This window comes from Nonomuraea sp. KM88 (assembly GCF_052245635.1).
GTDB lineage: Bacteria > Actinomycetota > Actinomycetes > Streptosporangiales > Streptosporangiaceae > Nonomuraea.
Window position 1 is genome coordinate 1 of the sequence record NZ_JBQQCC010000027.1, and the last position, 57,671, is coordinate 57,671.

The window sequence follows — 57,671 nt, forward strand, 5'->3', positions numbered from 1 at the left end:
CGCCTGGCCCGAGCTTGGTCCGCGGGGCCAGGCGGGCGCCGCCACCTCACAGATCCGGATCGTCCCGGCGATCGAGGTGGACGGCTTGCTGACCGCCGTGGCAGAGCTCTCAGGCGGTCGGTCGGTTCGGCACGGCAACCTACGCCCGTTCACCCTGCGCGTCGTCTCGGGCGCGACCTCCGTCCAGGAAGATGGCGATGATCGTCGAGCTGGCGTCTTCCACTCCGATCGGCGGCGAGGGCCCCTACAAGGAGTTCAAGCAGAGCGTGGCCAGGATGATCGAGCGGGCCCACCGGGACGGGGCCCGCGGCGTGCTGAGCGCCCAGGACGTGGCCAAGGTGATCGCCGAAGCGGTCGCCGCACGCCACCCGAAGCCCCGGTACAAGATCGGACCCCAGGCCCGGTTGGCGCCACTGGCCCGGCGCCTCGCGGGCGATCGCGGCTGGGACGCCTTCATGCGCCGGATGGTGCCGTTCTCCGTGGACTGACCCGTTCGAGCTCTGCCCCACCTGGCTGCTCCGTCCCCCGGCCACCTCCTCATACCGGCCCCGATGTCCAGGCGGCGACGGGAGCGCCTGGACGCGGGGAAGAGGGAGGCGGTAGGCGGGGGACGTCAATAGCGGCGCCTCCCACTCGGCCCTCGCGGTGCGCTCGTCGGCTGGGTTTCCGGATGGTGGCGGTCTCAGTCGTCGCCGCGAACGGCGGTGGGAGCGAGGCGGGTGACCAAACCATGCAGGACGCAGTCCAGCCCGGTGTCGAAGTCGTCGTCGCGGATGCCGCCGCCCGGGTTCTGGCGGCGCTGGGCGGCGTAGAGTTCTCGCAGCCGCGGGTATTCCTTGACGGCTTGTTCTGCGGCCGGCCACAGGCGGTCAGCCCACGCCTGCTCGCTTTGACCAGTGCGGGCGAGCGTGCTCAGCCACGCGGCCTCGCTGGTCGAGATCCCGATGACGTAGGCCACAACGGTGTTCAGGGCCTGGTCTGCCGCTTCGAGTGAGAAGCCCGCCTCCTCGAACACCGCGAGCATGGCCTCGGTCAGCCGCAGCATGTTCGGCCCCAGGTAGGCCAGGCCTGCCTCCCCGAGCACGGAGACGATCCAGGAGTGGCGCAGAAGCGTTGAGCGCATGCTGCGGGCGCAACCGGTGATGGCCGCCCGCCAGCCCGCCGCGTCGCCTGTGCTCGGCACCTGGACTTCGCCGTAGACCTCGTCCACGACGAGTTCGATCAGCTCGTTCTTGTTGGTCACATGGGTGTACATCGAGGTGGCCCCGGCGTTCAGGAGGGCACCGAGCTTACGCATGCTCAGGGCGTCGATGCCCTCGGTGTCCAGCAACTGAAGCGCCGCGGACACGATCTGCTCCCGGCTCAGCGCCGGCTGCTCCCGCCGTTGCCGCTGCACACGAGTCCACACCGATGGGAACACCTGCTTGTCGGCTGGCATGCGCTCTCTCCTCGTGTCTCATGACCACCCTCTCCGCACAGTGTACGGCTTTACGACCAGCGTTCGAGCACCGTACAGTGTGCGGTGAGCAGAACGATGTGCGGAAAGAAAGTCTTCGGAGGGACCTCTTCATGTCTTCACCACGATTCGATGGTGACCGTTGGCAGGCCAGGCTCGATGAGCTGCGCGACGCCCACCACGTGCCGGGAGCTTCCCTGGCCGTGCTGACCGGTGGAAACATTCACGAACTGGCCAGCGGCGTGTTGCACCGGGGCACAGGGGTGGAAGTGACGACCGACTCGGTGTTCCTGGCCGGCTCGCTGGCCAAGGCCTACACCGCCACGCTGGTGATGCGGCTGGTCGACTCCGGCGCCCTGGACCTGGACGCGCCGGTCGTCAGCGTGCTGCCGGAGTTCGCCACCCCCGATCCACGGGCCACCAAGACGATCACCATCCGGCAGCTGCTGTCGCACACCGGCGGGGTAACCAACGACTTCAACTACGACAGCGGGCGTGGTGACGACTGCCTGGCCAAGTACGTCCAGGCGGCCAGGCAGGTGGCACTGGACTGCCCGCCAGGAACGGCGATCTCCTACGGCGGCCTCGGCTACGTCGTGCTGGGCCGCGTCATCGAGGTACTGACCGGCAAGACCTGGGATCAGGCGCTCAAAGACCTGCTCTTCACCCCGCTCGGGCTGGAGCACTCGCTAACGCTGCCGGAGGAGGCGCTGCGCTTCCGGGTGGCGATGGGCCACCAGGGCGAACCCGGACAGGACCCCGAGCCGGCACCGCACTGGGACGTGATGCCGCGCTCGGCTGGGCCGTACGGCAGGGTCATCGTCTCGGCCGGCGATGTCGCCCGGTTCGCCAAGATGCACCTGGACGGCGGCCTCGCCGCCGACGGCACCCGTGTCCTGTCCGCCGACACCGTCGCCGCGATGCAGCGCCGCGAGGTTGACAGCCCGGACAAGTGGTCGATGTCGGCCGACGGCTGGGGCCTGGGGTGGACACTGCACGACTGGAACGGCATTCCTGGCTACGGCCACGACGGCAGCGCCGTCACCCAGCACTCCTACCTGCGTGTCATCCCGCACGCGGGCGTGGCCGTCGTCCTGCTGGCCAACGGCGGTGACGTCAGCCGGCTGTACGTCGACCTGGTCGCCGACCTGCTGGACGAGCTGGCGGGGGTGCGCATGCCGCCTCCCTTCGCTCCGGCGGCGACACCGCCCAAGGTGGACATGACGGAGTTGGTGGGCACCTACAGGCGCGAGGGCGTCCTCACCACCATCACCCAAGAAGACGACGGAGCCGCACGCATCCGGTATGAGTTCGTGGACGGCATGAAGGGCTTCTCCACACCTCTGGAGGCGAACCTGACGCCGGTGTCGCAGACGGTGTTCGCCGCCTCCGGCGGGCCTTTCGGCGAAGCCTACATCCCGGTGGTGTTCTCCACCCTGACCAACGGCACTCCCTGCGTGTACGTCAGCATGCGCTGCACGCCCAAGATCGCCTGACGTCGACCGCCCCAGCATCGCCCACACCTACGGGACCTCCAGCGGGGTGGATCCGTCGCCGGTCGACCCCGGCCACTGGGCGAGCACAACATCGCGGTGGGGGTTACTGGCTCGACGCCCACCTGCGCCTGCCCGGCAGCACCGCCGCCGAGGCGCTGGCACACCTGGTGACCCGCCGTACCGTCGGCAAGGTCATCATGCGCCCGTGACAGCCGGGACCCGCTGGTCATCCTGGACAACCCTCGCCTCGGCCGCAGCGCAAGGGGGAGTTGACAGCGCAGCGGCAAGAGCCGGCGGCTCAGGAGCGATGGAGCAGCCGGCGGAGCGCACTGCTCAGCGCCGGCAACTACCTGCGGACCGCCGAGTTCTCCCTCACCTGCGGATGACCATGGTCGTCACGCTCACGGTCCTCACCACGAGATCTGCGGCGCCGGTCGGCCGCTCATGATCGTGACGATGGCGGACGGGTGGGTGAGGTGGGGGTGATGGCCGGCGGTGGGGAGGGTCGTGACGGCGGCCTGGCCCGGATCGCCGATCAGCGGGTCCAGCTGCCCGGCGACGAGGTGGAGCGGGACGGATACCGCGGTGGTTTCCCTGAGGAGGGCTTGGAGCGCGGCGCGTTCGGCGGGTTGGTTCGCGGCCCGAAGCCACGTGGCCGTGCGGCGGGCGACGCGGGGTCTGCGCAGCTGGGCGGCGGCGCTTTGGATCGCGGTGCGAGCCGCGCTGGAGGCGGTATCACTGCCCGAGCCGAGGAGCGAGGACGTGAGTCGCTCGGCGGATGCCTTCTTGAGGAGCGGCGTGGCGAGTAGCGGCGTGCGGAACATCGCTGAAGCCGGCTTCTGGAGGAAGTAGGGAGAGATGAGCAGCAGGCCCGCGACGCGGTCGGGGTGGGCGGCGGCGTATCGGAGCGCCGGTGCCGCGGCCGCCGAATGGGCGACGATGACGGGCCGGGTGCGTACGGGGGCGAGCAGATCGGTGAGCCACTCCAGCGGGGTCGACTCCGTGGGGGCCGAACGGCCCAAGCCAGGCAGGTCGGCGACGAGGGCGGACGCGTCGAGCTCGTTGAGCACGGGCCGCCAGGACTCACCATCGAGGGGAATGCCGTGCAGGAGGACGAAGCCGGGCGAAGTACGGTCACCAGCGACATACGTGCGGGATCCACTGACGTCGTGAAAGCCGCCTGGAAGCACGGCCGCGGCTGACCCGAATTCGTCCGCTACCAGGCGGTCGGCCCAGCGGCGCAGCGCGGTCTGTACGGGAGGCCGGCGGAGTCCTGCGGCTTCGGCGACCTTGTCGGCCGAGGTCGTGTCGTAGCGGTCCTCGGTCAGAAAGGTCAGGGTCTCGGGGTTGGCTCCGGTGAGTGCGGTCGGCAGGCGGCGGATCAGGCTCACGGGTATGAGGGTTCTCGGCGCACGCACGCCGAGGTGGCCGGCGAGTAGCCGGAGCATGGCGGGCAGGTCCGGGGTGTTCTCGTCGAGGACCCAGTGCAGGCCTCCCGGCTCCGGGTCGTGCTCGGGGATCGAGGCCATGAACTTCGCGAAATGGTCCACGGCCACCACGGGCACGAAGGTGCGCGCGGTCCCCGGCACGACGGGCAGCTTGCCCTGCCACAGATCGCGGACCAGCTCGGCCAGACCGATGTACTGATCGGCCTCTCCCGTCAGCGAGTGGCCGATCACGCTGCTCGGATTGACCACGGTCAGCGGGGTCCCCAGCTGCGCGGCAACGACCCGTACTGCCGCGTCTCCCTCGATCTTAGAACCTTCATACGCTCCCTTGTCGCGATAGAGCTCCACCAACTCGGCTTCCGGCAGCGGATAACGCGGCCGCGGATCGAGCCCCACCCGGTAACCCGTCACATGGACGAGCCTGCGCAGGTCGGGCCGGGTGGCGGCCCAGCGCAGCACGTTGACTGCGCCCTCTACGTTGACCGCCCTGGCTTCCTCACGCCGGAGCCCGAACCGGTAGATGGCCGCGGTGTTGAACACATCTCGTACGCCTGAGAGTCGCTCGTCGTCCGTGTGGCTCAGCCCAACGTCCGGCCCGCTTGTGAGGTCACCGCCCAGGACCGTGAGCCGCTCGGTCGACATCCCGTGATCCATGAGCCAGCCAGGCAGCTTGTTCCCGGCGGGGTCGCGGACCACTGCGGCGACCTTGCGGCCCCGCTCGAGCAGATGCAGCACTGTCCATTTGCCGAGGAAGCCGGTCGCACCGAATACCAGGGTGTCCGGTGCTGTAGTCATCTTCTGCATCAAATGTCCTATCTAGACCAATCTACATATTTTATGATCACAGAGCAGCGCTCTGGCTTGCCGAGAAGCTACGCTGGAAAAAATAGACCGATCTACATAATTTGTCCATAGCCCTTGCTGCAATGACAGTCCGGGGGTGCGAGCCATGCCGGCCCTCTGCGGCCACGCGGGCGCCAACCACGGCCTGCGGTCACGGTGCGTCGATCGGGTTCACGCCGAATCGACCGGAGAGCTTCACAGCCCGCTCAAGCTGGGCAAAGGCACCCTGTGGCGATGTCCCCTGCATCCCCCGTCATCGGCGGCTACTGACCGGGTTCAGGGGGCGCGCGTACCGCCGACGTAGGTCACGGGTTGCGAGGAACATCAGCACAGCCCAAACCGTGCAGTACCCGCCGAAAACCGCACCACCCCGATCACCGATCAGAGCGGTGCTCAGCATCCCCACCCCCCAGACGGCCGTCAAGACCGTACATATCCAGTGCAAGGTCAGCACCACCCTGTACGGCCAGCGTCCCTCGAACCGGACCAGCCCGGCCAGCAGAATCGCCACGATCAGCAGCCCAGATCCGGCATTGGCCCACTGAGCCAACGCCACCTCCCCCGGCCCGTAATCCAGATAACTGTCCGGCGAGACACGCGGTCCACCGGTGACGCCGAGTCGCCCGTCGAGGGCGTACCCGATCTTCGACGCCACGTACAAACCCGTCCAGGTCATCGCTGCATACGTGATCCTCATGACACCGAGGGTGCCCGCGATGCCTAGCAGCCTGACTCCCCCAAGGGAGGGGTTCCCGGTCCAGTCCTCCCCCACGAGAGCGAGCCATTCACCTGGCGAACGCCGATCCCGGCCTCGTGAGCCACGGAACGCCGCGTTCCCCGGCCGGCGCCCGTCGAGTAGACCAGCCGGTCTGGCGCTCCGATCGGCAGCATGCCGGCGAACGGCCCTGCCACCACGAGGGGCAGCGCCAGCGTCGAGATCGTGAAGGCCCCGGCAGCGGTCGCGGACGGGAAGACGGTTCGCGGGAGGGGGAAACGCCCGGCGAACTACTCTGCCCTCGTCGCCTTGGGGTCGGAGGGCGGGACGGCCCGGCGGAAGAGGGCAAGAAACCCCACCGCCGCCTCCACGTCGCCGTCGACACGGAGGTCACCACCGACCACCGCTTCTTCGGGAGAACGCACCCCTCTGAGCAGCGAGGCGAACGTGGCCGCGTCGGTATCGAGGGTGATGTCGGGGTGTTCTACCCCGCCACGGGCGATGGCGATCTCGCCGCCGGCGGCTGTGACGCGAAACTCGTCCCCGCCAAGCCGTACCGTTGCTCTGATCTCGACATCGCCGGCCGGCCCGGGATCGAACAACGCTTTCAACGACAGGATGAGCGAGTCGACGCCGATCGGGGCGTCGAGCGGCAGCGAGGAAGAACCTCCTGCCCAACGCCCCAGCCCGGTCACCACCGGCTCGAGCCCCATGCCCCACTCGGTCAGTTCGTAGACGGGAACGCCCGCCGGCGGGGGGAGCCGGCGGTGGCGGACGACACCGCTTTCCTGGAGTTGGCGGAGCCGCTGGGACAGCACATCCGGGCTGGCGCCGGGCAGCCCGGCTCTCAGGTGAGTGAATCGCTTGGGGCCGAGCAGCAACTCGCGCACGATCAGCAGGGCCCAGCGCTCGCCGACCAGGTCGAGCCCGTGCGCAACCGCGCACCCGTCATCGTATTTGCGCCTCCCTACCATGCCGTCGATCCTACCGCGCCGATTCAACAGTCCACGCGATGAGTTGTTTTTTCCAATCATCTAGTTCTATTGTTCAACCACAGACTTCCCGACAGCGGGAGGCACTCAACCGGGAAAGGTGGCCACCGTGCCCCTGATCTTCATCGAAGGCCCACAAGGAATCCGGCCCGACGCCAAGCGCGAGCTGATGCGGCAGGTCACCGAGGCGCTCTCCGACACGTATCACGTTCCTGACGTGCGCATCTTCGTGCGCGAGTACCCTGGCGTGAACGTCGCCCAGGACGGTCTCTCGGAGGCCGAGGACATCCGGCCGGTCTGTTTCCTGGAGGTGCCGGAACTCCGTGATCTCGACGCGAGGAGGGTACTGGTCAAGCGGATCCAGGACTCAGTGGCTGCGGCCTATCAGGGCATCGCCAACACGGACGAGCTCCTCGTCATGATCAACCACTACCCGCTGGAGAACGTGGGATTCCACGGCCGCCTCCAGTCCGACGACCCCCAGATCGTCGGACTGATGGAGCAGTTGAACCGTTGAGAACGGATGGCGGGACCGGTCGACCGGTCCCGCCGTACCGTCCGACGGCGAGCGCTCCTCCATGTACGAGGGCCGGCGGATCCGTCACGTACGCGAGCAGGCGTTCGTGCATGCCACTGCGACCGAGATGGCTCGAAACACCACTTCATCAGGGTGAGGGCGCCGTTGTGCTGGATCAGCCAGCCGCGCATGCGATGGAGCCGCTCGTCACCGCCCGAGGTGAGCGCGGTGGCGTAGGGGGGCGAGCACGATCTTGGATGGGGTCATGGTGTCCATCGCAGCGATCCAGCGGGGCACCTCCGGGGCTCTGCCTTCCTTGCGGCGGGTGGCCCTGCGGATACCGGCGAAGGCCATCAGGAGCAGGAGCACGCCGATGGTCAGGTCGAGCCAGGCGACCCAGGTGGCCTTGGCGTGTCCGGTGACGCCTGCGGCGCCCAGCAGCGTGATGAGAACGACCAGCACCACCCAGCTCATGACCAGCCAGGTGACCTCGAACAGCAGCGCCTTGGCTCGGCCGTTCGCGCTGATCAGCAGAGCGATGACGGCCACGACTGGGAAGGGTGAGACGATCAGGCCCAACGTGTAGGGCAGCATGTCGGCGAACGCCTTACCCATGGTCACTCTCCCGGTGAGCGGCGGCCGCGGCCTCGTTGGAGTCGTAGAAGGTGAGCCCGGTCAGGGCGTAGTGGTCCAGCAGGTGGCGCAGGCCGGTGGTGGCACGGGAGAGGGCGAAGGTTACGCCGCGCTCGCGCAGCAGGTCCGTGGTCTCGCGGAGGGCTTGGGCGCCGGTGGTGTCGATGTCGGTGATGGCCTCGGCGTCCAGGACGATCCACTCGGCGCCCCGGTCGGCCAGGTGGGTGATCTCGCTCTTGAAGGTGTCGGCGTTGGCGAAGAACAGCTGGCTCTCGAACCGGTACACCACGAGCGGGCTGTCGGCCGCGCCTCGGACGTAGCGACCGTGCTCACCTGGTCGCAGGGTGGCCGTGCTGGGCCGGGAGGCGCGCCGGACGACGTCCACGGCTGAGAGCAGGAAGGCGATGATGACGGCGGAGAGCGAGCCGAGCACGGGAACGCCGAGCAGGCAGACCACGGCGATCCAGAACTCCGAGCGGCGCAGCCGCCACAGCTCGGCCAGTTTGCGTGCGTCGATGAGCCGAACGACCGCGACGGCGACGATGCCGGCCAGTGCGGTGTCGGGCAGGTAGGCGAGCAACCCGGAGAAGAACGCGACCAGGACGGCGACCACGATCGCGCAGACGACGCTGGGGATCTGGGAGCGGGAACCGGTGGCGTCCATGGCAGCGGTGCGCGAGGCGCTGGAGCCGATGGTCATCGACTGGGTGAACCCTGCGGCGGCGTTGGCCAGGCCGAAGGCGCGCAGCTCGGTGTTGGCGTCGATCCGGTAGTGGTGCTGTTCGGCGTAGCGGCGGGCGGTGAGCAGCCCGTCGGCCAGGGTGACGGCGCAGATGGCGATGGCGCCCGGGATGAGCGCGGCCCACTGGCCGAGTGTGACCTGCGGCCAGTGCGGGACCGGTAGCCCTGAGGGGACGTGGCCGAGGACCGAGACGCCGCGGGTGTCGAGCCCGGCCCAGGCCACCACCGCGGTGGCGGCCACCAGCGTGATCAGCGGCCCCGGTAGCGCCGGGGCGAGCCTGCGTAGGGCGACGATGGCCAGCATGGTCGCGACGCCGATGACGACGCTCCACACCTGGGCTTGCGGGATCTTGGCGATGATCTCCCACAGCTCGGGGAAGAACCGCTCGGCGGTGGTGTGGATGCCGAGGATCTTCTTGGCCTGGCTGGTGAGGATCTCGACGGCCAGCCCGGCGATGAAGCCGACCAGGACCGGCTCGGACAGGAAGTTCGCCAAAAATCCCAGTTTGAAGGCATAGAACAGCAGGAACACCGCCGCGCAGACGAGCGCCTGGGCGTAGGCCAGCTCGACGTACTGCGGGCTGCCCGGGCGGGCGGCGATCGCGACCAGCAGGGAGGCGATGAGGGCGGCGATGGGCGCGTCCGGGCTGGCCACCAGCTGGCGCGAGGAACACACCAGCGCGAACACCAGCATCGGCACGATGGCGGCGTACAGGCCGACAATCGGCGGCAACCCGGCGATCTGTGCGTAGCCGATGTTGAGCGGGATGGCCAGCGCCGCCAGCGTTACCCCGGCGGTGATCTCCTTCGGCCAGTTCAGCGGGCCGCGGATGCCTATGGCGAACCAGGTCACCGCAGCACCACCAACACCACTCCTCCCGGTTGTGGCTGACGTACCCCCTTTGAGCTGGGATGATGTTTGACGATCTCTCAAGCTTCCCCTGGCTCCGGCTCGGCTACAAACCCAAGGCCGGCCGACGAGGGGAGGCTGCGGGTGAGGTGGTCAGCCGTCCCCGGATGGGCGGAACTGCGCGGCTACCGGTGTACGTGGCTGCGCCCGGACCTGCTCGCGGCGCTGTCGCTGTGGGCGGTGCTGGTACCGCAGGCCTTCGCCTACGCCCAGCTCGCCGGGCTGCCCGCGGCGGCGGGCCTGCACACCGCGCTCGGAGCGATGATCGGGTACGCGGCCTTCGGCGGCACCCGCTTCCTCAACGTCGGCCCCGAATCGTCGGTCGCGATCGTCGTCGCCGGCGCGCTCGCCACCATCCCCGGCCCCGAGCACACCCTCATCGCCGCGCAGCTCGCCCTGCTCATCGCCGTCTTCCTGGTGATCGGGTACGTGGTCCGCGCCGGCGTGCTGATGCGCCTGCTGTCCACCCCCGTGCTCACCGGCTATCTGGCGGGCTCCGGCGTCGTGATCATCGCCAGCCAGCTCGGCAAGGTGACCGGCATCGACGCGAGCGGCACACCATTGGCCAAGGTCGGTGCCGTGCTGCGCGGCCTCGCCGACGTGAACGTGTGGGCGCTCGGGTGCGCGATCCTGACCGCCGCGACCATGCTGCTGATCGGGCACTACGCCGCTCGCCTGCCCGGCCCGCTCATTGCCCTGGTCATGGCGACCGCGGTCGTCGCACTGGCCGGACTCGACGATCAGCTCGACGTCCTCGGCCCGGCCGATGGCGGCCTGCCGGTGCCGAGACTGCCCTGGACCGGCCTGGCCGACCCGCTGGCCGACACGGTGCGCCTGATCGGCCCCGCGCTGAGCATCGCCCTGCTCATATACGCCAGCAGCGTGCTCACCGCGCGCTCCATGGCCGCCAAGGAAGGCAGGGACGCCGATGCTCAGCAGGAGTTCCTCGGCCTGGCCGCGGCCAACGCCGGAGCGGCGCTGCTGGGCGGCTTTCCCGCCAACGGCAGCGATTCGCGCAGCGCGCTGCTGGCTGGTTCGAGCGCGCGCACCCGGCTGGCCGGGCTCGGCGCGGCGGCGGCCGTGGCGCTCACCCTGCTGGCGCTGATGCCGCTGATCCGCGACCTGCCCCAGGCCGCGCTCGGCGCGGTCATCATCATCACCGCCGCCCGGCTGGTGGACCTGCCGGCCTTGCACAGGCTGTGGCGGATCCGCCGCACCGACTTCGTGCTGGCGGCAGTCACCGCGCTGGGCGTGCTGGCCCTCGGCGTGCTCCAGGGCATCGTGGTCGGCGTGGTCGTCTCTCTGCTGGAGGTGCTGCGCCGTGCCGTGATGCCCTACACCGCGGTCCTCGGCCGCACCGGAGAGAACCACGCCTACCGGGACATCGCCCACTACCGCGACGCCGAGACGCTCCCCGGCCTCGTCGTCTACCGCTTCGACGCGCCTCTGTTCTTCGCCAACGCCGACGTGCTCCGTACCGAAGTGCGCCGGCTGATGGCCGGCGCGGACCCTCCGGTGCGCCAGATCGTCCTCGACGCCGAAGCCGTCTACGACATGGACACCACCGGAGCCGAGGTGCTGCACCGCCTCGTTGACGACTGCGAGCGTGCCGGCGTGGGCATGGCGCTCGCCCGCACCCGCACCCCGGTACGGGTCCTCCTCCGCGACACCGGCCTGGACCAGCGCGTCCGGCTCTACCATCGGGTGGCCGACGCGGTCGACGCCTACCGCGCCGCGCACCCCCGCCTGGCGCCGGGGGTACGGCCGACGCGTCCGCACCGCCGAAGCCTCCTCGACCGGCTACGCGCCCTGCTGAGCGGGCCACCATCGGGCGCGTCATGAAGAGGTGCCGGTTCCCGAAGGGGCCTGATGGCCCGCCACATCGACGCGGGTCCTGGCTTTGAACCTCCGTTGGGGGAATGCCGCGTTGCGCTCGAACGGACTGCGGGCATGCGAGCCATCAGGTACCGATGCGGAGGAACACGTGAACCGGACATTCAATGGCGTGATCAATCTCGACGTTCGCGACTCCGTTCCGGACTGGGAGCCCTTCCTGCCTCCGCGGGCACGCGAGGGGTCGCCCAACGTGCTCTACATCGTCTGGGACGACACCGGCATCGCGACCTGGGACACCTTCGGCGGCCTGGTGCAAACGCCGAACATGACCCGGCTGGCGAACTCTGGCCTGCGCTTCACCAACTGGCACACCACCGCGCTCTGCTCGCCGACCCGCTCCAGTCTGTTGACCGGCCGCAACGCCCACAGCAACGGCATGGCCTGCATCGTGGAGGGAGCCAACGGCTTTCCCGGCCTGAGCGCGGTGATCCCGCCGGAGAACGGCACGCTCGCCGAGATCCTGGTCGAGCACGGCTACTCCACCCTGTGCCTCGGCAAGTGGCATCTCACGCCGGAGACCGAGTCGAGCATGGCCAGCTCCCGCAGAACCTGGCCGACCAGCCGCGGCTTCGAGCGGTACTACGGCTTCCTGGGCGGTGAGACCAACCAGTGGTTCCCCGACCTGACCTACGACCAGCACTTCATCGAGCAGCCGTACACCCCGCAGGAGGGCTACCACCTGTCGAAGGATCTGGCCGACCGAGCGATCGAGTTCATCCGTGACGTCCGCCAGGTGGACCCGGACAAGCCGTGGTTGTGCTACTTCGCCCCCGGCGCCAACCACGCCCCGCACCACGCGCCCCAGGAATGGATCGACGCGTACAAGGGCGTGTTCGACATGGGCTACGAGCGCTACCGCGAGATCGTCCTGGACCGGATGAAGGAGCGCGGGCTCGTGCCGGACGGCACGCGGCTCTCGCCGATCAATCCCTGGCCGGCCGACGTCATCAGCCCGGGCGATCAGGTCAAGCCGTGGGACTCGCTCACCGAGGACGAGCGCCGCCTGTTCTGCCGGATGGCCGAGGTGTTCGCCGCGTTCTGCGCCTACACCGACCACCAGATCGGCAGGCTCCTGGACTATCTGCAGGAGTCGGGGCAGCTGGACAACACCATCGTGGTCGTCGTCTCCGACAACGGCGCCAGCGGGGAAGGCTCGCCGGACGGTTCGGTCAACGAGAACAAGTTCTTCAACGGCTGGCCGGAGGATCCCGAGGAGAACATGGCCAAGCTGGACAAGCTCGGCGGGCCGGACACCTACAACCACTACCCGACGGGCTGGGCCTGGGCTTTCAACGCGCCGTACAAGATGTTCAAGCGCTACACCCTGGAAGGCGGCATCGCCGACCCGTTGATCATCAGCTGGCCTGATCGGATGAAGGACGTCGGCGGCCAGGTGCGCGACCAGTACCATCACGCGATCGACATCGTGCCCACCGTGCTCGAACTCGTGGGCGTCGAGCCGCCTAGGCAGATCAAGGGGCACACCCAGTCGCCGATGCACGGCACGTCGATGGCCTACACCTTCAGCGCGCCGCAAGCACCGAGCAGACGCACAACGCAGTATTACGCGATGCTCGGCACCCGCGCCCTCTATCACGACGGGTGGAAGGTCGTGGCCCGCCACGGCGCGCTCAGCGGCAAGGGCAACTTCATGACCGATGCGTGGGAGCTCTACCACGTGGCCGAGGACCGAGCAGAAACCCGCGATCTGTCGGCCGAACATCCCGACAAGGTGCGTCACCTGGTGGGCATCTGGTTCGCCGAGGCCGGAGCCAACGGCGTCTTCCCGCTGGACGACCGAACTTCGCGCGAACAGCTCGCCGTGCAGCGCCCGCTGCCTGCCAAGCCGCGCGAGGTCTACGTCTACTACCCGGGCACCTCCGATGTGCCCGAGGGTGTGGCCGTCAACATCCGCAACCGCTCCTTCTCCATCAAGGCCGAACTGGACGCCGGCTCCCCTGACGGCGTGATCTTCGCGCAGGGGTCCAGATTCGGCGGACACACCTTGTTCGTCAAGGACGGCGCGCTTCGCTACTGCTACAACTTTCTCGGCGCGGATGAGCAGGCCTTCGCCTCCGACCGGCCGCTGCCCGCGGGCTCCCTGTCCGTCGGCGTGGAATTCGCCAAGGAAGACGAGGAACCGGAAGGGGTGGCGCGGGGGAGGCTGCGCCTGTTCGTCGGGGACCAGGTCGTCGCGGAAGGCTCGATGCGTACCCAGCCCGGCAAATTCGCCCTCGCGGGTGAGGGCTTGTGCGTGGGACGCGACTCCGCCGATCCGGTCAGCAGCGACTACAGCGCGCCGTTCCCGTTCACCGGCGGAACCATCAAGAAGGTGACCGTCAACGTCAGCGGCGAGCACTACGTCGACCACGACCTCGAAGGCATGGCGATGCTCGCCCGCGACTAGCCTGCGGAATGCCTTGGCCGGACCGGCTCTCGCAGCTTCGCGACGGAAGTCGTGTCCGCGGATGCGGGATGGGCCCGCCTCGCGGGCAGCAGTCGCTGGCAGCGCCGCCGCACAGCGGTGGCCGTTGGCCAGCGTGGCGTGCTCATGCGTGAGGTGAAGGTCCTGGCCGCGACGAGGACGCTCCGTACTGTGACGGTGTCGATGCGGCCGGCGGATCGGCTGACAGGGGTCCAGGCCACCGCCAGCATGCCGCCGAACAGGCCCAGAATCATGCCGAGCAGGAAGCCGCCCAGGTTGGAGTAGACGAAGGACGCCAGGGACAGCAGCACCGCGATCAGACCGAGGAACACCCGCTGGCCGGGCTGCAGCCAGACGAGCACCCCCGCGATGATCAAGGTGAGGGCGATGAGATAGCCCGCCCCCACCATGCCGAACAGGAGGGCCACAGGCAGCGCGTCGATCGCTAGCGGGATCGACAGCAACTCGACCCCTGCCGCCATGAGGAACAGTCCGCCCCAGAAGGGCCGGGAACGCCGCCACGACTTCATGATCTTCCACCCTTCATCCCACGCCGTGCCGCCATCAGAGAGGCCGGGGCAGGTCCCGGCCTCACCAACACTCGTGCGCACCGCGCGTGATCTTGAGGCCGAGGTCGGGCAGGCTGAACGTCGCCGCCGTAACCGCCCTGGCGCCCAGCCTGACGTTGCGCAGGGTGACCACCCTGGCTTGGCCGCCGAAGGTGCCGGCCGGCCCTCTGCCGGCGGGAACCTCGTCCAGGGTGCTGGCATCCCGGCCCAGTTCGAGGTCGCGGATGGAGGCAGCCGTCTGCCCTGCCACCACATCGATCACCAGGTTGTCGATGTTCACCTCGTTGCCGGCCTGGCCGCCGGTGAGTCGCAGCGTCACCGTGCCCACGGGTGTCTTCACCAGCGCGCTCGAGCACAGCTCGCTGACCGCGGCCCGCCGGACACCGGCCACAATGACCGGGATCAGCTGGCCCTTCTTGGTCCGGTCCACATCGGTGGCCAAGGAGAAGCCCTGGCCGCGCAGCTCACCGGCGAACAGTTTGAAGCTGCGGCCGGAGACCACGAACGTGGCACCGATGACTCCCTGGGCCGTGGCACCGACCAGCAGCGACGTCATCGCCGTGACAGGAACGAGCATCAGGCCGAAGCGCTTCCATCGCACGCGTCCCAGCTCAGCCATGATTCCGCTCCACACTTGGCGGTCCAACACTAGGGGCCATTACATGGAGTGACATGCCGGCCTGTGGTCGAGCATGGGTGACATCGGCAGTGTTCGTCGCGATACGCGCCGCACGTCACGGCACCTATGACCTGCACCTGGACGAATTTGCCGAAAACCAGAAGTAGGACCCATCGCACCTTCTTGCACCATCAGCACAGGTCAGAGATGAGTTCGTTGGATTTCCGCGATTGCTACCGCGCCCTACAGGGCTGGCGGCGGCGTTGTCCCACATCACCGGCCATTTCCCGGGTATGGCCGATGCGCAGGGCACTCCAACCATCCGGGGGGACATGGTGACGGAGCAGAGGCCGGCGAACCCGCTCAAGGGCGTGCCGCCACGCGTGTGGCTGGCACTCGTCCTGCTGGTGCTGGCGATCGTGTTCATCCTGCAGAACAGGCAGGACACGGCGATCCAGTTGTTCATGGTCGTGGTGACGGCGCCGTTGTGGATCACGCTGGTGGTGTGCGTCGCCCTCGGGATCCTGATCGGCGCGCTGATGAGCCGCAGGGGCAGACGGGCACGATGACGCGCGCCACCCGCATCATCGCCCGGCGACCCGATGTGGTCATCGCATGCTGAGCGGACTTCGAGAGCGCGTGCTGCCCGAGGTACAGCGCCGCCCGCTCGGGGATCTGGTCGAGAGCCTGGATCTGTCCTCGGGTGACGTCCGGTCGAAACGGTCGGCGTTCTGGACGATGCTGACGCTGTCGGCGGTGATCGCCTCGGCGGGACTGCTCACCGATTCGACGGCCACGGTGATCGGCGCGATGATCATCGCGCCCCTGGGCACGCCGATCATGGGCATCGCACTGGCGTCGGTGCGAAGTCGCGGCCAGGGGACGATCGGATTCGTGTTCTTCGGCAGCCTGCTGGTCGTCGCCATCGGGCTGGCGTTCTCGGCGCTGCTGCCGGCCTCCTACGAACTGCTCGCCAACAGCCAGATCGCGGGGCGCACCTCTCCCAAGCTGATGGATCTGGTGGCAGCGCTCGCCACGGGGCTGGCCGGCGCCGTGGCGTACGCGCGCCGCGACGTCTCCGCGGTGCTGCCCGGCGTGGCGATCGCGATCTCCCTGGTCCCGCCGCTGGCCGTGGTGGGGGTGTGTCTCGGCCGTGGCGCGGGCTGGCTGGCACTCGGTGCGCTCGTGCTGTTCCTGTCCAATCTGCTGGCTCTCGTACTCGGCGGCATCGTGGTGTTCACGGCCACGGGGTACAGGGCTGAGGCCGCCGCCGTGTCCGGCCGGAGTCACCGCCGCACCCGGCTCGTTCTGGGGCTGCTGCTGGTCGTCGTGGTCATACCGTTGTCGGCCAACACCGTGCTGAGCTGGCTGCTGACCGCCTGGAGCGCGCGGGCCAAGGCCGTGGCTGCCGAATGGATCTCCGGTGTGCCGAACTCGTCGATCGCCGGCGTCGACGTCGTCTCCCGGGAGCTGCACATCCGCGTGCAGACGCCTGGTGATCTGCCGCCGGTCCCCGGCCTGCTCAATGCTCTTCGCGGACGCATTCCGGACGGGGTGCCGATCGTGATCGAGACCACGCAGGGAAGCACGATCCATGCTGGGCGGATTGGTGCGACCTCATGAGGGTTTGACCGTTCTTGCTGTCCGCTGACGCATCACGTCCGCGTCCTGCGCAGCCGTCCGCCCGGCTACCTGGTGAGCTCCGGCCCGGTGATCACCGCCAGCCGGCTCGGCAAGGTGATCGGGCGGCACACCTCTGGCCAAGGTCAGAAACCTGTCTTGTGACCTGGTCAAATGCGGTTTTGCGGTGCAGCGCTGGAGGAAAGACCAAAAACTGGGCGATCTGCTGCCGCCGTGGCCCGGCCGATCGGAGTTTGGTTGATGCGCGACAGATCACCGCGTTTTCCCATCCACCTGGACAGACATCATCTGCCCGAGCCGGAGTGGGACTACGCCGATGCGAAGATCGGCATGTACGCGACCGAGTCGACCCCAGACTTCCCGAAGCCGCACAAGGCTCCGCACGGGGCGCCGAACATCCTGCTGATCCTGCTCGACGACGTGGGCTTCGGCTGGCCGAGCGTGAACGGAGGCCTGGTCAGGATGCCGACGGCCGAACGGCTGGCAGCAGGCGGACTGTTCTACAACCAGTTCCACACCACAGCGCTGTGCTCCCCTTCGCGTGCGGCGCTGCTGACCGGGCGCAATCACCACACCGTGGCCACCGGAGTGATCCAGGAGATGGCCACCGGCTACCCGGGCTACAGCGGCATCATCCCGAAAGGCACCGCGACCCTCGCCGAGCTACTCAAGCACACCGGCTACACCTCGGCCTGGTTCGGCAAGAACCACAACGTGCCCGACAACCAGACCAGTCCGGCGGGCCCGTTCGACAACTGGCCGACGCATCAGGGCTTCGACTACTTCTACGGGTTCATCGCCGGTGAGACCGACCAGTTCTTCCCGTCGCTGTACCGGAACACCCAGCCGGTGGAGCCGCCGGCACGGCCGCAGGACGGTTACCAGCTCACCCGAGACCTGGCGGATGAATGCATCGGCTGGATCGGCAAGCAGAAGACGATCGCTCCCGGCCGCCCGTTCCTGGCCTACTTCTCCCCAGGCGCGGCGCATGCTCCTCACCAGCCGCCGCTGGACTGGCGTGGACGCAACGAGGGCCGCTTCGACATGGGCTGGGACGCCTACCGCCGGATCGTGCACCAGAGTCAGCTGGAGCGCGGCACCATCCCGCCGGGCACCCGGCTCACCGAGCGGCCGGAGCAGATCCCGTCCTGGGACAGCCGGCCCGCAGAGCATCGCCGGCTGTTCGCCCGTCAGGCGGAGAACTTCGCCGACTTCCTCGAGCACACCGACCACGAGGTGGGCCGCGTCGTCGACGCGATCGAAGAGCTCGGCGAGCTGGACAACACCCTGGTGATCTACATCATCGGCGACAACGGCTCCAGCGCCGAAGGATCCCTGGTCGGCACCCCCAACGAGATCATGAGCCTCAACGGGCGCCAGCCCACGATCGACGAGGCGATCGGCCGCTCCCAGTTCCACCACGTCATCGACGTCACTCCGACGCTGCTCGAAATCGTCGGCATGACCCACCCCAAGGAAGTGAACGGGTACGTCCAGAAGCCGATCGAGGGAACCAGCTTCGCCTACACCTTCGACACCGCCCATGCCGACGCACCGAGCCGCCACACGCGGCAGTACTTCGAGATGCTGGGCAACCGGGCGATGTACGCCGACGGCTGGATCGCCTCCTGTCGGCATGGACTGCGTCTCACCCGTCTGCGACGACTACGCCGGCAAGGGCCCGTTCCCCTTCACCGGCAAGATTCACGAGGTCACCTTCGACTTCCCGGACGTCACCCCGCCGACGGGGCACGAACGGCTCGAACTCGCCACCCGGTTGGACTGACCGCCATCATGCGATCGGGGCCGGATGGGTGATCGGTTCTGGGACAGCGCGTAGTGGAGCCGCCCGGTCCAGGGTTTGACGGGCTCAGTGCTGATCGTAGAACTCCTCATTCCTTCGCCGGCCATCACCGCGACGGCTGCGAACCGTCTTTGGGGGGGCGCCGCCTCGCGGATGAGCTCGATCGCCCGGCGGGCCAGCGACTCCACCGAACTCGGGGCACACCAGAGTCATACGGCGGCGATGTCGAGCTGCTTGTTCTTCATGTCGGTGCCGTTCAAGATCTTGCCTATTGCCGGGCCGATGACAGGAGCGTGCGTGAGGCGCAGCATCGCGGCCCGGATGATCTGTTCCCTGCGGTCGTGGGGCGTGAAGAGCCTGCGCATGGTCAGCGCGCTGTCCTGCTCTGCTTGGATGAACGGCCGCATCCTGGCCTCCCACGCCCGCAGCGCGCTGGGCAGGTCGTCAGGGTGCCGTCGCAGCATGGTGCCCAGCAGTTCGCCCCCGGCCATGGCGCTGGAGGCGCCCATGCCCGCGTACAAGGTCACGCACCAGGCGGCGTCGCCGACCAGGGCGACGCGGCCGCGGTGCCAGCGGGGCATCCTGACCTGCTGCACGGAGTCGAACAGGAAGTCCGGGGCCTGCTCGAACCGGGTGAACAAGGTCTCCAGGAGGCGTCCGGTGGCCTCGGGGCCGAAGGCGGCGCGGAGCGACTCGATCGGCGGGCGGGCGAACTCGGCGTCGATGTCGCCGGTGCGGTAGGAGAACAGCAGGCTCGGCGGGTGGTTGTCGTAGGGGAAGGTCCATGCCGAGCGTCCGGGCTCGGCCAGGATCAGGCCCTCGTGCTGCGTGAAGCCCTCGATCGGCCTGTCGAGCAGGGTGACGGCGATCATGTAGTTGAGCGGGTGCAGGTACTCCTGCGGTCCGAAGGCCAGGCTCCGCACGGTGGAGCGCAGGCCGTCGGCGCCCACCACCAGGTCGAAGCGCTCGGTGACGACGGCGCCTGAGGCGGTGTCGTGCAACGTGACTTCGGCGGCCGTGTCGTCCTGGGTGATGCGGGTGGGCACGGTGGAGTAACGGATCTCCACGTCGCCCGGCAACGCGGAGAACAGCCCCTGCTCGACATCGCCGCGCAGCAGTTGCAGCGGTCTGCCCGGCAGCGTTGACGGGTTCATGCCCGGGGTTCGGCGTCCCGCCCGATTCACCTCGTACGCCCTGAGCAAAGGGCTCCCGCGGTCACCGATGGCCTCCAGCACACCCAAACGGCGAGCGGAGGCCACGCCGGTGCCGAACAGCATGACGAAGTACCCTCCCGAGCGGCGCACAGGCGCCCGCTCGATCAGCACCGGCTCCCAGCCGATCTGCCGTAGCCGGAGCGCGGTCGCGATTCCCGCGATCCCGAGCCCGACCACCAATGCGCGGCGGCCACCATCTTGCATGACGACTCCCTTCCACAAACTGCTTCTTCAGCTCGGTCCCGGCGCGCAGCCGCGGACCGCTCGGCGTTCATCAGGGCGTGGGCGCCCATCACCCCACCCGCCAGGAATGGGGTGATGGGCTGACAGATCAGGCGGACGGGGCGGCGTGGGCCTGCGCCGAGAGGTCGAGCCAGTCGGCCCAGGTCTTGAGCCGGTCGGCGTAGACCTGCTGGAGCATCGAGAGGTTCTGGGTGCCGAAGAACACCCGCAGGGGCGGGTCGGGTAGGTCGGCGAGCTTGAGTATGGCCTGGCCGGCGGCGGTCGGGTCGCCGAAGTCGATCGTCTGGGCGTACGCGGCTAGGGCCTGGCGGGCGGCGTCATAGTGCGGGCTGGGCGAGGCTTTGACCGCGATGGTGGGCGCGCCGGTGGCGTAACTGCCGGGCTCCACGATGGTCACCTTGATGTCGAAGCCGGCGACTTCCTGGGCGAGGCTCTCACTCAGGCCTTCCAGAGCCCACTTGGACGCGCAGTATCCGCCGCCGAGGGGGAAGGCGGCGACGCCGGCGGTGGAGGAGATCTGAATGATGTGCCCGGAACCCTGCTCGCGCAGGTGAGGCAGCGCTGCCTGGACGACCCGTAGTGGGCCGAACAGGTTGGTCTCCATCAGGGCGCGCAGGTGTTGCTCGGTCACCTCCTCGACCGCGCCGAACAGGGCGTAGCCGGCGTTGTTGACGATCACATCCAGGCGGCCGAAATGTTCCTTGGCCCGCGTCACGCTCTCGCGGACGGCGGCTGTGTCGGTCACGTCCATATCCAGCGCGAGCACCAGGTCGCCGTAGGCGGTGACCAGGTCATCGAGGCTTCGAAGGTTGCGGGCGGTGGCTGCCACCCGGTCGCCGCGGGTCAGGGCGGCCTCGACGAAGCTGCGGCCAAAACCGCGCGAAGATCCGGTGACGAACCAAACCTTGCTCATGATCTCCTTCTTTCTGCTAGGGGATGCGAAGCGGCGTAGGCGGCCTGCTGAGGCCGGAGACTAAGATCTGGCCGTCGGCGGTGACCGGCTCGGTGGCGACCAGGCCGTCCAGGGCCAGGCCGTGTTTCCGGACCGGCTGGGGCGCGGCACGAAGACCGGGCTGCCCGACGTCACCGCCGTGCAGGCGGCCAAGGCCTGATCGGGCGCGCTGGATGTGATGATGTCGCCGCCGAAGCCACGCTCCGGAGAGTTCCGAGGCGGTGCTCATGGTGTTCCTTTCGTTACGCCGGCTGGCCGGGCCGGTAGCCGCCGCCGGGCGCGTTTCCTTGGGTGTGTTCGTGCTGGACGTGACCGTGACGTGCACCACACGACCGCATGCCATGCGTTGTCAGGTCCTCCGCGTTCCGAGAGCTGGGCACGTCTTTCCCGGGACGAGACAGCGGGCCGTTCCGTGACATCGGAAAGACCCGGTCGGGCCGGGCCGGCCAACTGGAGGGCGGCCGGGTCGGGGGCGGCCGGACGGGGTGATGTCACAGAACTGACGAGCTATTTCGTCTCCCGGCGGAAGGCAGGCGTCGGGGCTGGGAGGGTGAGGGGTTTGTTGTGCGGGTGTTCGTGGCCGGTGGGCCAGGGTGTTGGGGCGGCGGCTGATGCCGAAGCCTCGAACAGCCAGTGGCTGGCCCGGCCGCTGGCCGGGAAGACGGCGGTGACGATGACGGCTCAGGGACGTGGCTTCTCCAACGCCAAAGTCAAACGCGAACTCGGCTGGCGATCGTGCTGTCCATCCTGGCGGCAGGGCTTCAAGGAGGAGCTGGTATGACCCGGACGGAGGAGTTCGAACAGTGGCGGCCGCTGCTGTTCTCCATCGCCTACCGGATCCTGGGCAGCGTGAGTGAGGCCGAGGACGCAGTTCAGGAGACCTGGCTACGCTACGAGGCCTGCGCGACCCGGCCCGCGTCGGTCAAGTCGTTCCTCTCGGCCATGGTGTCTCGCATCGCGATCGACGTGCTGCGCTCGGCACGCATGCGGCGGGAGGAATATGCCGGGCAGTGGTTTCCTGAGCCGCTGCTGGCCGACCCCTACGAGGACCCGGAGCGGTCGGCGGAGCTCGCCGACACGGTTTCGATGGCGGCCCTGCTGCTGCTGGAGCGGCTCAGCCCGCTCGAACGCGCGGTCTTCGTGCTGCGGGAGGTGTTCGGGTTCCGCTTCGGTGAGGTCGCCGCGGCGATTGGGCGCTCTGAGGCGGCCTGCCGCCAGCTTGCCGTACGAGCGCGCCGCCACATGGACGCCGGACGTGCCCGGTTCGAGGCCGATCGCCGCGAGCGGGACGAACTCGCCGGCCGCTTCTTCGACGCCTTCCGCGAAGGTGACGTCGACGGGCTGCGCGAGCTGCTGGCCGCCGACGTGCAGATGGCCGGGGACAGCGGCGGCAAGGCCCCGCTGTGGGGAGACGGAGTCTTCGGCGCCGAGAGCGTGGCCCGGATGCTGGCCGGGTTCGTCGCGCCGTTCATCCGGATCGGCGGTGTCGTGGAACCACATGAGATGAACGGCCAGCCAGGCGCGATCTTCCGCGACCAGGGCGGCAAGATCGTCAACACGCTGACGCTCGACATCCTGGACGGGCAGATCCAGACCATTCGCGCCGTGATCAACCCCGACAAGCTGCGGCATCTGGGCCCGGTGGCGGACGCCTGGGCGGTCGTCCGCGAGACCAACCGGGTCCGCCGGCTCGAAGACTGACGCCCGCCCTGCTACAGGCAACGCGCGGACACCTCCAGCTCCTGGCCAACGCCACGACATCGACCTCGGACAGAACCAAGGAAGGACCCTGGTCACGCGCATCGCGGTCTTCGGCGCCAACGGCCCCACCGGCCGTCTCCTCACCGGCCAGGCACTCGCCGCCGGACACCATGTCGCGGCGATCACCCGGCAGCCGGACTCGTTTCCCCTGCACCATGAACGGCTCGACGTCATCAGTGCCGACGTGCACGATCCACAGGCCGTCGACGCCGCCGTGTCGGAGCGAGATGCGGTGCTGTCGACGCTCGGCGTGCCCGCCGGAAAGGAACCCATCACCACCTATTCACGCGGCGTGGCCAATATTGTCGCCGCGATGAAACGGCACCGGGTGCGCCGGCTTGGCGTGGTGAGTTCGAGCGGGGTCGACCCGCACCCGTACTCCGAGGGCGGGTTCCTGTTCAATCGGGTGGTGCTGCCCTACGTGACGCGCGTGCTGGGCAAGTCGATGTACGACGACATGCGGAGAATGGAATCGCTTCTTCGCGCCGACGATCTCGATTGGACGATTCTCCGTCCAAGCGGGCTCTTTCACCTGCCGTCGGTCACCGACTACACCGTGCGCAGGGACCGGCTGGTGCACGGGCACTAAGCGCTCTGGGTGACGTACGCCGCCGCGGCGATCTCCCCCAATGCCTGCCCGGTCACCTTGGACATCTCCCTGGCCGCTTCCGCCGACCCGGTCCGGATGCCCACGAAGGCGGCGAAGGTCAGCCGCCGCCCGCCGGGCAGTTCGACGTACCCGGCCAGGGCCTGGCGGTTCATCCACGTGCCGTCCTCCGTCCCCAGGCTGGTGCCGGTCTTGGCGTGGACGTGACCCGCCGCCGGCGAGTCGGGCTGGACGTCCTTCAGGGTCCCGTCGCGGCCGAGGATCGGCAGCGCGTCGCGGTAGTGCCGGAAGTGGGGTTGCCGTGCCATGTAGGCCAGGAACTCCACGAAGTATCGCGGCGTGTAGCGGTTCTGCTCCGACCCTGGGGGCGACGAGTCGAACCCGGCCCTTTCGAGCAGCTCCCGCCGTACCCGCTGCCCGGCCGCCTTGGGATCGTCCGGATCTCCCCCGGCGACGGCCCCGACCAGGTAGGGGAACACCTCCGTGTGCAGGTTGCTGCTGACCTTGAGCATCGGCTTGAGCTGGTCGGGCAGCGCCGGGGAGAGATGTTCGGCGACCAGCCGCCGCCGGGTGCCGGACCCGGTCGTGGCGGCGGAGTCGACGCGCACGCCCTTTTCGCGCAGCGCCCGCGCGAAAAGTGCCTGGGCGAAGGCCGCCGGTTCCGGGACGAAGTAGGCGCGGAACAGGCCGGGGCTGTCGTCGGTGATGTCGCCGGTCAGGCTCACCGTACGCGTGCCGTCGGGGTGGCGTACGTCGTCGGCGAACGTCAGCGGACGCGCCGAAGCCGCTTCTGAGGCGGCGATCGTCCGTACCTTGTTGACGATGCGGACGTATTCGGACTGCGGCGAGATCTCCAGAACGGCGGGTGCCCCGGGACGGCGGCCCGGTTCGACGGTGACGTCCACGAGGTTGTCGTTGACCATGACGGGGGAGATGGTGGCCGTCACGTTGTTGGCCAGGCCCTCGGTGCCTTCGCGATAGAGCGAGACATCCACGAGTACGCGCCCCTCGACCCGCCTGATGCCTGCCGCCACCTGGGTCGCGAGCGAGCGAAGCTCTCGCAGGGGGTCGCCGCCGATCGGTCCGGCGCCGGGAGTGGTGTGGTACGTGTGGTCCGGGTCGGGCAGCGCCAGGCTTCCGTCCGCGCGCAGACGTCCCGACAGCAGCAGGTCGCCGCCCGCCACGAGCACCAGGTCGCCGTGGAGCACGCCACCGCGTACCGGCCCGGTCCGGTGGACGCGAGTCGCGAAGCGCCGATCGTGCCCCAGCGCCAGGAACGCCGTGCCCCCGACGAACACCTTCGACGACGACCCGGCGACGAACGGCTCGCCGGTGTTGAGCTCGTAGATCGACTCCCCGGTGTCCGGGGCGTAGAACTGCGCGCCCCAGTGAGCACCATCGAACGCGGGCCGCGCCATGATCTCCTCGATCCTGCGGGCCAACTCGGCGTCCGGCCCGGCCTGGGCTCCACGCGGCATCGCGGTGACGGCCCCGGCCAGCGGGGCGGCGCCCAGCAGGCCGAGCACGGACCGCCGCGACGGCCGCCAGATCTCTGGATGGGTCGGATTCGTGTCCACCAGCTTGTCCTCGTTCGTCGGGAATCTCGGTCTGGAGGGCCGCTCGGGGCCTTCGACGAGGCATTGAACGCGGAGGCCTGTTTCCTGGCTGTTTCGCCCCGGGGTGGCCGTGGTGGTGGAAACGCTGAGGAAACAGCAGATCTGCCACAAAGGACGGCGTACGTCTCAGCGTGTGCGTGCCCATCGAGGAAGGAACGTGAAGTGAACCGAAGGACGGCGGCCGGGCTGGCATGCACGATGCTGGCCCTGAGCATCACCGCTCCGGCCCCCGCAACCGCTACCGCCCGGCCGGAGATCGGCGACGTACGGCAGGCGATGCGGGCCCTGGCCAAGACGCCGGGGGTGGTGGGGGCCATCGGGGAGGCGTACTACGGCGGCAGGCGCATCGGCGGGGGCACGGCCGGGTCGCGCCTGATCGACGGCGCGGGCGGCAAGATCCCCACCGGCGCCCGCTACCGCGCCTGGTCCCTGACCAAGCAGCTCACCGCCACCGTGCTGCTGCAACTGGTCGAGGAGGGCAGGCTCGGGGTGGACGACAGGCTGAGCGAGGTCCTGCCGGTCGTGGCCGGACAGGATCTGGTCGAGCGGGCCGACGAGATCACCGTACGGCAGATGCTCCAGCACACCTCCGGCATCCCCGACTACACCGGGCATCCGGAGCTGAGGCCCTTCGACGATCTCACCACCCGTCACTCGCCGCTCGACCTGGCGAAGATGTCCCGCGAGCGGCCCAGGCAGCAAGAGCCGGGTGAGCGGTTCAGCTACTCCAACACCAACTACATCCTGCTCGGGGCCGTCATCGAGCGGCTGACCGGCCGTACGCTCGCAGAGGAGTTCCAGCGGCGGCTGTTCAAACCCCTCGGCATGACCCGCACCTACCTGCCCGTGAAGCCAGGCCAGGGCATCGAGGGGCCGCACGGGCACGGCTACTATCCGGGGCCGGGCGGCACGGTGCGCGACGTGGACCGGATGAACACGAGCAGTTTGTGGGCGGCCGGCGGGCTGGTCTCCACCTCGCGCGACCTGACCACGTTCTACGGTGCGCTCGCCCGGGACCGGCTGTTGCCCGCCCGGCTCCGGGAGGAAATGACGTACCCGGTGGAGGAGCAGCCGGTGTGCGGCGGCTCGGTGACCTCGTACCGGGGCTCCGGACCCGGCGGGCTGGCCCTGACTTTCACCTCGGCGGACGGCCGCCTGCAGTTCGCGCTGTCAGCGACCACCAGCATCGCCGAGCAGGGCCGCGTCCGCCCAGCCCTCCAGAAGGCCGCCGAAGCCGTGCTCTGCCCTGGCACGTGACCGCTTCAGCAGTAGGCGTGCGGACACGCCGGAGAACGGACACAAGCGCAGACGCAGGCACGAGCACAGGAGCACAGACATGACCATGGGTACAGACGCAGGCGCGAGTACGGGCATGGTGCGGTCGAGAGCCACGGTGATGGCGGCGGTGACGTGCACGCTGATGCTGGCCACCACCACCGCCACCGCCACCGCCGGTGTCACGGCGGTCGACGTCGTGGGAGCCGGTGTCGCAGTAGCCCCCGCCGCGGGGGTCGGTGCGGTCGGCTCGACGGGCGCCGACCGGGGTGTGCCTCCCTGCGCCGAAGTCTCCGGCCAGCCACCCTCCGGCAGGACCCCGCCGGGGGTGACAACGAAACCCAGCACGACCCCTTCGGCGACCGCCACCCGGACGAAGGCCGCGGAATCGACGGCCACGGCTACGGGTATCACGACTGTCGAGCAGGCGTACTCCTGTGTCCTCGACCACTACTACGCACGCGACCGGCTCGACCACCGTGCTCTCCTCGCCGCCGCCTTCGGCGGGATGACCGTCGAGCTCGCCCGGCTCGATCTCGACCGTCCCGATGCCGTGATGCCGCCGCTGCGGGGTGACAGGGCCGCCGACTGGGACGCCTTCGCCGCCACGTACGAGCGCGTCACCGCCGCCCTGTCCGACGGCGCGTCGCGGCGGGAGGCGCTGGCCGCGGCTGCCGTCAAGGCGATGGTCGCAGGTCTGCACGACAACCACGTCCGCTGGGCCCGCTCCGCTCCCCCGTCGAGCGAGCCCCGCTCCACCCCCAAGCCGGGCGAGCGCGGCCGGACCCCCTCACCCGGCGACCGCCGCCAGGCATCGCCCCCGACCGGCTCCCGCCGGACGCCGGACCCGGGTGAGCCACAACAGAGGTACGGGCTGGGGATCGCCACCTCCTACACCCCTTACCACGCCTCCCATGCTCCCCATCGGGCTCAAGCACCGCTGCACATCACCGCGGTGACGGGCGGGCCGGCCGCCGAGCGAGGGCTGCGGGCCGGTGACATCATCGAGGCCGTCAACGGCGCGCCGCTGTTCGCCGGAGGGGTGCTGTCCACCGGCGCGCTCTCCATGCTCTTCCCGACCTCCGCCGACGCGGATCCCGTACGCCTGGCCCTGCGGCGCCCCGCCACCGGCCGCACGTGGGCCGTCACTCTGAAGCCCGAGCGGTTCACCTCGACGGTTCGGAACGTGACGGCCACCCTGCTCGGCGGTGACGTCGCCGCCGTCCGCGCGGGCGCTTTCATGCCTGGCACGGCCGATGAGGTGCGAGCGGCCATCTCCGAGCTGGGCCGACGCGCCGAACGGGGGCAACGTGCCGCACCTGGCGAGCGGGCCGGATCGGGCAAGGCGACCTCAGGCAAACGCGGCCGCCTGCGTGGTGTCGTACTGGATCTGCGCGGCAACACCGGTGGCTCGCCGGACGAGGTCGCGCGCCTGCTCGGTGCCCTCGCCCACGGCAAGGTGACCGGCTACACCTGTGACCCCGGCGGCGCCTGCGACCCGCACCGCACCGACGACACCGTGCCCCTCCTGAACCTGCCCGTAGCCCTGCTCACCGATGGCATCTGTGCCTCCGCCTGCGACCATTTCACCGGCGCGGTCAAGCGTCACAGGCTCGGGCCGGTGATCGGCACGCGTACGTCGGGGATGGTGTCGGGGGTCGCCTACCCGTACGCCCTAAACGACGGCAGCACGCTGATCCTGCCCACGCAGTACGGGCTCGGCCCCAACCGTGAGATCGTCAACGGCATCGGCGTCCCTCCCGACCACTTCGTCCCCCGAACCGCCGAAGACCTGTCCGCCGGCCGCGACCCGGCCATGACCAAGGCACTCACCCTGCTCCGCGAACCCTCATGACGGCCGGCGATCCGCGATGCGACCCGCCGGGCCTTCAGCCACAGTCCGGTCGTGACCAGGCAGGGCATGGGCCAGGGCGATCCCGCAGGCGCCGGCAGCACACCCTGATCGTTGAGCGGCGCGACCAGCGGCGCGGTGAACCCGGGGCAGCGATTCAAGGGCTGCTGACCACCACCGTCAGGCCACCAGGCCGCGACGGTAGGTCCGTCGCGGAGGTTGAGCTCCGCCCCGGTCCTGACCGGTTCAGGCTCGGGCCGGCCTCCACACGGTGCCGCGGCGATCGTGCCCGATCCACTCCTCGATGGTGACCGCCAGGCGCGGCTCGCCGAGCTCGCGCTCGATGAGGTAGAGCGCGAGGTCGATGCCCGCCAGCCAGCCGCTGCTGCTGGTGACGATGTTCCCGTCGTCGACGAGGCGGGCCTCGATCACCTGCGCGCCCCAGCTGGCCAGCAGCTCGTGCCCGGGACGGTGGGTCGTCGCCGGGCGGCCCTTGAGCAGGCCGGCGGCCCCTATGTAAAGGGATCCGGCATCGGAGCCCGCCAGGATCAGCCGATCACCGCCCCGGCGTCTGGCGTCGGCGATGTGCCGCGGAATCGGCCCGTCGACGTCGTTCTCGATCCAGCCACCGCCGATGACCAGCACATCCGCACGCTCCGGGGTCCACTCCACCAATCCGGCGTAGCGGGTGCCGTAGCATCCCGTGACCTCGGTGGCGCCGTCGGCGGTGACCAGCACGGATTCGACGTCCGCACCGAGCAGCCTGGCCCGGCAGAACACGTCATGGGGCAGCAGGGTGTCCATGTCGGCCACACCCTCGAACATCATCACCTCGACTCGCACGCCGCCACACTAGGCGTCGGGCGGCGAGAACGGTGAGTGACTGTAAAGCCATGTTTCGCTAGATTCGCGCCATGACCCGTGTCGCCGTGCTCGCCACCGAGGGCGTGGTCGGGTTCGAGCTCACCATTCCCTGTCAGGTCTTCGGCTCAGCCGTCGACCCGCAGTCAGGCGCCCCCCTGTACGAGACCTTGGTCTGCGGCCGCCCCATGGAGATGACGGCCACGGCCGCCGGGAAGGACGCCTTCCGCCTCGTCCCGCCCCATGATCTGGACGCGGTCCGCTCCGCCGACACCGTCATCGTCCCCGCCAGCCAGAGGGCGACGCCGAACGAGCCGGAGCTGGACGCGATCCGCGACGCGCACGCGGCAGGCGCGCGGATCGTGTCCATCTGCACCGGGGTCTACTTCCTCGCCTGGGCCGGCCTGCTCGACGGCCGGCGGGTGTGCACCCATTGGGCACACGCCTCGGACCTGGCACGCAGGTTCCCGCGGATCCTGGTCGAGGACAGGCTCTACGTCGACGACGGCGACATCGTGACCTCCGCCGGCATCAGCGCCGGGATCGACATGTGTCTGCACCTCCTTCAGCGTGATCACGGCGCGGCCGTCGCCGCCTCCGCCGCGCGCCGGATGGTCCTCGCGCCCCACCGCGCGGGCACCCAGGTCCAGTTCGTCGAGACGCCGCTGCCCTCCGACGGCAACCGCCTCGACGACACCATGGCGTGGATGCGCCGGCATCTCGCCGAACCCTTGACCCTGAAGGACATCGCCGCGCATGTCGGGGTCAGTACGCGGTCCCTGACCCGCCATTTCCGGCAGCAGACCGCCACCACGCCGATCCAGTGGCTCATCCGGATGCGGTTGGCCGCGGCTCAGGAACTGCTTGAGGAGACCCGGATGGGTGTCCATGACATCGCCACCGCCACCGGCTTCGGCAACGCGGCCTCCCTTCGCCAGCATTTCACCCGCGCTCTCGGGACCACGCCGACCGCCTACCGCAGATCCGCACGGCCCAGCCCCAAGTAGCGTCGCCGAGCTCGCCGACGGGGTGGCGCGAGCGCGCCCCGACGGCGGCGGTCCGCGCACACGCCCCCGACGTGCGCCGCGACGACCTGGCGCACGCGGTCCGCGTGGTGGCGGCGGGCGAGTCGCTGCTCGCGCCGGCCGTGACCACGCGGCTGATCTCCGAGTTCACCTCGCGGCCCGCGGCCGGGGAGATGAGGACCCTGGACGTGCTGACCGCGAGGGAACGCCAGACGCTCTACCGCCGTTTCTGCTGGTCACGACCTGGCTGACCACCGCCGACTCCGATCTGATCCCATCCTTTGCCGCCAGCGCCGTCCGCTCCGGCTGACCGCCACAGTGCCGCGAACCACGGCGTCACCCGCCCGCAACTCGCACGCCATGTCGGGCCCGGGGTCATGGCTGGCTGAGGACGCGGCGCAGGGCGGTGGTGGCGGCGGCGAATTCGGTGTCGTCCAAAAGCGTGCGGCCCCATTCGAGCAGTGGCCGTCGCGCCTGCTGGATGCGGGTCACCATCTCGTGCCCGTGCGGGGTCAGCGTGAGCTCGACGTGGCGGCGGTCGTGCGCGGACGGATGGCGGTGGACGAGCCCGGCGTTGTGGAGGCGGTCCACGAGCCGGCTGGGGTTACCGGTCTCGGCGATGAGGCGGGACCCGAGCTCGCCGAGGGTGAGAGGCTGGCCGTCGGCGAGGATGAGGATCGCCTCGGCCTGGACCACCGTGATGCCCAGCGGCCGCAGGGCCTCGCTGAAGCGTCGGTTGATCTCTCGGTGTACGGCCTTGACCGCCAGTACGAACTCCAGCACCTGGTCCACGGAACGGCATCTTACTTGAATCGATGACATGACGTAGATATCGTGCGTCATATCGTTAGATGACATGACGCACATCTCGGAGAGCGATATGCGCAGCACCGTCCTGTCGCGGACACCGACGTTTCACTTCGAAGCCGTCCGGGGCCTGTGGTCAAGCCCGTTCGACGGAGCCGACTACGGCGAGGTCGTCTCGGCGGTCTCCCGGGTGCGCCCCGGCGACTTCGAGTCCTGGCACCGGCAATGGGCCCACCTGGCCACAACCACGTGGGGCCGCGCCGAACGCCTGAACGACCCGGTCTCGCGGGGCAAGGCCCTGCTGCGGGCGAGCAACTACATGCGCACCGCCGAGTTCTACCTCGCGTCCGGCGACCCTCGTCGCGTGGACCGCGCCAGCCGTTCCCGGGCGTGGTTCGACGCCGGGCTGGCCGCCCTCGGCGTGGCCGCCACTCGCTCGCGCGTTCCGTACGAGGACGCGGAGATGGAGACGATCTTCCTGCGGTCACCGCACCCGGATGCCCGGGACGTGCTGGTGGTGCACGGGGGCTTCGACTCGCTGAGGCGGCACTGCGATCCCGGCGCCATCATCGGGGTGGGGGTGAACTTCGGTGGCCACCTGCTGGCCCGGGCGGCCGCGATGGAGAAGCGCTACGACGCGATCGTGCTGCTCGACTACTTCCCCGGCATGTTACGAGCCTTCGCCCACAAGATGCCCCGGCTGCTGCGCGGGCGGATCGGCGCCATGCCCGCCTGGCTCCGGCTTCTGATCAAACTGAACGCGCGTTACGACGCTGAGCTGCGCTGGGCGCTCGGCAACGCGTTGTGGACGTTCGGCGTGTCCACGCTGCCCGCGCTGGTCCCGGAAATGGGCAGGTACGACGACCGCGCGTGGGCCGGCGCCATCGAGGCCGACGTCCTTGTGCTGCTGGGCGAGGACGAGCACTTCTTCGACAACAGCCTCGCCCACGACTTCGCCCGCCGGCTGACCGGCGCGCGCTCGGTCCGGGTGCACGAGTTCCCCGAAGCCGAAGGCGGGGGTCTGCACTGCCAGAACGGGGCCGTCCACCTCGCCCACGAGGTCATCTTCGACTGGCTGTCCACCGTCAAGGAGGCCGGCCGATGAGCGAGCCGATCAAGCACGGCCGGATGGTGGTGCGGCGCTTCGGCGACGCGGAGACGCTGGAACGGGCCGAGGCGGTCACGCCTGCCCCCGCGCCGGGCCAGGTCAGGATCAGGGTGCTGGCCGCAGGAGTCGGCTACACCGACGTGATGGCGCGCAAGGGCGAGTACCTCTTCCAGAGGGGACGTCCGTTCAGCCCGGGGTACGAGCTGGTGGGCGAGGTCGTGGACCACCACGTCGACGCGCCGCCGCCCTGGCTGGTGCCCGGAACCCGGGTCGCCGCCTGCCTGACCGGGATGGGCGCCTACACGGAATATGCGAACCTGCCCGTACGGATGCTGGCCCCCGTACCGGATGGCCTGGACACCCTGGTGGCCTCCGCCCTTCCGCTGGACTACCTGACAGCGCTGAGCCTCCTGGACCGGCATGGCCGGGCCCGCCCGGGCGACACCGTCCTCATCCACGGCGCGACCGGCGGCGTGGGCGACGCGCTCTGCCAACTCGGCGCGCACCGGCGCCTGGCCATGTACGGCACCGCCTCCGAGCGCAGCCTGCACCTGCTGGGCGACTACGACATCGTCCCCATCGACTACCGCCGCCAGGACGTCACCCAGGTCGTACGCGCCCGGCACCCCGAGGGCGTCCACATCGTCTACGACCACCTCGGCGGTACCGCCCTGCGCGCCGGCCACCGCCTTCTGGCCCCGGGCGGCGTGCTGGTCAGCTACGCGTTCATGGGCCGGCCCGGACACGTGCTGGCCGACACCGTCCGCGGTGCGCTGCGCAACCGCATGCTGAACCTCGTGCCGGGCCGGCGTACGGCCGTCTGCTCGCTGCCCCGGGAGATCGCCGCGGACCCGCCGCGGCACCAGGCGCTGCTGACCCACCTGTTCGAGTTGGCGCTCGCGCGGGGCATCCGGCCACGGATCGGCGCGTGCTTCCCGCTCGCCCAGGCCGCTGAGGCACATCGGACACTCGAACGACGGGACGTCCACGGGAAGATCATCCTCACCATGTTCTGACCCCGGTTGCCACGGCTGTTCGTGGCGTCCAAACGAACAGAAACGTGCAAGGCCGAACACCCCTTCGCCTCCACCGGGCATGGGCGCCGAAGGACGCGATTCACTATTCGATTCTCGGTGTTCGAGAATCCCGCAACCAGGCACACGGGGATGTGCTCGAAGCATTCCGCGGCTACCATCGCCTTCTCTCGACCATGACCCCGCAATCGTGATTGAGAACTGCCCCCGTTCGAACGAGTGGCCTACCACTATGACGAGGGGCGCCTGGTCGACCAGAACGGTCGCCGCCGCGCCACCATCCGGACCAAGAGCTTCTCGCGCGGCCGGCTGCTGGACCTCCTGCGCCCCGACATGGAGGCCGTGCTGGCCGAGAACCTTCCGGCCGAGGTCGAGCTGCGCTACAGCACGGCGCTGGCCGGCGTGGCCGGCCGCACCGACGGCGTGGCGGTGACGCTGGAGGACGGCACCGTCCTGGAGGCCGATCTGCTTGTGGGCGCCGACGGAATCCATTCGACCGTCCGCCGGCTGGTGTTCGGGCCGGAAGGCCGCTACCTGCGCTACCTGGGCCTGCACACGGCGGCGTTCACCTTCGACGCGCCGGACCTGCACGCCGCAACCGAGGACGCGTTCTGCCTCACCGACTCCGTCAACCGGCAGATGGGCTTCTACGCGCTGCGCGACGGCCGGGTCGCCGCGTTCGCGGTGCACCGCAGCGCCGACCCCACGGTTCCGGACGACCCGCGGGTGGCGATCCGGCGGGCCTACACCGGTCTGGGCTGGGTGACGCCGCGCGCGCTGGAGCAGTGCCCGCCGGCCGAGGAGATCTACTACGACCAGGTCGCGCAGATCGTGCTCCCGGAGTGGAGCACCGGCCGGGTCGTCCTGCTCGGGGACGCCGCCCACGCCGTGTCGCTGATCGCCGGGCAGGGCGCGTCGCTCGGGATCGCCGGCGCCTTCCTGCTCGCCAGTCGGCTCGCGCACGCACCGACGATCGAGCGGGCCACCGCCGAGTTCGAGCGCCTGTGGCGGCCCGTGGTGGAGGACAAGCAACGCAACGCCCGATCGATGGCCCGCTGGTTCCTGCCCTCAACACCGACCGACCTGCGCATCCGGCGCATCATGCTCAGCCTGACCCGGGTGCCCTTCGTCACCGGCTACCTGAGCTCCATCCTGGCGGGCAAGGACACCAAGCTCGCCGACGTCATGCGCCAGGCATCCGGCACCGCGACCGAACCGGCGGTCGCGTAGCGGCCGCTCCGACCATCGTCGCAGCCTGGCGATCCGGTGCCCTGGGGTGGACGGTGCCGGTCTTCACGCCAGTCATGATCGAGAGTCGCCCCGCACGCGTGTCCGACTTATCGGCATCGAACGGCTCTCGGCGAGGAGGCGTACGTGCTCGTCGGCGGCACGCCGCGCGTCCGTGCGGGCGATGACCGTGGTGGTGCCATGCGGGCCGCGAGCATGGTCGAAGAGCGTCTGCTGGGCGAACCGGGCGAGTTCGCGGGTGGCCGGTGACAAGGCGTGGCCGCGGCGCGTGACGAGCGCGATCGTGTCGTACATCGGTTCGGCGAACCGGGCCACGTGCAGGCCGACCGGGAATGTGGCGCTGGCGACCGCCGCCCGGCACGCGAGCGTGTCACCCACCCCGGCCTGGACCAGGGTGAGGGCCGAGGCGAGGTGTTCGACCTCGATGAGGGGTTCGATGCTGACGCCCGAGAGCCGGGCCCGGGTGGCGAGCTGGCGGCGCGCGGGGTCGGTGTCGCCGTAGTGGGCGTCGTAAAGGATCATGGGGGCGGTCGCCACGTCGGCGATGGTGCGCGGGGTGGCGGCGCGGCCGGCGTCCGCGGTGATGTAGACGACCTCGTCGCGCACCAGCGGGGTCACTGCGAGGCCTTCATGGTCGACCGGCAGCGTCACCATTCCGGCCTCGATCTCGCCTCGCTGGACGGCCGCGGCGGTCTCGGTGGAGTTCTGGCCCACGAGCCGGACCCGGACCGAGGGGTGGCGGCGGTGGAAGCGCAGGGCCAGCTCCGACAGCGCGTAGAACTCCGCGTTGCGCAGCAGGCCGAAGGTCGCCGTGCCGCCCTCCAGGTCGCGTAGCGCGCGCACGGCCGTGACACCTTGATCGGCGGCGGCCAGGGCCTGCTCGGCGAAGGGGGCGAGTTCGTCGCCCGCGAGCGTGCTGACCAGCCCTCGGCCCGCTCGGCGGAACAGTTCCATGCCCAGTTCGTCCTCCAGCCGGCGCACCAGCTCCGATACGGACGGCTGGGTGAGCCCGAGGCTGCGGGCCGCCGCGGTGAACGAACCGCCCTTGCGCGCCTCCATGAACGCCTGTAGCTGCTGCAGGGTCATAGGGAAACCCTATCGGTGGGACTGGAGTCGGCCCCGTTGTGCGATGTCCGACCGCCGCCTATGCTCCCTGAAATCCCTTTTGACCAGCAGCGATGCGGATATTTCCTGGACAGGAGTGGCATGCGGAAGACAGTCAAGGGTACGGCGGCCGGCGTCGCCGTGGCGGCGGGTGCGCCCCCTCATGCGGTGGCCGCGGAGATCATCGACGATGTGCGGCGGAACGGGGACGCGGCGGTCCGCGCGCACTCCGAGCGGCTGGACCGGTGGGCGCCGGCCGACTTCCGGCTGGGCGAGGAGCAGATCGAAGAGTCGTTGCGCCAGGTGGACCGGCAGACCCTCGCCGACATCGAAGAGGTGCAGGCGAACGTCCGAAGGTTCGCCGAGCGGCAGCGGGCCTCGCTGCGCGACTTCGAGGAGGAGACCCAGCCCGGCGTGCTGCTCGGGCAGCGCAGCATCCCGGTGGGTGCGGTGGGCGCGTACGTGCCGGGCGGGCGGTACCCGCTGCTGGCCTCAGCGCACATGACGATCGTGCCGGCCAAGGTCGCCGGCGTGCCGAGGGTGGCCGCCTGCACGCCGGTCACCGGGGGCGAGCTGCCACACGCCACGATCGCCGCGATCCACCTGGCGGGGGCAGATGAGGTCTACCTGCTGGGCGGGGTGCAGGCGGTGGCGGCGCTGGCGCTGGGGACGGAGTCGATCCAGCGGGTGGACATGCTGGTGGGACCCGGCAACGCCTACGTCGCCGAGGCCAAGCGCCAGTTGTTCGGCCAGGTCGGTATCGACCTGTTCGCCGGGCCGACCGAGGTGCTGATCGTGGCCGACGACAGCGCCGACCCGTTCACGGTGGCCGTGGACCTGCTGAGCCAGGCCGAGCACGGCCCCGACTCGCCGGCCGTCCTCATCACCACCTCGGACGGCCTGGCTGAGGCGACGCTGCGCGAGGTGGACGAGCAACTGGCGAAACTGCCCACCCGTGACGTGGCCGGGCCGGCCTGGCGGGATCACGGCGAGGTCGTCGTGGTGGACGATCTGGATGAGGCGTTCGCCGTGGCGGACGAGTACGCCAGCGAGCACGTCCAGGTGCTGACCCGGGAGCCGCGCCTGGCCCTGGACCGGCTGCGTAACTACGGCTCGCTCTTCCTCGGGGAGCGCACGTGCGTCTCCTTCGGCGACAAGGTCATCGGCACCAACCACGTGCTGCCCACCAGGAGGGCCGCCCGCTACACGGGCGGGCTGTGGGTGGGCATGTACCTCAAGACCGTCACCTACCAGGAGGTGACCACCGACGCCGCCAGCGCCTACCTCGGCGAGCTGTGCGGCCGTGCCGCCCGGGCCGAACGCTTCGAGGGACACGCACGCTCGGGCGACCTGCGGGCCCTGCCCAAGGGGCAGCGCCCGGCCTGGGCCTGACCTGCTGGGAGGAACCATGTCCATCGTCCGTACCGTGCTCGACGACATCGACCCGTCCGCCCTCGGGCACACCCAGCCGCACGAGCACCTGCTCGCCGACCTGACCCGTCCGCTCCCCGCCCGCGCCACAACGAGCGAGCGGGCGATCGACAACGCGCCGATCACCCTGGACAACCACTACCGGGTACGCCGCCACCACCCCGCCGAGGACCTCCGCCTCGACAGCGTGGACGTCGCCGTGGCCGAGCTACGGCCCTATACCGAGGCGGGCGGGCGCACCATCGTGGACGCCACCAGCATCGGGCTCGGCCGCGACCCGCGAGGGCTGGCCGCGGTGTCCCGGCGCAGCGGCGTGCACGTCGTCATGGGCTGCGGCTTCTACTACCGCGACTACCACCCGCACGACGTGACGAGCAGGGACCGGGACGACCTGGCCGCGGAGATCGTCTCCGACGTCCGTACCGGCGTCGGCGACACCGCGATCAAGGCGGGGATCATCGGGGAGATCGGGCTCAGCCATCCGCTGCACCCGCAGGAGGAGAAGGTGTTGCGGGCCGCCTGCACGGCGCAGCGGGAGACCGGCGCGGCCCTGATGATCCACCCCGGCCGCGACCCGCGCTCGCCGGGACAGGCGCTCGACATCATCGCCGCCGAGCACGTCGACCCGGCCCGGGTCATCATGAGCCACGTCGAGCGCACCGTCTTCTCCGCCGCCGAGATGCGGGCCATCGCGGCCAGCGGATGCTACGTGGAGTTCGACCTGTTCGGCCAGGAGTCCAGCTACTACTCGCTGGCGCCGATCGACATGCCGAACGACGCCACCCGCGTGGACTACATCGCCGATCTGATCGACGGCGGCTACGCGTCCCAGATCCTCATCTCCCAGGACATCTGCCACAAGACCAACCTGATGCGGTACGGCGGCGAAGGCTACGCCCACATCCTGGAGCACGTCCTGCCGCTCATGCGGCGCAAGGCCGTCAGCGACGCCCACATCGCACAGATCACCATGGCCAATCCCGCTCGCGCGCTCGCCTTCGCCCCCTGATCGCCAGGCTGAAAGGATGCACCCCTCGCCATGATCCGCGATTTCATCAGCCCGGACGGCACCACCGCGGCCCAGCGGCGCGTGCTGCTCGGCGCCAGTACAGGCCAGTTCGTCGAGTTCTACGACTTCGCGATCTACGGCTTCTCGGCCGTGGCCATCGCCGAGGCCTTCTTCCCCAGCCAGGACCCGGTCACCGGCCTGCTGGCGGCCTTCGCCGCCTACGGCGTCGCGTTCGTCGCACGTCCGCTGGGCGGGCTGTTCTTCGGCGTGCTCGCCGACCGCGCCGGCCGCCGGACCGTCCTGTACGCCACGCTCATCTGCATGGGCGTCGCCACCGCGCTCATCGGGCTGCTGCCCACGCACACCGCGGCGGGGATCATCGGCCCCATCCTGCTCGTGGCGTGCCGGCTGGCGCAGGGCTTCTCCGCCGGTGGCGAGGCGGTCGGCGCGCCGTCGTTCGTGCTCGAACACGCGCCGTTCCGGCGCCGCGGCACCTGGATCGGCATCACGATCGCCGCCTCCGCCGCGACCTCGGTGATCGCCCTGGTCATCATCATGGCCATCTCCGGCGCGGTCTCGGACACCGCCTACGCCTCGTGGGGGTGGCGCATCCCCTTCCTGCTGGCCCTGCCGCTGTCGATGATCGGCATCTACATCCGCCGCCGTACCGAGGAAAGCCCTGTCTTCCAGGAACTGCGGCGCGGCAACGCGGTCGAGGCCAGCCCGGTACGGGGCAGCCTGCGCGGCAACTGGGGCCGGCTGGGACAGATCTTCGCCATCATGGCGCTGTCCGGCCTGGGCTTCTACGTGCTCGTCGGCTACTTCGTCACCTATCTGCAGAGCGTCGTCGGGCTGAGCCTGCTGCAGTCGCTGGCGGCCAACGCCGTGGCCCTGCTGTCGTTCTCCGTCCTGCTGCCGATCGGGGGCCGGCTGTCCGACCGGTACGGCCGCAAGCCCATGCTGATCATCGGGGCGGCGGCGGTCGCGGTCGTGGGGTTGCCCGCGTTCATGCTGGTCACCAGCGGTTCCTTCGGCACCGCAGTCATCGGGCAGCTGCTGCTGGCCGCGGCGCTGTGCACGTACGGCGGCGGCAGCTACACCTTCTTCGTCGAGCTGCTGCCCGCCGCGACCCGCGTGACGGGCGCCGCCATCAGCTACAACGTCGCCTTCGCGTTGTTCGGCGGCACCGCACCGTTCGTCGGCACCTGGCTGGTCGACCTCACCGGGAGCGACGTGGCACCCGGCTTCTACCTCGTCGCGGTGGCCGTCGCGGCCCTGGCGGTCGCCACGACGGCTCCCGAGACACGGGTGGAGGAACGGCCTGCCGCGAGCGCCGGGCACCGCCGAACCTGAACGCCACACATTTGTATGCATGTACACATGATTCGTACAGTCGTACATATGGCGTCTGATGATGCGGACGAGCGCTCGATGCGGGAACGGATGCTCGCCGGCGACCTGTACCTCGCCGACGATCCGGAGCTCGGCGAGCTCATGCTGCGCGCGGCGGACCTGATGGAGGCGTTCAACGCGTCCTCGGCCCGCGAACCGGGCGAGCGGCGGCGGCTGCTCACCGAGCTGCTGGGCGCCATCGGCGAGGGCACCGAGATCCGCCCGCCGCTGCGGGTCGACTACGGCAGCCACCTGCGCATAGGCGCCCGGTCCTTCGCCAACTACGGTCTGGTCGCCCTCGACGTCGCGCCGATCACCATCGGCGACGACGTGCAGATCGGCACGAACGTGCAGCTCATGACGCCGACCCACCCGGTCGACCCGGAGTTGCGGCGGGCCGGGTGGGAGGCCGCCCGGCCGATCACGATCGGGGACGACGTGTGGCTGGGCAGCGGGGCGATCGTCCTGGCCGGGGTCACCGTCGGCGACAACACCGTGGTCGGCGCCGGCGCGGTGGTCACCCGCGACCTGCCGGCGAACGCGGTCGCGGTGGGCAACCCGGCCCGGGTGATCCGCACCATCGAGCCGGGCTCGGGGCCGGATCGCGCGTGAACGGCTCCGCACCGTCACGGTCACCCGGCTCCCGGCGGCCGCGCCGGCACGACCCGGACCGGCGGGACCGGCTGATCGACGCCGCGCTCACCGTCATCGCCGAACGCGGCGTGACGGGCACAACGCACCGGGCGATCCCCCCGCCGCCGACGTGCCGCTGGGCTCCATGACGTGCCACTTCGCGTCCCTGGAGGAGGTACTGGCCGAGGCGTTCACCCGGCATGCCGGGTCGGTCGCCCGCACCACCCGTGATCGAGGGGGCGCCGGACCGTCCTGGAGGCCGTGGACGCGGGGCCGGCTGCCTCCCGCCGCAGCCGGGGGGTGCCGTTGATCTCTGACTTCGCGTGCAGTTGAATGAGCGGGTGCGTGCTGGGCGGGTGGTCTCCCCGGTTCTGGTGGGGCGGGAGAAGGAGCTCGCCCGGCTCTCCGCGCTGGTCGACAGGGCTCCCGCCGTCGCCGTCGTCGAGGGCGAGGCCGGCATCGGGAAGTCGAGGCTGACCGCCGAGCTGCTCGGCGGTCCCGCGGTGGCGGGCCTGCGGGTGCTGGCCGGGGCCTGCGTGCAGATCAGGGAGCCGTTCCCGCTGGGCCCCGTCGTCGAGGCGCTGCGCGGTCGCGCGGCCGAGCTGGCCGGGGCGGCGCTGTCGCCGGTCGCGGGGGCGCTGCGCGAGCTGCTGCCGGAGCTGGCAGGGGAGCTGCCGGAGACGCCGCCGCCGCTCGACGACCGGGCGGCCGAGCGGCACCGGGTGTTCCGGGGGCTCGTCGAGGTGCTCACCGCGCTCGGTCCCGCCGTCCTGGTGGTGGAGGACCTCCACTGGGCCGACGGCCAGACGGTGGAGTTCCTCACGTACCTGATGTCCGTGCTGCCGGACACGTTGCGGGTCGTGCTGACGTACCGGGGTGAGGAGGCTCCGGAGGCGGTGCGGGCGATCACGGCGCGCGCCCCCGACACGATCAAGGCCGAGCATCTGGTGCTGCCGCCGCTCGACGCCGCCCTGACGCGGGTGATGGCCTCGGCGATCCTCGAGGCGGAGGAGGTGACCGCTGAGTTCGCCGAGCACCTGTGCCTGCGGGCGTCCGGCCTGCCGCTGGCCGTGCAGGAGTTGCTGGCGCTGCTGCGCGACCGCGGCACGCTCATCCGGTGGGAGGGTGGCTGGGCGCGGCGGGCGCTGGAGGAGCTGGACGTGCCGAGCGGCGTGCGCGCCTCGGTGCGTGAACGGGTGGCCCGGCTGTCCCCCGGAGCCAAGGAGGTGGCAGAACGCGCCGCCGTGCTGCAGCTCCCGGTGCCGGTCGCCCTGCTGTCGGGGCCGGACGTCGGGGCGATCGACGAGGTGCTCGGCTCTGGGCTGCTCGCCGACACCGGCGGGCTGGTCGGTTTCCGTCACGTGCTGGCGGCGCAGGCGGTCTACGAGGCGATCCCGCTCGGCCGCCGGCAGGTGCTGCACGCGGCCGCCGCCGACACCGTACGCGGCCTGCGCCCGGTGCCGCTGGGCCGCCTGGCCCACCACCTGCGCCAGGCGGGCCGGGCCGGGCAGTGGGTCGAGGCCGCCATCGAGGCGGCGGAGCAGGCGTCGCGGCTGGGCGACGACGCCGAGGCCGCGCGCCTGCTGGAGGAGGTGCTGCGCGACGCCGACCTGCCGGCGGCGCGGCGGGCGGAGCTGACGGTGAAGCTCGGCTGGGCCGCCCTGGAACTGCTGCGCCCGCCGCCGGTCGCCGACCTGGTCACCGGCGCGCTGGAGCAGGACGTGCCGCCGCCACTCCGGGGTCACCTGCGCATGCTGCTCGCGCTGCACCTGGAGCGCACCCGCACCGACAGCGCCCGCATCGGCGAGGCCTTCGCCCGGGCGGCCGAGGACCTGGCCGGCGAGCCGGGGCTGGCCGCGTGGGCCATGGCCGGGGTGGGCCGTCCGCCGAGCGGACTGCCGCCCGAGGAGAGCAGGTCGTGGCTGGAGCGGGCGCTCGCGACCCTGCCCGCCGTGGCCGATCCGGCCATGCGCATGCTGGTGCTGGGCAAGATCGCGATGATCTTCGTGGTGATGGGCGACCCGCGCTGGGCCGCCCTGGCCGGCGACCTGCTGCGGGAGACCGGCGGGCGGCGGCTGCTGCGCCGCGAGGTCAACGCCTACCGCTCGATCGGGGGCGCGGCCCTGTTCAGCGGGCACCACCGCGAGGGCCGCCGCCTGCTGACCGCGGCCGTCGAGGAGGGCGCCGAGCCCGACCTGCGCGAGCGGCTCGAACTGCGCTGCCTGGTCAACCTGGCCGCGGCCGACTACTTCGAGGGCTCCTGGCGCGGGCTGCCGGCCAGGATGCAGGAGCTGCGCGACCAGTTCGGCGACGAGCCGCACGAGCGCATCCTCGTCGACATCGTGACCGCCTGCCTGGCCGCGGTGCAGGGCCGCCAGGAGGCCGCGCTGCCGCCGCTGCTCGACGCCGCCGCCGAGGCCCGGGCCCGCGGCCAGTTCGACGATCTCGTGCTGCCGCTGACGATGCTGCTCAGGCTGGCCGCCGCGCGGGGCGAGCCGGAGCCGGCGATCGAGGCGGCCGTCGAGGCGGGCCGCCACTGGGAGGCGAGCGAGCTGTGGCCGGTGGCGGTCCGTGCGCTGCCCGCGCTGGCCGAGGCACTGCTGGCGGCGGGCCGTCCCGGCGAGGCCGCCGACGTCGTCGCCCGGCACGCCGCCCGGCTGGCGGGGCTGGACGCGCCGCTGGCCGCGCCCGCGCTCGCGCACGCCCGCGGGCTGCTGGCCGCGGCGGACGAGCAGTGGGGGCGGGCGGCCGCGGAGTTCTCCGCCGCCGCCGACGCCTTCGAGCTGATCCCGGCACGGTACGAGGCCGCGCAGTCCGCCGAGCGGGCGGCCGCCTGCCTGTTCGCCCTCGACGGCCCGGAGGCCGCCGTCCGGCTCGGCCGGGCGGTCGCGACGTACGCGGAACTCGGGGCGCGCTGGGACCTGGACCGCGCCACCGGGCTGGGCCGCAGGTGGGGCGTCCGCCCGGCGGCGCAGAGCGCGCCCGCGCCGGCCGGCAACGACCACGCGCTGTCGGCCCGGCAGGAGCAGGTGGCCCGGCTGGCGGCCGAAGGGCTGACGAACCAGCAGATCGCCAGGGAGCTGTTCCTGTCGCCCAAGACGGTGGACAAGCACGTGAGCGCGGCCATGCGGAAGGTCGGGGCGCGGTCGCGGACGGAGCTGGCCCGCCACCTCCTCCCCAGCGACTGAATCCCCAGATTGGGGATTTTTCCCCATAGGGCACCCCATACCCCACCCCCACCCGGCTGCACGACACTTTCGGCATGTCCGAAACCACCGACGAACCCGGGCAGCCGGACCCGGACGACCCCTCCCTTCCCTCCGAGCCCGAGGAGCCCCCGGAGCCCCCTCGCCCGCCGGACGGCTTCCAACCCGTCTGACCCCCTCCCTTCCCCCGCCAGAAAGGCCACCATGGCACTGCCCCGCCCCCCGCTGGCGCGCCGGACAGCAGTCCTGCTGACCGCGCTCACCACGCTCGCCGGCGTGCTGACCGCCGGACCGGCGACCGCCACGACGCCGGCCGCCACCGCCGCCTCCACCGCGCAGGTCACCAAGGACGTCACCCTCTCCGGGGTACGCGCCCAGAAGGTCGCCGTCACGCTGATCACCGGCGACAAGGTCCACCTCACCCGGTCCCCCGCCGGCCAGTACCGCGTCGAGGCCGCCCCCGGCACCCGCCAGGACGGCCGCCGCGTCAACCTGTTCACCCAGTTCACCCCGGACGGCGTCTTCGTGCTGCCGGACGACGCGATCGCCGCCGTCCAGGCCGGCCTCGTGGACAGACGGCTGTTCGACGTCAAGTACCTGGCCGAGAACGGCTACTCCGACGACGTGGCCAAACGGCTGCCGGTGATCGTGCAGTACCCGGACGACCAGGCCGAGGCCGCCGTCAAGCGCTCGGCCGCCGCCGTCCCCGCCAGCGAGCCCACCCGGACGCTGGAGAGCATCCACGCCTCCGCCCTCGACGTCACCAAGGCAGAGACGGGCACGTTCTGGGAGGCCGTACGCGGCGGGCAGAGCGCCGGGCAGGGCCTGGCGAAGGCGCCCGGCACGCTGCGCGGCGGCATCGCCAAACTCTGGCTGGACGCCAAGGTCAAGGCGGACCTTGACGTGAGCGTCCCGATGATCGGCGCACCCCAGGCGTGGGAGCGCAGCCAGGACGGGACCGGCGTGAAGATCGCCGTTCTGGACACCGGCGCGGACACCGGCCATCCCGACCTGGCCGGGAAGATCGCCGACAGCAGGTCGTTCGTCCCCGACCAGGCCGTCAAGGACGGGCACGGGCACGGCACGCACGTCGCCTCGACCATCGCCGGCACCGGCGCGGCCTCGGGCGGCAAGCGCAAGGGCGTCGCCCCCGGCGCGCAGCTCGTCGTCGGCAAGGTGCTCGACGACACCGGCTCCGGGCAGGAGTCGTGGATCATCGAGGGCATGGAGTGGGCCGCGCGCAGCGGCGCCAAGGCCGTCAGCATGAGCCTCGGCGGCTCGCCCAGCGACGGCACCGACCCGCTCAGCCAGGCCGTGAACGACCTGACCGCGGAGACCGGCACGCTGTTCGTGATCGCCGCGGGCAACCTGTACGAGGCCGAGACGATCAGCACGCCCGGCGCGGCCGACGCCGCGCTGACCGTTGGCGCCGTGGACAAGCAGGACCAGCTCGCCGGATTCTCCAGCCGCGGACCGCGCCCCGGCGGCGGCCTCAAGCCCGACATCGCCGCGCCCGGCGTGGACATCGTGGCCGCGCGGGCCGCCGGCACCGCCATGGGCGCACCGGTGGACGAGCACTACACCGGCTCCTCCGGCACCTCCATGGCCACGCCGCACGTCGCCGGCGCCGTCGCGATCATGGCGCAGCGGCACCCGGACTGGACGGCGCAGCAGCTCAAGGCCGCCCTGATGTCCACCGCCAAGGACGACGGCTTCACCGTCTACGAGCAGGGCGCCGGCCGGGTCGACCTGGACCGCGCCACCCGCCAGCAGGTGTTCGCCGGCAGCGGCGGCGTGGACTTCGGCCTGCTGGAGGGCGGCAGCGCGCCGAAGACCGGCCAGATCTCCTACCGCAACCTGGGCGACCAGCCCGTCACGCTCACGCTGGAGGCGGCGATGAGCGGCGGCGCGAAGCCGGCGCTCGCCGACGCGACGCTGACCGTCCCCGCCGGCGGCACCGCCGGCACCACCGTCACCCTCGACCCGGCCGAGCTGCCCATCGGCACCTACAGCGGCGCCGTGACGGCCGAGGCCGACGGCGTGCGGCTCACCACGCCGCTCGGCGCGGTGCGGGACGTTCCCAAGTACGACCTGACCGTCCGCACCCTCGACCGGGACGGCAAGCCGCGCACCCCGACGGCCATGAGCGTCCTGGACGTCGAAGGCAGCAAGGGAGAGCTCGGCCCCCACCGCGTCGACGACGTCGGCGTGATCGTCACCCGGGTCCCGGCCGGCACCGTCAGCCTGCTGCAGGTGCTCGACTGGGTGGACGGCGACGACCGCGCCAACCGGGCCTGGCTGTTCGAGCCCGAGCTGACCGTCACCGGCGACACCGCGATCACCATCGACGCACGCAAGGCCACCGAGATCAGCTTCAGCGCGCCGAAGACCGCGCAGCCGCTGAACAACACCTACGAGCTCTTCTTCCAGCGCACGCTGGCCAACGGCAAGGTCTTCGGCGGCACGCTGCTGTCGAACCGCCCGCTCGGCGGGTGGGAGAAGGTGTGGGCGCTGCCCACCGAGAAGGTCACCAAGGGAGCCTTCCGCTTCACCGGCCAGTGGGAGCTGGGCGTCCCCGAGGTCACCATGACCATGCGCGCATCCGGCCGCGGGTCGAAGCGCACGACCCTGCACCCGGTCTCCCGCGTCCACATGATCGACTCGGGCGAGCTGCATCCCGGGTACGTCCCGTTCGACGGCGTCAAGAACCTGCGGGTGGTCGACGCCGGCAAGGGCCGCCCCGAGGACCTCGCGGGCAAGGACCTGCGCGGCGCGCTCGTCCTGATCGACGCCGAGCCCGCGGAAGGGCTCTTCGGAACGGCGTGCGGCCTGCAGATCGAGCGCGTGGGCCCCATCAGGGACGCGGGCGCCGCCGGCATCCTGGCCTTCAACGAGAAGGCTTCCGTCTGCCCGATCCCGCTGCCCATCACGCAGAAGCCGTTCAGCGGCCCGTACCTGCCGGTCAACATCCCCGTCGCCTACGTCTCCAACGCCGAGGGCACGAAGATCCGCGAGGCCGCCGGCCGGGGCGAGGTGACCGTACGGACCGAGGGCACGCCGAACACGCCGTACTCCTACGTGTTCAAGCCGTACGCCGACGGGCGCATCCCGGCGTCGATGCGTTACAAGGTGACCGAGCGCCAGCTCCACCGGGTCGACTTCGACGTGCACGCCGGCCCGTACACGAAGTACATGAACTGGCGCAGCACCTGGAAGACCGACGACATCAGCTACACGGGCACCGGCACCAACATGCTGCACTGGTCGTCCCCGACGCCGGAGCGCAGGTCGCAGTGGGTCTGGCCGCTCGATCCCGAGATCGTGAGCGTCGCGGGCATGGCCGCGCTCGTCTCGTCCGAGCCCGGCGCCGAGGTCCAGGAGACCCGCTACCGCCACGACGTCTTCGACCGGCCGGGACACGCCCGGCAGAAGTGGTTCGCCACCCCGAGCACGCCGGGCGCCTCGACGGCCTCCGGCAAGCTGTACGCGCTCGGCGGCGACCCGGACGCGACCCCGCTCGAGCAGCTCGTGATCGGGGTGCCGTGCGCGATCTGCGTGCACGACGGCAACCTGTGGGTGACTCCGTCCATGGTCAACGGGGTCGGGGAGCGGCGCGACGACGGCACCGCGTTCGGCGACCTGGCGCCCCAGTACGACCTGCACCTCTACCGCGACGGCAAGGAGATCCAGAACAACCCCGTGGAGTGGTTCGACAAGCTGCCGCGCTACCCGCTGCCCGAGGAGCAGGGCGTCTACCGGCTGACGGCCAAGAACGCGCTGCATGACATCGAGTGGACGTTCACCGCCCCGCCGGCGAGGGACCAGGTGAGGCCGGGCGTCAACTGCTACGCCTGGTTCATCGACGGGCCGGTCGAGCAGTGCCGCACCACCCCCGCGGTCTACGTCAGCTACGACCTCGGTGGCAGCCTGTCCTCCGCGAACACGGTCGCGGCCGGGCGCAGGCACACGTTCGAGCTGGAGGCCTACCACGGGCCGTCGGCGGCGAAGATGCCGGCGATCGCGGGCGTGCGGCTGTGGACCAGCACCGACGACGGCGCCACCTGGCAGCCCGCCGACCTCAAGCGGGGCCGGGACGGCGTCTACACCGCCCGGGCGAAGTACCCGGCCTACCGCGCCACCAAGGGCGCGGTGAGCCTGAAGGTGGAGGCGTGGGACGCGGCGGGCAACCGCGTCAAGCAGACCACGCTGCGCGCGTTCGACCTCCGCTGACCGGCGTGACCGCGGCCGCCCGCCCAGCGGCCGCGGTCACGTGCCTTCACCGGCCAGGCTCTCGCCCAGGGGGGTGCGCTCGTAGTGCACGGATCGGCCGGTCCGCGTCCGCGTGACCAGGCCGGATTCGCGCAGCACGGCCAGGTGGCCGCCGACCGCGCCCAGGCTGAGACCCAGCTGGCGGACCAGCTGCGTGGTCGTCGCCGGCGCCGCGAGCGCCCGCAGCACCTGCGCGCGGTGCGGGCCGACCAGCCGCGCCAGCGCCGCCGCACCGCTCTGCGGGGGCGGCGGCCCGAGCAGGTTCGCAACGCCACGCGCCGGATACACCAGGGCGTACGGCCAGGGCAGCTCGACGTAGCTGATGAGGGTGCCGAAGACGGTCGGCATCAGCAGCAGCCCCTTGCCGCCCAGCCGGTGCCGCTCCCACGTGTTCCGGGGGCCGGTGCGCACCTCGATCACGCCGTCGGCACCGTCGGCGCGCCAGCCCACCCGCGGATCCAGGTCGGACAGCGCCGCGGCCCAGCCGTACATGGCGAGGTGTCCGGCGCGGAGCAACAGGTCGCGCTCCAGCACTGTCCGCAGCCGCGGCCAGTCGGGCTCGACCAGCGCGTGCCAGGTCGCCTCGATCGCGGCAGAAAGCTGGGTGAGCACGTCCGGGGCGGCCAGGATCTGCTGGACGTGGCGCGGCGGCGTGCGCAGCCCGGCCAGGTTGCGGGCGATCTCCGCGCGAACCTGGCGCGGCGGGGTCGCCCGCACCCTGGCGAGTTCGACGGCGAAGTCGGCGCCGGGGCCCGAAGGCGGAGGTTGGATGAAGTCGGCGTTGTAGCCGCCGGGCCGGAACAGCGTTGTGAGCGCCCTGACCGCGGGCGTCTCGCGGAGCAGCCGCTCGTACCGCGGCGCGATGCGCTCCGCCCATGGCCGCAGCGCCCCCGCCGGCTGCTTGCCCGCCGCGACCCGCAGCGCGTTCATCGCTTCGCCCAGCGGCGAGATGGCGTAGCGGGTGTGGGCCACGTCGACCGGCCCGACTTCGACGGCAAGCACCTTTCGCCTCCACGCGAAAGCTTAACGCCGCCGCCCGCACCGCCCCGAGACTGGCCCGCATGACGACACGCCAGGCCGCACCGGCGCGGGCCGCCACCTACCGCGAGGTGTTCGCGGTGGGCCAGTTCCGCGTGCTGTTCACCGGCTACACGCTCTTCCTCTGCGGCGAGACGGTGAAGATGCTCGCGCTCTCCGTGACCGTCTACGCCGGCACCGGCTCGCCCCAGAGGAAGATCCTGGCCGCGCTGGCCTACGTCGCCGGCTTCCTGCCCTACTCCCTCGGCGGCACGCTGCTGCTGGCGTACGCCGACCGGTGGCCGCCGCGGGCCGTGATGGTCGGGTACGACCTGGTCCGCGCCGCGGTCGCCGCTGTGCTCGCCGCGGGGGTGCTCTCCCCCACCGCGATGCTGGTGCTGGTGTTCGTCACCGGCATCCCCAGCGCGGTCGCCTCCGCGGCGCGCAGCGCGCTGCTGCCGGAACTGCTCGACGGCGACCGGTACGTGCTCGGCCGGGCCGTGTTCTCCATGGCCGCCGGCGGCACGCAGGTGCTCGGCTTCGCCGTGGGCGGGATGCTGATCGCGGCGCTCGGCCCGTACGGCGCGCTCTGGATCACCGTGGCGAGCTGCCTGCTGTCCGCCGCGCTGCTGCGCCTGCGGCTGGCCGGGCGGCCGCGCCGCGGCACGGCCGCGGGGTACGCGGTACGCGAGACCTGGCGCGTCAATCGCGACCTGCTGCGCCGGCCGGCGGTCCGCTCGCTCCTGCTGGCCCAGTGGTTGCCGCCCGCGCTCATGGTCGGCGCCGAGGGCGTGCTCGTCCCGTACGCCGTCCAGGTCGGCATGCCGGACTCGGCCGGGCTGCTGTTCACCGCCGTGGCGCTCGGCATGCTCACCGGCGACTTCGCGATCGGCCGGCTGGTCACCCCGGCACGAAGGGAACGGCTGGCCGGGCCGCTGGCGTTGCTGCTCGGCGCGCCGCTGCTCGGGTTCGTGCTCTCGCCCGGGCCGGTCACCGCGGCGCTGCTGCTCGCCGTGTCCGGGTTCGGGGTCGCGTACCAGCTGGGGCTGGCCCGGCGCTTCCTGAACGCGGTGCCGGAGGCGAACCGAGGCCAGGCCTTCGGGCTGGCGCTGACGGGGACCATGACGCTGCAGGGGCTGTTCGCGGCCGGCGGCGGGGCGTTGGCCGAGGTGTCGGCGCCCGGCCTGGTCGTCGGCGCGGCGGGCGCGGCGTCCCTGCTGGCCGTACTGGGTCTCTGGCGCGTGCTCGCGCCGCCGAGGCCGCGACGCCCGGCGGAGGGAGGGCGACGAAACCGCTCCTCAGGTCCCTGATCTGCTGGTCGGGGGTGATCAGCCCTCGGGCGGGCCGGGCGTCCGTGCGGGCTCGACGACGTCGTCGCCGAAGACCGCGGCGAGCGCCCTGCCGATCAGGCGGGGCAGATCGGTCCGCCCGTCGTCCGCGGCCCAGCGCACCAGCGCCGTGTGCAGGGCGGCCAGGCAGGCACTGGCCGCCGCCTGAGCCTGGAACGCCGTGTCAGGATCGGTGGCTTCGTCCCCCAGGGCGCTGATGATGGCCTGCTGGAGGGCGTACTGGTTGTCCAGGTGCTTGGCCCGCAGCGCGGGCGTCGAGATCATGAGCTGGAGGCGGACGAGCACGAACTCCCGGTCCGCCGTCACGTCGTCGCCGCTCAGCGCCGCTGCCGCGTCGACGAGCGCGCCGCCGATGCGGCGGACCAGAGGCTGCCCGGCGGACGAGGCGACGATCCGCTCGGCGATGAGCTCACCGAACTGGTCGACCAGCACGAGGTCTTCCTTGGTGGGGAAGTGCCGGTAGACGGTCATGGGCGACACGCCGGCCGCCTCGGCGACGTCGTTCATGGTCGTGGCGTCGTATCCGCGCTCGCTGAACAGCCGTATCGCGTGCGCCTGGATCGCGCGCTGCGTCTGTGCTCGTCGTCGCGCTCGCAGGGTTGATTGCTGGTCAGGCATGTGTTAGACACTACCAGACTGATAGTGACTACCATATTGGTAGCGTTTAACAGAAAGAGTGGTGCAATGAACGATCTGACGGGCAGGGCGGCCCTGGTGACCGGAGCGTCGCGCGGCATCGGGCGGGCGATCGCGACCCGGCTGGCGAGCAGGGGAGCGACGGTCGTCGTGCACTTCGGCACGGACGAGGACGGCGCGACGGCGACGGTCGGCGAGATCGAGCGCGGCGGCGGGACCGCCTTCGCCGTCCGGTCACAGCTGGGTGTGGACGGCGACGTCGAGAAGCTCTTCGCGGGCATCGAGGCGGGCCTGGCCGGGCGGCCGCTCGACATCGTCGTCAACAACGCGGCGGCTCAGCCCGCCGGCCCGCTCGGAGCCACGACCCGTGCCGGGTTCGACCACCTCTTCGCGGTGAACGTGCGCGCGCCCTACTTCATCATCCAGCGAGCGCTGCCTCTGCTGCGCGACGGCGGCCGGATCATCACGATCTCGTCGGTCGCGACCCGCATGGCCAACCCCACCCAGACGTCCTTCGCCATGACCAAGGGCGCCATCGAGACGATGAGCCTGACCCTGGCCAACGAGCTCGGAGTCCGGGGGATCACGGTGAACGCGGTCGCCCCCGGCGCCACCCGGACTCCCGCCAACGCCTCCTTCTTCGAAGCGCCGGGCCTGGCCGAATTCATCGCCGGATCGACGGCACTCGACCGCCTCGGCGGCGCCGACGACGTCGCCGACGTGGTCGCGTTCCTCGCCTCCGACGCCGCCCGCTGGATCACCGGTCAGGTCATCGACGCCAGCGGCGGCCTGTTCCTGGGGCCGCGCACATAAGCGAACCCTCGTCGTCATGGCCACCTGTCGTCGGCGTCCGTGGAGCCAGAGCGTCGGCGAGGCCGGCGCGCCACGATCTGCCGGCCGCGCTCATCGGCCTCGGCGCGGATCAGCTCCTCCAGGCCCGGTCTTCACCCGCCCGCCAAGGACCGGGCGGCGGCGCCTCGGGCACCATACGACGTGGTACCCGAGGTCATACGCTCAGCCAAGGCCTTGGTAGACCTGCGTGTTCTGGGCGGCGGCGATCTTCCACAGCCCTGCTGTCTTGGCCAGGATGTAGAAGGGGCGGCCTTCGGGATCGCCAGTGGGCTCGCCGTCCCGGTCGACGGGCACCTGATGGACGTTGACCGCGGCGACGTCCGGGCGGATGAAGAGGACCCGCACCGGCGTGTAGGTCGCGGTGCCGTGCTTCATCGCGCCTGGCAGCACTTGCGCGGTGAAGTCGTGGATGGTGTCCCAGCCCGACAGCCGTTTGCCGTGACCGGTCGTCCACACCGGGTCCTCCTTGCTGAACAGGCTGAGAAAATCCTCGACCCGCTCGTTCTGCTGCGCTTCCTGGACCGCGGCGACCAGGGCGATGATCGCCTCGACATCGCCCTGGGGATCATCCGCGTCACCAAAGACTTCAATGGTCATCGTCACTCCGAGAGCGTCGTTCTCATTTACCCGGTCATGCTCTCAGGGAGTGCCTGCTCGCCGACTCCGTCGATTCGGACAACTTACGAGCAGAATCGGACGTGACGCTATGCGCGAGGCGCCCCGTGTGGCACATGCATATCTGAGGCTCTAGGTTGGAATCCTGGAACAGTCCAGCCCGCGACGACGGAGAAATCAGCGGACATGAGAATTCTGGTCTTGGGTGGCACCCGGTTCGTCGGCCGTACCATCGTTGACGCCCTGCTGCATGATCACGAGGTGTCCGTGCTCAACCGGGCGACTCGGCCGCTGTGGGACCGCAGGTTGACGCAGCTGGTCGCCGACCGGAACGACGCCGGGCAGATGTGCCGAGCACTCACCGCCGCCCGCTACGATGCCGTCGTCGATGTCTCGGGGACCGAACCTGCGCACATCTCGAATATCATACGCGCGCTGCCGCGGAGGGAGAGCGTGCGCTACGTCTACATCAGCTCGGCCGCGGTCTACAATCGGCTGTCCGCCGATCCTCCTTTCGCAGAGAACGACAGGGCGGACGGCGACGCGATCTGGGACGGCTACGGAGAAGCCAAAGCCGCCTGCGAGACATTGCTGCGTGACGCTTTTCCCTCCGGTTCCCTCACGATCCTTCGCCCTCCTTATGTCTACGGGCCTCACAACGCCGAGCAGCGGGAGCAGTTTCTCTGGGCCCGTATGCTCTCCGGCCGGCCGGTCCTCGTTCCAGGCGACGGTGGCACCCGCATCCAGTTCATCGACGCCAGGGCACTGGCGCGCATTGTCGTCACTGCTTGCGAGGGAAGGCTCGTGCCTGATGTGTACAACGTGGGAGAGCGCTCCACCTACTCGTTTCTCGAATATCTGCACATATTGGCGTGTGTGGCGGAAATCGTGCCTCGGTTGGTGATGGTCACGGATACTTCGATCCGTCCGCGTGACTACTTCCCCTTCCGCGACGCGGAACTGACGCTCGATGTGAGCAAGCTGGCAGCCGCGGGCGTCATGGAAGGTTCGCACCTCGTGGAGGGCTTGGCGGAGACTCTCGCCTGGTTTCGGCGGTACGGCGAGCTGAAGCACGCTCCCGCTCCCTAGCCAGCGCCGGGTGCGCCTGGGGTTACGGCAGTGCACGCAGATTCCCGGATGTCGTCGGCTGCGGGATCAGGCCCTCGGTTCTGGCCCGGGAGGAGCTTGGGATCAGGTGGCATTGTCATCGGGCAGGCGATGATCGAGGCCGAGTGCGCCGAAGTATCCGTAAAAGAGGAAGCGGATGGACCAGTCTGCCATCTGGCGCGGCGAGTAAGGCAGGCTCCGATCCAGCCACCACGCGATCATGCCCAGGAAGAGTTCTGCGGCGAACACCGGAATGAGCGTCATGGGCATGCGGGCTTGATCCGGGTCGGGCTCGGCGGTATCGATCCGCTCCGCGATCCCCCCGCCCAGCAATTCACGCGCTCTGATCATGAACCTGCGGTTTCGCGGATAGCCGAGCAGCGGTTGATACATCCGGCGGTGTTCGGCGAAGTGCTCGAACAGCCTCTCCGCGCCCGCGATCCTCGAGTCCAGCTCGGCGAGTTGGTTTCCGCTCGCCCAGCCCGGGTGCACGGGCGTGGACTTCCCGACCTCCTCGATCGCCTTCGCGAGGACGTCGACCGCAAGGTCCTCCTTGTCCTCGTAATGACGATAGAAGGTCGCGCGGTTCACCATCGCCAGGCCGGCGATGTCGCCGACGGTGACGGCGACGTAGCCGCGCTCACCGGCCAACTGCACCAGCGCGGCGCGCAGATGTGCGCGGGTCCGCACCACCCGCAGGTCTCCGACCTGCTCCGGTTTCTGCGACACCTTGTCCTCGCTGTTGCATACGCGCCAGTGGGCCGTTCCTGTTGATTGAGCGCCACTCTACGGCGTGTCTACGGTTGGGCCGTCTGCGAGACGTCAATCAAGGAAGCGAGGGCGATCTCAGATGGCTCAGCACTTCAACCGGCTGCGGTTCAGCGATGACATCGGGCTGGACGTCCACTATCTGCGCGTCCTCTCCGGTGCGCCGTACGGCGCGGCCTCCGCGGGGGAGGTCATGAACGTCGCGAGCGCGATGCGCGCTCGCCTCGGCGACCGCGACGCCTACATCGAGACCTGGGCCGATCTGGGCCGGCGGATCGCCGCGCAGGCGGAGGAGGCGGTGGCCGCCGGCCGGCGGGTGACCGCGCGAGCCGCGCACCTGAGGGCTTCGACCTACCTGCGCGCGGCGGAGTTCTTCTTCCCGGCGAGCCGGCCGGAGGAACGGCGGAAGCTTTATGAGGAGAGCCTCGCGCAGTTCGACGCCGCGGCGGAGCTCATGCCCCACCCGGTCGAGAAGGTCGAGATTCCCTACGAGGACGGCGTCACGCTGCCCGGCCACGTTTTCACGGTCGCTGACAACGGGGGCCCGCGGCCGACAGTGGTGCTGTGCGGCGGAGTGGACGGTTCCGGAGAGGAGATGTATCTGCTGGGCGGCATTCCCGACGCGCTGGCACGCGGGCTGAACGTCATCGTCTTTCACGGCCCCGGGCAGCGCGGGCTGCAGCTGCGCCATCCCCGCCTCGCGTTCCGCCCGGACTACGAGGTGCCACTCGGCGCGGTCGTGGATTATGCCGTCGGCCGGCCGGACGTGGACGGCGAGCGAGTCGGCCTGTACGGAGTGAGCTATGGCGGCTACCTGGCTCCCCGGGCGGCAGCGCACGACCACCGCATCAGAGCGCTGGTGGCCAACTCCCCGATGCGTGCGCCGCTCGGCGTCATCATGGGCGGTGCCGAGCGCGCGGCCACCGGGGTGGCGGAGCAACTCGATGAGGCCGGCTGGGCCGGACGGGCCATGATCGAGAACTACTTCATGTGGAACCACGGCGTGAGCAACCTGGAGGAGTTCGCCGCTCGCGCCCGGGCCTTCACCCTGGACGGCCTGGAAGAACAGATCATCTGCCCCACGCTGAGCCTCGTCGCCGAAGGAGAGACGGACATCGCGACGGATCAGGCCCGCCGCTTCCACCACGCGCTACGCTCCCCCAAGTACTTCGCGACCCTTCCCGCCGTGGACGGCGCGGACACCCACTGCGGCATCAGCAACATCCCCTACACCTCGGCCATGGCCTACGACTGGCTCGCCGAGCAGCTGAGGTAGTTGCCCGCGCCTGCCACCGCTCGGCGCCGCCGCGAAATCACGCTGGCCGGATGAGTGGGGACCCTGGCCCCAACTCACTGGTCACGCCCTGAGGGGTTGCCTAGCATACAAATGATTCTCTGGCGGCTACGTGCCGCACGGCGAGACCCATCGATGTATCGGCCGCGAAGATGCGTCCGGTTCCCGTCAGCGTCAATGTCCAAGGACCCGAGGCCGTCGTGCTGTTCGAAGGTGCTGCAGTCGAAGCGGCGCGACGGCATTCTGCCTCGGAAGCGCGCTCAAAGATATCTGAATGCGTCAAGCAACCATTGATCGCCAGCGCACGTTGGGTAAACGCTTATTCCGGCGGAAGTTGACCGACGGGCTGGCCTTACATCCGAGGAGGCCGTCATGGTCGACAGCTCCAACCACAACGGCGCGCACCCCACCACAGACGTACTGGTCGTGGGAGCCGGCCCCACAGGGCTGCTGCTCGCCGGGGACCTCGCCGAAGCAGGCCTGTCGGTGACCGTTGTCGAGGCTCGCCCGCACAAGCTCAGCAACCTGTCCCGTGCCCTGGTCGTGCACGCCCGTGTTCTGGAGCAGTTCGACGCTCGCGGGATCGCGGACGAGGTGGTCAAACTGGGACACCCCATCGACCGGCTGGCGCTGTTCGAACGGGGTGAACTCAACCCCTCCCGGCTGCCCAGCCGCTACCCGTTCGTCCTGTTCCTCCCTCAATACGAAGTGGAACGCGTGCTGGAACGGCGGGCCCGCGAAGCCGGGGTCACCTTCGTCCACAACACCAAGGTCGTCGGTGTCGACCAGGACGCGAACGGCGTCACGGCCCGCGCGGTCGCGGGCAAGGACGCGAATCCGGACGGGCCGTCGACCATGTACCACGCTTCCTACCTGGTCGGGACCGACGGGGTGCACAGCACCATCCGGTCAGCGGTCGGCCTGCCCTTCCCCGGCAAGTCCATTCTCAGCTCGTTGATCCTTGCCGACCTCAAGCTCGGCCGCGGACCGGATCGGCCGTTCACGGTCAACGCGGTGCCGGACGGATTCGCGCTGCTCACCGAGATGGGCGATGACGCTTACCGGTTGACCGGCTGGAACCGGCACCACCAGCTACCCGACGACGCACCACTCGATGTCGAAGAGATCAAGGAACTGCTGCGACTCAACTTCGGCACCGACTATGGCATCACCGACGTCCGTTGGAAGTCGCGCTTCCACAGCGACGAACGGCAGGCCCCCGCGTACCGCGTCGGCCGCGTCTTCCTGGCCGGTGATGCCGCGCATGTGCACTCGCCGGCAGGCGCCATGGGCATGAACACCGGTCTGCAGGACGCCGCCAACCTCAGCTGGAAACTCGTGGCCGTACTCCGCGACGGAGCAGACGACCACCTCCTGGACACCTACCAGACCGAACGGCACGCCGTCGGCAAGATCGTCCTGCGGATGAGCGGGCTCCTCGTCCGCGCCGCACTGCTCCACGGGACCACCGCCCGGCTGCTGCGCGCCACCGCGGGAACCGTCCTCAGCAACGTGCGCCCGCTGGCCGACAGGGCCGCCGCCATGATCTCCGGCATCGGCATCTCCTACCAAGCCCCACGGGGTACACACGCGCTGACCGGGAAACGCGCCCCTGACGTCCAACTCGCGGAGGGGCGCCTGAACGAGCTGCAACGCGGCGGCAACTTCGTGCTGATCACGCCCCCCGGCCGGAACGCGGACGTGCCCCTTCCCCGCCACGTGGTCCAAGCTCACTGGAACGGCGAGCGCCGTACCACCGCTCTCGTCCGCCCCGACGGCTATTTCTGCTGGGCGACGGAGGAGCCCGACGACGCGAACGCTCTATGCGCCGCACTGACGACCTGGGTGGGCCCGCTCCGCGAGCGCCCGTGAGCTGTGCTCTTCAGCAGGGCCGTCTGTCGGCGTCCGTGGAGTCCAGGCTTCGGCGAGGCTTGACGGGATGTCCGGTCAATGTCCTACGGAGGCCCTGGAAGGTCTGCCGGACTCGCTCGACGATGTCCATGTGAATCATGCGATGTTCCCTGACCCGTCATCGCGACGCTCCAACACGCTGGGAGCACTGCGGTTCGGCGTGCTCGGAACGCTGGCCATCTGGCGGGAGGGAGGCTGTACCGAGATACCCGCCGCCAAGCATCGGACCGTACTGGCGATCCTGCTGGCAAACCTGAACCGGACCGTGAACGTCGGCATGCTCATCGACGAGCTGTGGCCGGGCCTGGCTCCGAGCACGGCCAGGAAGACCGTTCAGGGCTACGTCTGGCGGCTGCGCCGGGCGCTCGGGCCCTTCGCCGACCGGCTGGTGACCATCGGTTCGGGCTACCGGATGGTCCTGCCCGCGGACTGGCTCGACGTCCTGGAGTTCGAGAGGTCGGTCGACACCGCGCGCGTCGCCCTCCACGCCGGCGCGTCCGAGAGGGCGGTCGGCGAGCTGACCCGGGCGCTCAACCTGTGGCGCGGGCCGGCTTTCGACTGCGTGCCCCGCAGCCCCGCCATCGAGGCGTACGCGGTCCGGCTCGACGAGGCGTACGTGGCCGCGCAGGAGTCGCTCATCGCGACCCAGCTCAGCCTCGGCCGGCCCGCCGAGGTGGTGCCCGACCTGGTCGGGCTGACCGCGGCACATCCCCATCGCGAGTCGCTGCACCGCCACCTCATGACGGCGCTCCACCGTACGGGGCGGCGGC

47 protein-coding genes (1 of these 47 running past the window's edge) are annotated in these 57,671 nt (G+C 70.3%); 29 read left to right on the top strand and 18 right to left on the bottom strand.

Annotation, left to right across the window (positions count from 1 at the left end):
• Positions 1-197 precede the first annotated feature (197 nt).
• Positions 198-488, top strand: coding sequence for a hypothetical protein (locus tag ACTWPV_RS44885; RefSeq protein WP_443156476.1), 291 nt, complete (start codon positions 198-200; stop codon positions 486-488).
• A 194-nt stretch (positions 489-682) separates the two neighbouring features.
• Here ACTWPV_RS44885 and ACTWPV_RS44890 read toward each other — a convergent pair whose 3' ends face one another.
• On the bottom strand, positions 683-1,438 hold the full coding sequence (locus ACTWPV_RS44890; RefSeq protein ID WP_443156477.1) for a TetR/AcrR family transcriptional regulator: 756 nt from the start codon (positions 1,436-1,438) through the stop codon (positions 683-685).
• A gap of 131 nt (positions 1,439-1,569) precedes the next feature.
• Here ACTWPV_RS44890 and ACTWPV_RS44895 point away from each other — a divergent pair, with 131 nt between their 5' ends.
• Positions 1,570-2,952 carry a serine hydrolase domain-containing protein gene (locus ACTWPV_RS44895; protein WP_443156478.1) on the top strand — a complete coding sequence of 461 codons (1,383 nt, stop codon included), beginning with the start codon at positions 1,570-1,572 and terminating at the stop codon, positions 2,950-2,952.
• Between the two features lie 410 nt (positions 2,953-3,362).
• Here the strand turns inward: ACTWPV_RS44895 and ACTWPV_RS44900 are convergent, their stop codons facing one another.
• The 3 genes from ACTWPV_RS44900 to ACTWPV_RS44910 all read right to left on the bottom strand — a co-directional run bounded on the left by ACTWPV_RS44900 (position 3,363) and on the right by ACTWPV_RS44910 (position 6,992).
• Positions 3,363-5,195: an alpha/beta fold hydrolase gene (locus ACTWPV_RS44900; RefSeq protein WP_443156479.1), complete on the bottom strand. Its 1,833-nt coding sequence runs from the start codon at positions 5,193-5,195 to the stop codon at positions 3,363-3,365.
• A 301-nt stretch (positions 5,196-5,496) separates the two neighbouring features.
• On the bottom strand, positions 5,497-5,940 hold the full coding sequence (locus ACTWPV_RS44905) for a hypothetical protein (protein WP_443156480.1): 444 nt from the start codon (positions 5,938-5,940) through the stop codon (positions 5,497-5,499).
• Positions 5,941-6,248: 308 nt separating this feature from the next.
• Positions 6,249-6,992 (bottom strand): winged helix-turn-helix transcriptional regulator, encoded by a 744-nt coding sequence (locus tag ACTWPV_RS44910; RefSeq protein WP_443156481.1) that lies wholly within the window; start codon positions 6,990-6,992, stop codon positions 6,249-6,251.
• A 67-nt stretch (positions 6,993-7,059) separates the two neighbouring features.
• Here ACTWPV_RS44910 and ACTWPV_RS44915 point away from each other — a divergent pair, with 67 nt between their 5' ends.
• The gene (locus ACTWPV_RS44915; RefSeq protein ID WP_443156482.1) at positions 7,060-7,467 is read left to right on the top strand and encodes a tautomerase family protein; all 408 of its coding nucleotides are present in this window, start codon (positions 7,060-7,062) and stop codon (positions 7,465-7,467) included.
• Positions 7,468-7,674: 207 nt separating this feature from the next.
• Here the strand turns inward: ACTWPV_RS44915 and ACTWPV_RS44920 are convergent, their stop codons facing one another.
• Together ACTWPV_RS44920 and ACTWPV_RS44925 are read right to left on the bottom strand one after the other, a co-directional pair.
• Entirely contained in the window at positions 7,675-8,082 is a 408-nt protein-coding gene (locus ACTWPV_RS44920) for a GAP family protein (RefSeq protein ID WP_443156483.1), read from the bottom strand.
• Positions 8,075-9,694 (bottom strand): SulP family inorganic anion transporter, encoded by a 1,620-nt coding sequence (locus tag ACTWPV_RS44925; protein WP_443156484.1) that lies wholly within the window; start codon positions 9,692-9,694, stop codon positions 8,075-8,077. The genes ACTWPV_RS44920 and ACTWPV_RS44925 overlap by 8 nt, the downstream gene beginning before the upstream one ends.
• A 141-nt stretch (positions 9,695-9,835) precedes the next feature.
• On the opposite strand from ACTWPV_RS44925, the gene ACTWPV_RS44930 reads away from it, so the two are divergent.
• On the top strand, positions 9,836-11,593 hold the full coding sequence (locus ACTWPV_RS44930; RefSeq protein WP_443156485.1) for a SulP family inorganic anion transporter: 1,758 nt from the start codon (positions 9,836-9,838) through the stop codon (positions 11,591-11,593).
• Between the two features lie 163 nt (positions 11,594-11,756).
• The gene (locus tag ACTWPV_RS44935; RefSeq protein ID WP_443156486.1) at positions 11,757-14,054 is read left to right on the top strand and encodes an arylsulfatase; all 2,298 of its coding nucleotides are present in this window, start codon (positions 11,757-11,759) and stop codon (positions 14,052-14,054) included.
• On the opposite strand, the gene ACTWPV_RS44940 is transcribed toward ACTWPV_RS44935, so the two are convergent.
• Together ACTWPV_RS44940 and ACTWPV_RS44945 are read right to left on the bottom strand one after the other, a co-directional pair.
• Complete coding sequence (locus ACTWPV_RS44940) at positions 14,051-14,602, bottom strand: DUF6114 domain-containing protein (protein WP_443156487.1); 552 nt, start codon at positions 14,600-14,602, stop codon at positions 14,051-14,053. The two genes, ACTWPV_RS44935 and ACTWPV_RS44940, sit on opposite strands and share 4 nt — an antisense overlap.
• Before the next feature lie 61 nt (positions 14,603-14,663).
• Complete coding sequence (locus tag ACTWPV_RS44945; RefSeq protein WP_443156488.1) at positions 14,664-15,260, bottom strand: DUF6230 family protein; 597 nt, start codon at positions 15,258-15,260, stop codon at positions 14,664-14,666.
• Between the two features lie 332 nt (positions 15,261-15,592).
• Between ACTWPV_RS44945 and ACTWPV_RS44950 the strand changes: the two genes are divergently transcribed.
• From ACTWPV_RS44950 to ACTWPV_RS44960, 3 genes are all read left to right on the top strand, one after another.
• Positions 15,593-15,829 (top strand): lipopolysaccharide assembly protein LapA domain-containing protein, encoded by a 237-nt coding sequence (locus tag ACTWPV_RS44950; RefSeq protein ID WP_443156489.1) that lies wholly within the window; start codon positions 15,593-15,595, stop codon positions 15,827-15,829.
• A gap of 46 nt (positions 15,830-15,875) precedes the next feature.
• Positions 15,876-16,883, top strand: a complete 1,008-nt coding sequence (locus ACTWPV_RS44955; protein WP_443156490.1) for a DUF389 domain-containing protein — start codon at positions 15,876-15,878, stop codon at positions 16,881-16,883.
• A gap of 258 nt (positions 16,884-17,141) precedes the next feature.
• Positions 17,142-18,719 carry an arylsulfatase gene (locus tag ACTWPV_RS44960; RefSeq protein WP_443156491.1) on the top strand — a complete coding sequence of 526 codons (1,578 nt, stop codon included), beginning with the start codon at positions 17,142-17,144 and terminating at the stop codon, positions 18,717-18,719.
• A 195-nt stretch (positions 18,720-18,914) separates the two neighbouring features.
• On the opposite strand, the gene ACTWPV_RS44965 is transcribed toward ACTWPV_RS44960, so the two are convergent.
• Both ACTWPV_RS44965 and ACTWPV_RS44970 read right to left on the bottom strand, forming a co-directional pair.
• Positions 18,915-20,123 (bottom strand): FAD-dependent monooxygenase, encoded by a 1,209-nt coding sequence (locus ACTWPV_RS44965; protein WP_443156492.1) that lies wholly within the window; start codon positions 20,121-20,123, stop codon positions 18,915-18,917.
• Between the two features lie 127 nt (positions 20,124-20,250).
• Positions 20,251-21,075 (bottom strand): SDR family NAD(P)-dependent oxidoreductase, encoded by an 825-nt coding sequence (locus ACTWPV_RS44970; RefSeq protein ID WP_443156493.1) that lies wholly within the window; start codon positions 21,073-21,075, stop codon positions 20,251-20,253.
• A gap of 816 nt (positions 21,076-21,891) precedes the next feature.
• Here ACTWPV_RS44970 and ACTWPV_RS44975 point away from each other — a divergent pair.
• Both ACTWPV_RS44975 and ACTWPV_RS44980 read left to right on the top strand, forming a co-directional pair.
• Complete coding sequence (locus tag ACTWPV_RS44975; RefSeq protein WP_443156494.1) at positions 21,892-22,815, top strand: RNA polymerase sigma-70 factor; 924 nt, start codon at positions 21,892-21,894, stop codon at positions 22,813-22,815.
• Positions 22,816-22,915: 100 nt separating this feature from the next.
• Positions 22,916-23,464, top strand: coding sequence for an NAD(P)-dependent oxidoreductase (locus ACTWPV_RS44980; RefSeq protein WP_443156553.1), 549 nt, complete (start codon positions 22,916-22,918; stop codon positions 23,462-23,464).
• Here ACTWPV_RS44980 and dacB read toward each other — a convergent pair.
• The gene (gene dacB / locus ACTWPV_RS44985) at positions 23,461-25,059 is read right to left on the bottom strand and encodes a D-alanyl-D-alanine carboxypeptidase/D-alanyl-D-alanine endopeptidase (protein WP_443156495.1); all 1,599 of its coding nucleotides are present in this window, start codon (positions 25,057-25,059) and stop codon (positions 23,461-23,463) included. The two genes, ACTWPV_RS44980 and dacB, sit on opposite strands and share 4 nt — an antisense overlap.
• 201 nt (positions 25,060-25,260) lie before the next feature.
• Between dacB and ACTWPV_RS44990 the strand changes: the two genes are divergently transcribed.
• Positions 25,261-26,355 (top strand): serine hydrolase domain-containing protein, encoded by a 1,095-nt coding sequence (locus tag ACTWPV_RS44990; protein ID WP_443156496.1) that lies wholly within the window; start codon positions 25,261-25,263, stop codon positions 26,353-26,355.
• Between the two features lie 79 nt (positions 26,356-26,434).
• The gene (locus tag ACTWPV_RS44995; RefSeq protein ID WP_443156497.1) at positions 26,435-28,228 is read left to right on the top strand and encodes a S41 family peptidase; all 1,794 of its coding nucleotides are present in this window, start codon (positions 26,435-26,437) and stop codon (positions 28,226-28,228) included.
• Between the two features lie 243 nt (positions 28,229-28,471).
• On the opposite strand, the gene ACTWPV_RS45000 is transcribed toward ACTWPV_RS44995, so the two are convergent.
• On the bottom strand, positions 28,472-29,068 hold the full coding sequence (locus ACTWPV_RS45000) for a DJ-1/PfpI family protein (RefSeq protein ID WP_347649584.1): 597 nt from the start codon (positions 29,066-29,068) through the stop codon (positions 28,472-28,474).
• A 71-nt stretch (positions 29,069-29,139) separates the two neighbouring features.
• On the opposite strand from ACTWPV_RS45000, the gene ACTWPV_RS45005 reads away from it, so the two are divergent.
• Complete coding sequence (locus ACTWPV_RS45005; RefSeq protein WP_443156498.1) at positions 29,140-30,093, top strand: GlxA family transcriptional regulator; 954 nt, start codon at positions 29,140-29,142, stop codon at positions 30,091-30,093.
• A gap of 71 nt (positions 30,094-30,164) precedes the next feature.
• Positions 30,165-30,362, top strand: a complete 198-nt coding sequence (locus tag ACTWPV_RS45010; RefSeq protein WP_443156499.1) for a hypothetical protein — start codon at positions 30,165-30,167, stop codon at positions 30,360-30,362.
• Positions 30,363-30,486: 124 nt separating this feature from the next.
• On the opposite strand, the gene ACTWPV_RS45015 is transcribed toward ACTWPV_RS45010, so the two are convergent.
• Positions 30,487-30,903 carry a MarR family winged helix-turn-helix transcriptional regulator gene (locus ACTWPV_RS45015; protein ID WP_443156500.1) on the bottom strand — a complete coding sequence of 139 codons (417 nt, stop codon included), beginning with the start codon at positions 30,901-30,903 and terminating at the stop codon, positions 30,487-30,489.
• 64 nt (positions 30,904-30,967) lie between these two features.
• Here ACTWPV_RS45015 and ACTWPV_RS45020 point away from each other — a divergent pair, with 64 nt between their 5' ends.
• The 3 genes from ACTWPV_RS45020 to ACTWPV_RS45030 all read left to right on the top strand — a co-directional run bounded on the left by ACTWPV_RS45020 (position 30,968) and on the right by ACTWPV_RS45030 (position 34,290).
• Complete coding sequence (locus tag ACTWPV_RS45020; RefSeq protein WP_443156501.1) at positions 30,968-32,023, top strand: hypothetical protein; 1,056 nt, start codon at positions 30,968-30,970, stop codon at positions 32,021-32,023.
• Positions 32,020-33,042, top strand: a complete 1,023-nt coding sequence (locus tag ACTWPV_RS45025; protein ID WP_443156502.1) for a zinc-binding dehydrogenase — start codon at positions 32,020-32,022, stop codon at positions 33,040-33,042. The genes ACTWPV_RS45020 and ACTWPV_RS45025 overlap by 4 nt, the downstream gene beginning before the upstream one ends.
• Before the next feature lie 237 nt (positions 33,043-33,279).
• A complete protein-coding gene (locus ACTWPV_RS45030; RefSeq protein WP_443156503.1) occupies positions 33,280-34,290 on the top strand; it encodes an FAD-dependent monooxygenase in 1,011 nt (336 codons plus the stop codon).
• A gap of 72 nt (positions 34,291-34,362) precedes the next feature.
• Here ACTWPV_RS45030 and ACTWPV_RS45035 read toward each other — a convergent pair whose 3' ends face one another.
• Complete coding sequence (locus tag ACTWPV_RS45035) at positions 34,363-35,394, bottom strand: LysR family transcriptional regulator (RefSeq protein WP_443156504.1); 1,032 nt, start codon at positions 35,392-35,394, stop codon at positions 34,363-34,365.
• 120 nt (positions 35,395-35,514) lie between these two features.
• Here ACTWPV_RS45035 and hisD point away from each other — a divergent pair, with 120 nt between their 5' ends.
• The 6 genes from hisD to ACTWPV_RS45065 all read left to right on the top strand — a co-directional run bounded on the left by hisD (position 35,515) and on the right by ACTWPV_RS45065 (position 47,313).
• A complete protein-coding gene (gene hisD / locus ACTWPV_RS45040) occupies positions 35,515-36,804 on the top strand; it encodes a histidinol dehydrogenase (protein WP_443156505.1) in 1,290 nt (429 codons plus the stop codon).
• A 16-nt stretch (positions 36,805-36,820) separates the two neighbouring features.
• Positions 36,821-37,852, top strand: coding sequence for a phosphotriesterase family protein (locus tag ACTWPV_RS45045; protein ID WP_443156506.1), 1,032 nt, complete (start codon positions 36,821-36,823; stop codon positions 37,850-37,852).
• A gap of 30 nt (positions 37,853-37,882) precedes the next feature.
• Positions 37,883-39,205, top strand: a complete 1,323-nt coding sequence (locus ACTWPV_RS45050) for an MFS transporter (protein WP_443156507.1) — start codon at positions 37,883-37,885, stop codon at positions 39,203-39,205.
• A gap of 48 nt (positions 39,206-39,253) precedes the next feature.
• Positions 39,254-39,856 (top strand): sugar O-acetyltransferase, encoded by a 603-nt coding sequence (locus ACTWPV_RS45055; protein WP_443156508.1) that lies wholly within the window; start codon positions 39,254-39,256, stop codon positions 39,854-39,856.
• Positions 39,857-40,218: 362 nt separating this feature from the next.
• Entirely contained in the window at positions 40,219-43,065 is a 2,847-nt protein-coding gene (locus tag ACTWPV_RS45060) for a helix-turn-helix transcriptional regulator (RefSeq protein WP_347649596.1), read from the top strand.
• 222 nt (positions 43,066-43,287) lie between these two features.
• Entirely contained in the window at positions 43,288-47,313 is a 4,026-nt protein-coding gene (locus tag ACTWPV_RS45065) for a S8 family serine peptidase (protein WP_443156509.1), read from the top strand.
• Positions 47,314-47,349: 36 nt separating this feature from the next.
• Here the strand turns inward: ACTWPV_RS45065 and ACTWPV_RS45070 are convergent, their stop codons facing one another.
• Positions 47,350-48,354: an ArsR/SmtB family transcription factor gene (locus ACTWPV_RS45070; protein WP_443156510.1), complete on the bottom strand. Its 1,005-nt coding sequence runs from the start codon at positions 48,352-48,354 to the stop codon at positions 47,350-47,352.
• A gap of 59 nt (positions 48,355-48,413) precedes the next feature.
• On the opposite strand from ACTWPV_RS45070, the gene ACTWPV_RS45075 reads away from it, so the two are divergent.
• Positions 48,414-49,679, top strand: coding sequence for an MFS transporter (locus tag ACTWPV_RS45075; RefSeq protein WP_443156511.1), 1,266 nt, complete (start codon positions 48,414-48,416; stop codon positions 49,677-49,679).
• 18 nt (positions 49,680-49,697) lie between these two features.
• Here ACTWPV_RS45075 and ACTWPV_RS45080 read toward each other — a convergent pair whose 3' ends face one another.
• A complete protein-coding gene (locus tag ACTWPV_RS45080) occupies positions 49,698-50,336 on the bottom strand; it encodes a TetR/AcrR family transcriptional regulator (RefSeq protein ID WP_347649600.1) in 639 nt (212 codons plus the stop codon).
• Between the two features lie 66 nt (positions 50,337-50,402).
• On the opposite strand from ACTWPV_RS45080, the gene ACTWPV_RS45085 reads away from it, so the two are divergent.
• Positions 50,403-51,167: an SDR family NAD(P)-dependent oxidoreductase gene (locus tag ACTWPV_RS45085; protein WP_347649601.1), complete on the top strand. Its 765-nt coding sequence runs from the start codon at positions 50,403-50,405 to the stop codon at positions 51,165-51,167.
• Between the two features lie 201 nt (positions 51,168-51,368).
• Here the strand turns inward: ACTWPV_RS45085 and ACTWPV_RS45090 are convergent, their stop codons facing one another.
• Positions 51,369-51,803 (bottom strand): SgcJ/EcaC family oxidoreductase, encoded by a 435-nt coding sequence (locus ACTWPV_RS45090; RefSeq protein WP_443156512.1) that lies wholly within the window; start codon positions 51,801-51,803, stop codon positions 51,369-51,371.
• 204 nt (positions 51,804-52,007) lie between these two features.
• Here ACTWPV_RS45090 and ACTWPV_RS45095 point away from each other — a divergent pair, with 204 nt between their 5' ends.
• Positions 52,008-52,910 (top strand): NAD-dependent epimerase/dehydratase family protein, encoded by a 903-nt coding sequence (locus ACTWPV_RS45095; protein ID WP_443156513.1) that lies wholly within the window; start codon positions 52,008-52,010, stop codon positions 52,908-52,910.
• Between the two features lie 102 nt (positions 52,911-53,012).
• On the opposite strand, the gene ACTWPV_RS45100 is transcribed toward ACTWPV_RS45095, so the two are convergent.
• Entirely contained in the window at positions 53,013-53,657 is a 645-nt protein-coding gene (locus ACTWPV_RS45100; RefSeq protein ID WP_443156514.1) for a TetR/AcrR family transcriptional regulator, read from the bottom strand.
• A gap of 121 nt (positions 53,658-53,778) precedes the next feature.
• Here ACTWPV_RS45100 and ACTWPV_RS45105 point away from each other — a divergent pair, with 121 nt between their 5' ends.
• The 3 genes from ACTWPV_RS45105 to ACTWPV_RS45115 form a co-directional block, all read left to right on the top strand.
• On the top strand, positions 53,779-54,972 hold the full coding sequence (locus tag ACTWPV_RS45105; protein ID WP_443156515.1) for an alpha/beta hydrolase: 1,194 nt from the start codon (positions 53,779-53,781) through the stop codon (positions 54,970-54,972).
• Positions 54,973-55,362: 390 nt separating this feature from the next.
• Positions 55,363-56,862: an FAD-dependent monooxygenase gene (locus tag ACTWPV_RS45110; protein WP_443156516.1), complete on the top strand. Its 1,500-nt coding sequence runs from the start codon at positions 55,363-55,365 to the stop codon at positions 56,860-56,862.
• 130 nt (positions 56,863-56,992) lie between these two features.
• A protein-coding gene (locus ACTWPV_RS45115) for an AfsR/SARP family transcriptional regulator (protein ID WP_443156517.1) crosses the window boundary here: on the top strand, positions 56,993-57,671 show its 5' portion. Its footprint extends 140 nt past the window's final position; only the first 679 of its 819 coding nucleotides appear in the window; its start codon is at positions 56,993-56,995; the stop codon falls past the right edge of the window.

Bases quoted from the DNA above. Each gene is read 5' to 3' on its own strand.
- ACTWPV_RS45110 (WP_443156516.1), top strand. From the start codon at position 55,363: ATGGTCGACAGCTCCAACCACAACGGCGCGCACCCCACCACAGACGTA.
- ACTWPV_RS45065 (WP_443156509.1), top strand. From the start codon at position 43,288: ATGGCACTGCCCCGCCCCCCGCTGGCGCGCCGGACAGCAGTCCTGCTG.
- ACTWPV_RS44920 (WP_443156483.1), bottom strand. From the start codon at position 8,082: ATGGGTAAGGCGTTCGCCGACATGCTGCCCTACACGTTGGGCCTGATC.
- ACTWPV_RS44905 (WP_443156480.1), bottom strand. From the start codon at position 5,940: ATGAGGATCACGTATGCAGCGATGACCTGGACGGGTTTGTACGTGGCG.
- ACTWPV_RS44940 (WP_443156487.1), bottom strand. From the start codon at position 14,602: ATGAAGTCGTGGCGGCGTTCCCGGCCCTTCTGGGGCGGACTGTTCCTC.
- ACTWPV_RS44895 (WP_443156478.1), top strand. From the start codon at position 1,570: ATGTCTTCACCACGATTCGATGGTGACCGTTGGCAGGCCAGGCTCGAT.
- ACTWPV_RS44900 (WP_443156479.1), bottom strand. From the start codon at position 5,195: ATGACTACAGCACCGGACACCCTGGTATTCGGTGCGACCGGCTTCCTC.
- ACTWPV_RS45025 (WP_443156502.1), top strand. From the start codon at position 32,020: ATGAGCGAGCCGATCAAGCACGGCCGGATGGTGGTGCGGCGCTTCGGC.
- ACTWPV_RS44945 (WP_443156488.1), bottom strand. From the start codon at position 15,260: ATGGCTGAGCTGGGACGCGTGCGATGGAAGCGCTTCGGCCTGATGCTC.
- ACTWPV_RS45020 (WP_443156501.1), top strand. From the start codon at position 30,968: ATGACGCACATCTCGGAGAGCGATATGCGCAGCACCGTCCTGTCGCGG.
- ACTWPV_RS45090 (WP_443156512.1), bottom strand. From the start codon at position 51,803: ATGACCATTGAAGTCTTTGGTGACGCGGATGATCCCCAGGGCGATGTC.
- ACTWPV_RS44885 (WP_443156476.1), top strand. From the start codon at position 198: ATGATCGTCGAGCTGGCGTCTTCCACTCCGATCGGCGGCGAGGGCCCC.
- ACTWPV_RS45050 (WP_443156507.1), top strand. From the start codon at position 37,883: ATGATCCGCGATTTCATCAGCCCGGACGGCACCACCGCGGCCCAGCGG.
- ACTWPV_RS45005 (WP_443156498.1), top strand. From the start codon at position 29,140: ATGACCCGTGTCGCCGTGCTCGCCACCGAGGGCGTGGTCGGGTTCGAG.
- ACTWPV_RS45105 (WP_443156515.1), top strand. From the start codon at position 53,779: ATGGCTCAGCACTTCAACCGGCTGCGGTTCAGCGATGACATCGGGCTG.
- ACTWPV_RS45085 (WP_347649601.1), top strand. From the start codon at position 50,403: ATGAACGATCTGACGGGCAGGGCGGCCCTGGTGACCGGAGCGTCGCGC.
- ACTWPV_RS45035 (WP_443156504.1), bottom strand. From the start codon at position 35,394: ATGACCCTGCAGCAGCTACAGGCGTTCATGGAGGCGCGCAAGGGCGGT.
- ACTWPV_RS44960 (WP_443156491.1), top strand. From the start codon at position 17,142: ATGCGCGACAGATCACCGCGTTTTCCCATCCACCTGGACAGACATCAT.
- ACTWPV_RS44890 (WP_443156477.1), bottom strand. From the start codon at position 1,438: ATGCCAGCCGACAAGCAGGTGTTCCCATCGGTGTGGACTCGTGTGCAG.
- ACTWPV_RS45045 (WP_443156506.1), top strand. From the start codon at position 36,821: ATGTCCATCGTCCGTACCGTGCTCGACGACATCGACCCGTCCGCCCTC.
- ACTWPV_RS44970 (WP_443156493.1), bottom strand. From the start codon at position 21,075: ATGAGCAAGGTTTGGTTCGTCACCGGATCTTCGCGCGGTTTTGGCCGC.
- ACTWPV_RS44955 (WP_443156490.1), top strand. From the start codon at position 15,876: ATGCTGAGCGGACTTCGAGAGCGCGTGCTGCCCGAGGTACAGCGCCGC.
- ACTWPV_RS45055 (WP_443156508.1), top strand. From the start codon at position 39,254: ATGGCGTCTGATGATGCGGACGAGCGCTCGATGCGGGAACGGATGCTC.
- ACTWPV_RS44950 (WP_443156489.1), top strand. From the start codon at position 15,593: ATGGTGACGGAGCAGAGGCCGGCGAACCCGCTCAAGGGCGTGCCGCCA.
- ACTWPV_RS45075 (WP_443156511.1), top strand. From the start codon at position 48,414: ATGACGACACGCCAGGCCGCACCGGCGCGGGCCGCCACCTACCGCGAG.
- ACTWPV_RS44965 (WP_443156492.1), bottom strand. From the start codon at position 20,123: ATGCAAGATGGTGGCCGCCGCGCATTGGTGGTCGGGCTCGGGATCGCG.
- ACTWPV_RS45080 (WP_347649600.1), bottom strand. From the start codon at position 50,336: ATGCCTGACCAGCAATCAACCCTGCGAGCGCGACGACGAGCACAGACG.
- hisD (WP_443156505.1), top strand. From the start codon at position 35,515: ATGCGGAAGACAGTCAAGGGTACGGCGGCCGGCGTCGCCGTGGCGGCG.
- ACTWPV_RS45095 (WP_443156513.1), top strand. From the start codon at position 52,008: ATGAGAATTCTGGTCTTGGGTGGCACCCGGTTCGTCGGCCGTACCATC.
- ACTWPV_RS44995 (WP_443156497.1), top strand. From the start codon at position 26,435: ATGACCATGGGTACAGACGCAGGCGCGAGTACGGGCATGGTGCGGTCG.
- ACTWPV_RS44975 (WP_443156494.1), top strand. From the start codon at position 21,892: ATGACCCGGACGGAGGAGTTCGAACAGTGGCGGCCGCTGCTGTTCTCC.
- ACTWPV_RS44910 (WP_443156481.1), bottom strand. From the start codon at position 6,992: ATGATTGGAAAAAACAACTCATCGCGTGGACTGTTGAATCGGCGCGGT.